A 57671-nucleotide genomic window follows, 5' to 3' on the forward strand; every position below is an offset into this window, starting at 1 on the left:
AATGAGTGAAAATGAGTGGTTTGAAATGTTCGGGGATAATGCTAAAACTGACGGAAAATGCTCATATATAGGTGCTTTAGTTATGCAAATGGCATATATCAGCGAAGGAAAAATCAAAAATCATACTATAGAAGAAGCCTCAAATAATCTCGCAGGATTAAATGCTCATCTTTACAAGGAAGGACTTCGTCATCCGTCTAATGATAACAGCTTGTTATTTGAATACTATTATGTAAAAAATTGTCGTAAACTTACCGGTAAAGATTTTGATTTGATAGGTTCACCAAGTTTCAAATCGGTATTTAATGAAATTTATAATATATACAAATAAAAAAGGGAAATATTCCCTTTTTTATTTTGTTTTTTAATCTCCGAACATTCGCATTATTCTAATAAAAAATATAGAAATAAACGTTTGAAAATTAACAGCCTAAATGAAATTAATTTATGGTTTTTAGAAATAGAATATTTTTGAAAATGAAATAATTTTAGTTGATAAATTTTTTGGTATAACTTTTTCATAAAATAAATTGTAAAAAGTTTGTTTAGTTTTTTCCCAAAATATAAAAAATTATTTTAAAAACTTATTTCTCCAGAGACTGAAAATAAATATTATACAAATGACAACCGTAATCAATATAACATATATCCATCCATTTTCAGCATTTTGAAAAGGAATGGAAGTGTTTATTCCGAAAAATCCGAAAATCATACTTGGAATTGCCAGTAATACTGTAAAAATTGTCAAAAATTTCATAGTCGTATTCAAATTATTATCAATAATTGCAGAATAAGCGAGCTTTTCTTTTTCAACAATGGTAATAAGTATTTCTGTCATTTCAGCAGCCTGATCCGCTTCGATTAAAACATCTTCCAGTTTTTCTTCTTCAATTTCGGACAACTTTCCATTTTTATGCTTCCATCGCCTTTTTAAAGTATTTAAAGCAAGTCTGTTAGCTTTTAATGAAGTCGACAAGTAAGTCAGACCCTGTTCAATATTCAGTAATTTGTAAATATCCGAATTTTTCATGGCTTTTTTAAATGATCTTTTTATATCTCCTCTTTCTTTATTCATCTTTGTCAGCTTATCATGATAAATCAGACAAAATTTGTATAACACCGAAAATAAAAGATGATATAAACTCTCATATTCTTTTTCTGTTACTGTTTTTCCGAGTAATTTATTTAAATACACATAATCTTCATTCTGTTCAATAAATGTATAAAGTATATTTTCCCTAATAATAAATACTAAAGGAGCAGTTGCGGGGCTGTCCATAAAGCTGTCATAATAAGGAACATCAAAACAAAGAAGCTTTATTTCATTTATTTCATCATATTCTGATCGCGGACTTTCATCGGCATCTGTAGCATATTCCAAAAATTCCGTTGAAAGTTTATCTTTCTCGTTCAGTATTCTCCTGTCTTCATCAGATATATCCACTGTATTTACCCATTTCATATTTCCTATCTTTAAATGGATAATTTTTCTTTCAATCATATTTTACCTTTCTTCTTATAAAAACCGGATTTTTCAGTTTCTACTTCATATGTTCTCTTATTTTTCAGGTATCATAGTAACCTGCATATTTATATCTATAGGTCTAAATTTTCTGTCTATACATTCTTTCCAATATTCGAGATGTTTTTTATCAATAAGGCTTTCCGATTCACAGACATCTATCCCGCCTTCTCTCTGAACAGAATACCAGTAAAGATATTCTTCATTATCAATAACTTCTCTGAATATAGTTTCTATATACATTTTTTCACCATCAAGAGTTAAAAGTACATCTTTCATATTGTCATTTAAAAATTTCATTCATTCATCGACTTTTTTACTTTTTCCTTCTGATACTTTAAATTTTGTCAACTCTATATTTAATTTACCCATAATTTTTAATCTCTCTGTTTTATTATCATTAAGTTTTAAATTTATATTATTATTTTATTAAATAATAATATGATTTTTTTAAATCCTGAATAATTTCCACTTACCATATCTAAAAATTTTTTTAAAAGAATATAATTTGAAATCTCTCAAAAACTTTCTTTCAATTTTTATAAAATAAATTATAGATTCCTATTTTTTTATTTAATTTAGATATTTTTTATAAAATTTATCATTTTTCTATATTTTATAAGTTCTTCTATTCAAACATCATGTATATTCTTTTCGATATAAACTGCTATTTAAGGACTCTGCTAATTACCCCTCCACCTAAACATTTCTCATCTTTATAAGCAACAACTATCTGACCGAGAGTAACCGCTTTTTGAGGCTTGTCAAATATTACTTCATATTCATTTTCATTCAACTTTGTAATAATTGCTTCGGTATCATTCTGTCTGTATCTAAATTTTACAGTACATTTCAAAGGAAAAGAAATTTCATCAGGATTTATAAAATTGAAATCGGTAGCTGTCAATCCTTTAGAATACAATACCGAATTATCTCCCTGAGTGACAACAAGCTCATTCGTTTCCAGATTTTTATCCACTACAAACCATGGCTCTCCTGTCCCTTCTTTTGTATTTCCTATGCCTATTCCTTTTCTTTGACCGATTGTATAATACATAAGTCCGTTATGTCGTCCTAATACCGTTCCCTCAATATTTACAATATTTCCTTTTTCAGCAGGAAGATATTTACTTAAAAACTCGTTAAAATTCCTTTCTCCAATAAAACATATACCTGTACTGTCCTTTTTCTTCGCTGTTTTCAAACTATATTTTTCAGCAATTTCCCTTATTTGAGGCTTTGTATATTCACCTATGGGAAATAACACTTTTTCGAGCTGTTTCTGACTTAACTGACACAAAAAATAAGTCTGATCCTTATTGTCATCTATCCCTCTCAACATTGTAGATTTTATTTTTCCATCTTTCTCTTCATGAGTTATCCTTGCATAATGTCCTGTCGCTACATAGTCTGCACCTATTTTCAAAGCATAATCAAGAAATGCCTTGAACTTGATTTCCTTATTACACATTACATCAGGATTAGGCGTTCTTCCTTTTTTATATTCATCTAAAAAGTATGTAAATACTTTATCCCAGTATTCTTTTACAAAATTTACAGAATAATACGGAATTCCCAGTTGTTCGGCTACAGCTATTACATCTTTATAATCTTCTTCCGCCATACAGATGCCGTTTTCATCTTTTTCTTCCCAATTTTTCATGAATACACCTATTACATCATATCCCTGTTCTTTAAGTAAAACTGCTGCAACTGAAGAATCTACACCTCCGGACATTCCCAATACCACTTTCTTATTTTTCATTTTTTCTCCTTTTCAATACACAAACAATTATCAATATATAACATTAATTTTTTTATAAAAAGATTGACAAATATATAAATTAAATTATAAAATTAACTGAAATATAAATTTTAAGAGGTCAACAATGAACAGAATAATTACTAAAAAAAACAATGTCATAAAAAAAAGTGCAAAACTTTTTTATTACAGAGGATATAAAAATACGGGGCTGTCGGATATTTTAACAGAATGTGGAATACCTAAAGGTTCTTTCTATTATTATTTTAAAAATAAAGAAGACCTTCTTATTCATGTTATCCGTTATCACACCGATAATCTCATAAAGTTTTTTACTTTTACCGTTGACGATCTTTCGATTTTTAAATTAAAAACTTTTTTCTATCAATATTTTACCAATATAGAACATAATAAATTTCATGGAGGAAGCCCTCTCGGAAACCTTGCTGTTGAACTTGGGGACATAAACGAATCTGTGAGAAGCGAGCTTTCAAAATCTTACAACAAAATAGAAATCCGTTTTTCTTACTTTCTTTCTTCTTTGAAAATCGCCTATCCTGATAAATACTCAAATATAGAGCCTGAAATATATGCAAGATCCTTAATCTGCCTCTTGGAAGGAACCATGTTAAAAATAAAAATTGAAAAAAATAATAACTCTATTAATGATTTTCTTTCTTTTTTTGATAAAATTTTCAAATAATTATAACATAGAAAAAGGAGCTATTCTGAACAAAGGTCAGCACTACCTTTATTTAATCTGAAATATCTCCTTTTTTAGTAACTTCCTTTTTCTACTGAAATTATTTTTCCGTCTTCACTTACAAAAACGAGATAAAAATCACTTTTACCGTATAAAATTACTTTCCAGTCCCTGTAACCTTTTTTATATATCCCGACACTTTCAGAATAAACAGTTTCTCCGTATTTTTTTTCTACTCCTTGAATTCCTATCTGGATAACTTCATCTTTTCCTAAAACTTCTGATTCTTTTATTTTTCTTACTCCTGTTGACGAACAACTTACTACACAGATTAAAATAGATAAAAATATAATTTTCTTTAATTTGGTCATTTTATTTTGGATGTACATCAATTATTTTTAACCTCAATATCTATATCAAAATGTATCTGTGCCTTTTCATCATCCAAATATGATATTTTTATCTCTTTTAAAACGGCTCTCGGATTTTCAATAAGTAATCTGTTTATATTTTCATTCATTTCGTCAATCTTCTCAAAGTGTCTTACTAAATCTGAAGTTTTAAATCCCTTTAACTGTAGATAATTAAACATATTAAACATTCTTTCTCCTTCAGAATTTTTTTATAATTTTTTTAGTTATTGAGCTTTCATTTACATTATACCATTTTTAAAACTGAAAACAAACTGTCTTTAAATAAAAATTATTTATTTTTATATTCTTTTATCTTTTCATAAATTTTTTCAAGAACTTCGGAAAATGAAAGCTCCGTTTTAAAACCAGCAGCTTTTATATGTCCTCCTCCATTAAATATTCCTGCAATTTGATTTACATTATATTTATCATTACATCTCAAGCTTCCTTTCAATATCCCGTCATCTTCCTCCCTTACAAATAGGGAAAGTTCCGTTTTTTCTATTTTCAGTAAAAGTTCAGCTATCCCGTCAGCATCATCTTTTTCTATTTCAAATTCTCTGATTTTTTCTGCTGATAAATAATAATAAATGAATCCATATTCTTTGTCCATTACATTATTTCTATATACATCTCCGAATAACTTCACTTTTTTTATATTCATTCCAAAAATAATATTAGCAATTTTATGATTATCGGCTCCTGCTTTTATTAATTCTGAACAAATTCTGAATGTTTCGGAAGTAACATTGTCATGTCTGAAATTTCCCGTATCGTTTATTATTCCCAAATATAAAAAATTCGCAATCTTTTTAGTCATTTCAATATTGAACAGATTTAAAAACTGATAAAGTAATTCTCCTGTGGAAGAAACATCTTCAACATAATTCATCTCGGCATGTTCAGTATTGCTAATATGATGATCTATATTTATCGATTTTTTACATTTTTCTTTAATTTCCACCACTCTTCCATATCTTTCAACATTTGCACAGTCAAGACTTATAAATAAATCAGCTTCTTTGTCCATTGAAAAATCATCATACTTTTCTATGAGAAAACTTTCTTCAAATTTGTTCATATATTTCGGTAATTTATCGTCTATAACTATTCTCACTTTTTTTAAATCTGTACTGTTTTTTAGAAATTTTTTATTATATTCTTCTATCATCATTAAAAAAGCCAGAACGGATCCCAGAGCATCACCGTCAGGATTAATATGAGCAGTCAAAATTATGTTCTTCGCTTTTAATATTTCAGTTTTTATTTCTTCAGGTGTCGAGTTTCCTTTATACTTTTTTTTCATTTTTTCTGACATATTACTGTTTTCCCACCGTTCTTACTATATATTTATATGAACTCCCCAGTTTGTTTCTCACTTGTGCTTCCATAGCACTTAAAGTCTGAGGATTATCCGTACTTACAGAAATAACCCTGTACATTGTTCTCCCTGATGTACCTTTCACCGCCTGTACGGTAAAATTCCCTCCGAGCTGTGCTGTTACTTTTTTTGCCGCTGCTTCTGTCTGCAAAGTGGCAACTTGAAGATACTTTCTACCTGCTGTTCTTTTCACGACATTTTCTTTTTCTTTTTTATCAGCTTTTTCTTTTTGTACAGCTTCTATCTCTTTTTTCTTCTGTGCCAATAGGTCATTTTGAATTTTCTGAGCTTCCTGCTCTTTTTTCTGCTCTTCGGCTTTTTTTATCTCTTCCGCTTCTGTCAAAGATTGATTTTCCGATTTTTTCTTATCCGCCTCTTCACTTCCGGTATTTAAAACTTGAGATTGTCCTTTTTGGTCTTGAAGTTCATTTTCTTTTTTTTCATTTTTCCGAATATTATTTTTATTTTCATCGTTATTTTCTTTATTTTTATTTTCAGAATTATGAAAATCATTTCTTCTTATTTCAAATTTTTCTGTCACTTCATTAGTTTTTTTATTTTTTTCTTTCATAAACTGCTTTCCTAATACAAAAGCATATACTACAAAAGCTATTATTACTATAAGTCTTAATATTTTAAATGGATTCAAACGAAAACGCATATTTTATTTATAGTATTTTCAAATACTATGTCCTCCTCCTATTTTTATTTCAATATTTCTTTCAATATTTCCTTTGAATTATTTGCTGCAAGTTTTACAAATTCATAATATTCCATTGCCGATTTATCATTTAGAGAATCGGAAATTGATCTTATAACTAAAAATTTTACATTCATTCTATAACATACTTGTGCAACGGCAGCACCTTCCATATCCGTACATAACGCTTCAAATTCTTTTCCCAGCCGTTCTTTTCTATTACTCTCATCTATAAACTGATCTCCTGTAAGAATTCTACCAAAAATTAGCTTATATTTTCCATTTTCTATTTTTCGGATTTTTTCAATCAGTTCTCTGTCACTTTCAAAAGCCCATACATCCATCTGAGGAATTTGACCTAATTTATAACCGAATTTTCTTGTATCAAAATCATGATGCACAAGATCCGTCCCTATAACTATATCTCCAATGTTAACTCTTTCATCAAGGGAGCCTGCCACACCCGAAAAAATCACTTTATCCACATTGTATTTATAAATTAAAATTGTTGCAGTCATTGCAGCATTTACCTTTCCTATTCCCGACTGAACAAAAATAACATCTTTATTGCAAAATTTACCTTTAAAAAATGTTATTCCTTCTGATACTTCCTCTTGAATATCCGTCATTTCATTTTTTATAGCTTCAGCTTCTTCAATTACTGCACCAATAATCCCTATCATTCCACTCTCCTTTTTTTGTATACATTATTCTGCTAAAATATAAGCATCCTTTACTTTACATGCTTTTACATTTCCTGTTCTTAAAACAGCTCTGAACTCCCATTTTTTATTTTTATCAAGGGAAGTTGTACTGTCAATTGCATCTCCGACTTTATCCCCCTTTTTATCAAAACACGGTATCTGTATACTTACATTTTCTTTCCTACTTCCGTTATGGGACAGTACTCCTGTTACGATTGTAGTATTTCCGTCATTTTCAACTTTCGTTTTTGAAAACTTATACTTTGTCCCCTGTGCTTCTATCTCTCCATCATTTCCTCCGATAATTCCTGAAATGATATTTCCCGTAGTTTTAATTACAGCTCCCGTAACAGTACCTGCAGCTTTTATCGTTCCTCCCACTACACTTCCTGCAGCTCCCACAACTCCACATGATGACAAAATCAAAACTGCCATAGATATTAAAATTATTTTTTTCATATTTACCAATTCCTTTCACCTTTTAGAAAATTAAAAGTTTTTTGGTTTATTTTATCATAATTAATATATACTTTTTATTTTATAATACTTATTTTAACATTATAATAAAAAATTTACGCTAAGTAAATATATTTTTTCAATAACAAATAAGAAGCCCTAAAAATGGGCTTCTTTTTTTCATCACATAAATTATTTTTTAAATTTATCCGATACCTTATCAGCTAAATCTTTTGCTCCCTCAACCGTCTTGTTCAAAACATCTTCTGCTCCCTTTTTTATATTCTGGGCAACTTCACTGTCTGCAAGTTCTTTGGCTTTATCCACTGCTTTATCGGCTAAATCTTTCGCACCTTCTACTGTTTTATTTAAAACATCTTCCGCCCCTTTTTTTATGTTCTGTGCAATTTCACTGTCAGCTATTTTTTTTGCTTCATCTACAGCTTTATCAGCTAAGTCTTTTGTACCTTCTACTGTTTTCCCCAAAGCTTCTTCTGCTCCTTTTTTCAAATCATCAAAATTCATACTTAACACCTCCGATTGTTTTATCACTTTTATTATAACATTTTGTATGTAAAAATAAAAGTTTTTTATTCCACTGTAACAGATTTTGCCAAATTTCTCGGTTTATCTACATCATTTCCTTTTAATTTTGACAAATGATATGCCAGCAGCTGATGAATTATTATAGAAAGAAAACCTGTATAGTCATCTTCTACTGCAGGTATATAAAATACTTCATCCGCTACTTCTTCTACAAGAATATTTCCCTCTTTTGCAATGGCTATAACGTAAGCTCCCCTTGCCGCTACCTCTTTTATATTGGATACGGATTTATCGAATAAATCCGATTGTGTAATATTTATTACCACAGGTACGCCATCTTCAATTAGTGCTATTGTTCCATGTTTCAATTCTCCTGATGCAAAAGCCTCAGAGTGAATATATGAAATTTCTTTTGATTTCAATGCTCCTTCAACTGCAATTACATAATCAAGACCTCTTCCCAGATAAAACATACTTTTGCAATTTTTTATCTTATCTGCCACAGCTTCTATCCTATCTGAGTATTCAAGCATTTTTTCAATATCTTTTTTCAGTTTATAGAGTGATTTTATATCTTGTTCATACTCTTCCCTCGTAATTTTCCCAAACTTACTCGCCATATCCGTAGCCAATAAATAAAGGATTATCATCTGAGTAGTATATGCTTTTGTGGAAGCTACCGCTATTTCAGGACCTGCCCATGTATAAATCACATGGTCGGCTTCCCTTGCAATAGATGAGCCTACAACATTTGAAATTGCTATAACTCTCGCTCCGTTTCTCTTAGCTTCTTTTAATGCTTCAAGAGTATCGAGAGTTTCTCCCGATTGACTAAGTACAATTACCAATGTTTTTTCATTCATTACAGGATTTCTGTATCTAAATTCTGATGCAATATCCACGTCCACTTTTACTCTTGTTTTCTTTTCAATTATATATTTACCTACAAGTCCTGCATGATAAGCAGTTCCGCATGCTACTATATAGATGCTTTCGATTCCGTCAAGATATTCTTTTGTAAGCCCTGCATTGTCAAAGTTTATATTGTTATCTTCATCTACTCTGCTGTTCAATGTCTCTATGAATACTTCAGGCTGCTCAAATATTTCTTTTTCCATGAAAAATTCATATCCACCTTTTGACGCCGCTTCCAAATCCCACTCAATATGAGTAATATCCCTTGTCAATTCCTGCCCCTCAGAATTCATTATTTTAACTGAATTATTTTTTACTTCTACAATTTCATTGTTTTCAATTAAATATACATCTCTCGTATATTTCAATATTGCAGGTATGTCCGAAGCTATAAAATTTTCTTCTTTTCCTAAACCTATAATTAAAGGGCTTTCTTTTCTGACAGCTATTATTCTGTCAGGCTCTGAAACCGACATAATTCCCAGTGCGTAAGCTCCCTTAATAACTTTGATAAGTTTTTTTGTAGCTTCCAATAAATCTCCTTCATACAATTCATCCAGTAAATGAGTTATAACTTCAGTATCCGTTTCAGAATTAAATTTATATCCTTTTTCAATAAGTTCTTTTTTCAATTCCAGATAATTTTCAATAATTCCGTTATGAACTACAACAAGTGTCTCATCGTTATTAAAATGAGGATGTGAATTTTCATCAGACGGTTTTCCATGTGTCGCCCATCTCGTATGACCTATGGCTACTTTCCCCTTTAAAGGATTTTTCTCTAAAACATCTACAAGATTTTGGAGTCTTCCTACTTTTTTTATAATTGAAAATTTTTCTTCTCCTGTATTTACAGCAATCCCCGCTGAATCATAACCTCTGTATTCCAGTTTCTCTAATCCATCCAACACAAAATCCTGTGCATTCTGTGTTCCGATATACCCTACTATTCCGCACATAATTATTCTCCTTAAATATAAAATTATTTCGGTAGAATAATCACTACAGCAGTTTTGTTTTACAGTCACCTGTAATTTTTGTATGCTGTTAAGGTTGTGATAACCTAAAGAGTATCCGCCGATAATTTCGATAACCCTTTTTCCTCGTCACCTTTATTTTTCTTAAAATGAAGGTCTGGCGCTTTTTTTATTTTTTATTCTCCGATTGGGTAATTATATCAGAATTATGTTTTTTTTTCAATAAACAAAAATTTTTGAATTTTTTTACTAAAATTTCTTTTAAATTATACTTTTTCATATATTTTATGAAATTTTATTTTTTCTACTTTTCTTCTTAAATCAACTTTCAATTCATAATATTTTCACTTTCTTTTTTTATTGTAGTTTCCCCAAGGTTATGATATAATTTTCAAAAATACACTTTAAATAAATTATTAAGGAGGACAAAAAATATGAAAAAGTTCATATTAATTTTAGGACTTTCAATTTACGGACTGACATTTTCAGCTCAAGGATTAAATCTCCCTTTTACAACTGATGGAAATCTTAACTTTGATAAAATCGAAAATAAAAGTTGGAGCTTTCCTGACAGTCCCAACACATTCAAAATAGAAAAAGAAAATAATGATTACTACATTTTCCATTATGGATATGATGATGAACAGGAAAAGGAAACATTTGAAAAACATAAGCTGACTGTTTATAAAAATGTATACTTTAAGGATAACTCTTATGCCTATGCCTATGATATAAAATTTAAAACTGTTGTAATTCTTGATTCTAAAGATTTAAGAATTATATTTCCGGCAGATCCTGTAGATTAATAAAAGATGTTTCAGATGAGATATCAACATTTTCTCATAAGAAACATCTTGCTTATCATTTCAAAAACATCATTAAAACAGATATTACCGGTGCAAACAGAATTGTGCTTGTAGTTACCACATTTGTAGCATATTTTATATCTCCTTCGGCTTCATTAGCCAATATAGGTAATACTGCAAATACAGGTGCAGCCGACTGTACTATATATGTTTTTATATCCAGAGCGGTCAGACTTCCTGAAAATTTCATACCTAACATAAGTATAATCACCATTATTAGTGGCGAAATCAAAAATCTGCCTGTTAAAGCAAGTATTGTATCTCTGTCAAAATGTATATTTCTAAGTCTTGCATCAGAAAGTACGATTCCTATATACATAAGAGACAGAGGAGTAACTATACTTCCTACATATCTCATCGTAGAATTAATCATTTTAGGCAGTTCTATATTGAGAAACAGCAATAATAAAGCAACTATAAATCCTATAAGAGGAGGAGAAAATATTTTTTTCCATTTTATCCCTCCTTTTTTATTTTCACTGTCCTTACTGTCCGAAGATACAAAAAACGAACCGAAAGTCCATATGGAAACAGTATTTGCTATATAGTACATCAGATAATAAGGTAAACTTTCTTCTCCAAACAGTTCTATGTTTAAAGGTAAGCCTATAAATATAGTATTGGCATTTACAAAGGCATTTATGAAAATCCCTCTTCTTCCCTGTTTTATTTTGAATATTTTAACAATAATAACAGCTGAAATATATCCGACAATAAACGAACCGAAAGTGTAAATCAGTCTATCTGACATTAAAATAAGCATTTCTACTGTTAAATTAGTTGAAACTGCAATATAAATTGATGCAGGTAAAGCAATATTCGTTATTACTTTCGATACATTTTCACTAAAACTGTCATGAAACCAGTCTTTTTTTCTTAAAACATATCCTATTCCTATCATAAAAATAATCGGGAAAATACTTTCCAGCGATTTTATAAAAATCATTTTTCTTTTTTCTCCTTTTCATTTGTTACGTTTCATTATACTAAAAAAATCCGAAGAAAGTCCAGCTGTATTTTTCCTATAAAAGCTTATTATCCTCCTCACACTGTTGATACCATCCCGATTTTTGCCCTCGAAATTTTATCCCTTCTTTCACACTTATCCTATTTTTCTTAATTTAAGCATATGAACTATATTTACAATAATCCAAACTTTTCGTAAAAAAAGTTGGGCTTATTTTAAGTTTTTTACCCAACTCTTTTTAGAAAAAATTTGAAATTTAATATAAAGTATGGCTTTTATCCTGAATAAATGTAAGAACATCACCCGCAGCATTTTTTAAAATGAGCTTATTTCCTTTAACTTCTATTATTTCAACACTTTGAAGAATATCCAAATAATCCGCTTCCAGTTCCATTAATTCTTTTGAACCCGCTTTTGAAGTCACTCCTAACTTAGATATTGAAATTTTATTTTTGATTATTCTATAATCTCCAAAATAATTATTTACTCCTGATTTACCACTCACTTCATTTTTACCAAAATCAAGTGTAATACCTTTTCCACTTACATCTTCTCCTGAAATATCTTTCAATTTCCAATATGTATTCATTACTCTTTGTCTTACACTTTCAACTTTTCTTGTTTTTCTTGCTCCTTTGGAAACAGCTGAAAATCCTATATTAAAGACTAACAATACTGAAATCAATACTAAAATTATTTTTGTTTTCATTTTTCCTCCTAATTGTTTTTTATTTTCAGTACTAAAATTAACATAGTAAAATTTGAAAAATCTTTTAATATTTTAATAATATGGTTATAAAAATTTCTATTTTTTCTATTTTTTAATAAAAAATTATTATTGTGTAAAAAATTTAAAATATTTTTTTCAATTATTATCATACTTTAAAAGCAAAATTTAAAAACAAATATTATTTTATTTTTTAATATTTACTAATTAATTTATAGTAAATATTTCTAATATAATTAAATTAATATAAATATTTAATCTGTATTAGTGAAATTATATTATAATTCTTATTAAATTACTTGTTTTATTTCTTTATCCAAGGCATTAATTCCCTTAATTCTTTCCCAACTTTTTCCAACTCATGGTCAGCAGCTTCTTCTCTTTTCCTTTTAAGGAAAGTTTGACCCGCTTTTGAATCTGCCAAGAAATTATCCGCAAATTTTCCTGACTGTATATCCGATAAAATTCCTTCCATTGCTTTTTTTGTTTCAGAAGTAATTATTTTCGGTCCTGTCACAAAATCTCCAAATTCAGCGGTATTTGAAATAGAATGACGCATTTTTGCCAATCCTCCTTCATAAATGAGATCAACAATAAGCTTCATTTCATGAAGACATTCAAAATAAGCATTTACAGGATCATAGCCTGCTTCTCTCAGAACTTCAAATCCTGTTTTAATCAGTTCCGTTATTCCTCCGCATAAAACTGCCTGTTCACCAAATAAATCCGTTTCAGTTTCCTGCTTAAATGTAGTTTCGAGAATTCCGGATCTTCCTCCTCCTACACCCGATGCCCATGCCAATGCTACCTCTTTAGTATCACCTGCTGAATCCTGAGCTACCGCTATCAGACACGGAACTCCGCTTCCCTCTTGGAATGTTCTTCTTACAAGATGTCCCGGTCCTTTAGGAGCCACCATAAATACATTTACATCTTTCGTAGGTTTGATTTTTCGGAAATGTATATTAAACCCGTGCCCAAATCCCAGATAGACACCTTTTTTCAAATTAGGTGCAATGTCCTTTTTAAAAATATCTCCCTGTAATTCATCCGGTATTAAAATCATTACTATATCGGCATTTTTTACAGATTCCGATGTTTCTTTAACTGTAAACCCTGCTTCTTCAGCTACTTCCCATGATTTTGATCCTTTTCTCAATCCTATCGTTACATCCATACCGCTTTCTTTTAAATTTAGTGAATGAGCATGTCCCTGAGATCCATATCCCAAAACTGTTATTTTTTTTCCTGTAAGTTTATCCAGATTACAATCCGAATCATAATAAACCGTTGTTCCTAAAATATTTCCCGCCATTATTGTAGCCTCCTATTTTATTATTAATTTTATTAACATTTTTATTATCATATGGTAATACATTTCATTCATTTTTTCAAATATTTACTTTTATATCCAAATATTCTCTTTATTTATTTTACAACAAGCCACGGTCTTTCATTTTCCCATTCGATTCTCACTGAAATTTCAAAAAACTCTGTCAACAATTCATCTGTCAATATATCTTTTTTTAATCCTTGAGTCGTTATTTCTCCGTCTTTCAGTAGAGCTACGTGAGTTACTGATGATATTATTTCTTCTATCCTATGTGTCACATATATAAACGGAATACTGTTCTCACCATTTGCCTTATCTTCCAGTACAGACAAAAAATGTTCTCTTGATACAATATCCAACCCTGAGCACGGTTCATCCAAAATAAGAAGTTCAGACTCATTCATAAATGCCCTTGCAAGGAGTGCTCTACGTTGCTCTCCTTGAGATAAAGCGGAAAAATATTTTTCCTTTACGTAACCTATTTTAAAATCTTCTATTATTTTTTCAGCTTTTTCTTTGTCCTTTTCACTTATATTCTGATAAATTCCAATAGAACTGAATTTTCCTGAAATCACTATATCCTTCAGCTTTTCTTTATTCAATGTCAATAAAAAGCTGTTTAACGAAGAACTTACGAATCCTATTCTGTCTTTTATATTTTTCCAGGCATAATTTCCAAATTTATGTCCGAAAACTCTAACTTCTCCTTTTGTAGGAAAGGTATACGCAGGTATCATCCCGAGAATTGTAGATTTCCCCGAACCGTTCAACCCTAACAAAGCCCAGTTTTCATTACTTTCCACATGCCAGTTTATATTTTTTAAAATAACTCTTTTCTCTCTTATAAAAGACACATTTTCATAATGTAAAATTTCTTTTTTCTCCTGTTTCATCAAGTTCCCTTTCTCTTTACTTAATCTATCGGATATTTTAAGTTTTCTTTACTATTTCAAAAAATTCACATAGTAAAATCAATTTTTCAGATTTATCTAATATCATATTAAACTGTTATATTTTAATTTCAGAGTTTTATATATCAGTAGATGTTGAAGAACTAACACATAATCCCATTGATTTTTATATATTAACAGTAATTACCAAATTATATTTATATTGTATATACAATTTTCGTCTCCATTTCTTATGTTCTCGCTTTTTGAGTCCCTTTAATATAAATATCTTCTGTTCTAAAGCCTTTATCTGAAACATTTTCTACTGCTTTCTCCATAGCATCGACTTCTTTTTCCAACTAAAAAGAATATCTCAGCATTACTACTATTGTCAGCTTGTTATTTTCCAAATCCTGTTTTTTTCAATACATTCAACTGTGCCTTGAATGATATTCCGTCCAGTATATTCATTTTTTCGGCAATTGTCATAAAAGCATTATGATCAATCAGGTCTTCTCACTTTACATCCTGCCATTCTCAATCCTGAAAATGCTTGTAACGAAGTAACTTCATAAATTAAATTTAAATCAATATAAAGAAGCTGTACTTCTCCCTGTTTTCCTGTAATTACATGTTTTTTTCACACTTTATCGAATAAAGTTTTAGATTTCCTGATATTATCAGCAATTTTTCCCTTCATTTTCTTCTTTCGTGCTTTAAAATTTTCCTTTTCCAATATTCTTATTTTAATTAGACTTTTTTTAATTCAAATATAACTATTTCAGGTTGAGCGAAAAACCTGATGAACATTTCCAGAAAACTTCCACCTATGCCTGATGTAATATATATTTTATGTCCCCCGTATTCTTTCATCCCATATCCATATTTTTCTTTATGCCTTATAGGTGCAAAAAACACTTTCCCGAAAAAAGTTACCTGTCCTCCATGAGTATGTGCCGCTAAAGTTATATCCGATCGTTCTTTCTGACTTTCAGTCATTTCTTCAAAATAATCAGGATTATGAGTCATAAATATAGCAAAATCTTCTTTTTCTATACCTTCCAGAGCTTTTTTGGCATCAGAGATTCCATGCCATAAATCTTCCACTCCTGCAATATATATGTTTTGGGAATTTATAGTTACTTTCTTACTTGAATTTGCAAGAATGTTATATTTAATTTTTTTTAGATATTCTGTACTTTCTTCAATATTGGGATATTCATGATTTCCATATATTGCATATATTCCATATTCAGGAATTTTAAGATTTTCCGCTTCTTTATAAAAAGCAGCTCTATATTTTTCCCATGTAGAATAATCCCCTCCAAGAAGTATTATATCCTTTTTCTGCTCATTTATAAGATTAATTGCTTTTTTCAGTTGCTTTTTATTAAATCTTCCTATTGTATCATACTGAAAATCTGCAACATAAAGTATTTTCCTTCCATTAAATTCTTCAGGAATATCCTTTGATTTTATTTCTATTGTTCTTATTTTGATGTTTTTATATTCATAATGGGAATATATTAAAAATGTCAAAATTAATAATAAAAAATATAAAGTAATTTTAAGGACTACATTTTTCATATTTTTTTTCTTTGCTTGCATTTCTTCTCCTTGATTCAAAATTAATAATAAATAAATATAAAATATTTTTTCCTTTTTCTTTTTTTATCTGAATTTTAGTTTAAAAAACATACTTTGATTATTTTATCAGTTAACATTTTTATCAAGTTCCATTACTTTTTTTAGTTTTTCCATATTTTTTTTATAAAGTTTCTCACTTTTCGGTTTAATAATCTTTTCATTATATATTTCAAACGGAATTCCTACACTATACAATAAACGGTTATAATTTATTTTTTTCATGTCCCGATAATATTTCTCAAGATGTTCCACTGCCATATCATATTCACCTAAAAAAAGATAAGCCATTATAATAGATCTTTCAGAACTGAACACATATCCGTCTCTTTCTTCAGTGGAAATATAACGGGAATATTTTTTATAATTAAGATTTTTAGATTTTTCCAATGCCTGTTTAAAATATTTTATACTTTCTTTATATTTTTCTTTATCTTCATCATCTATACCTTTTTCAATATATTCTAAGCCTTTTCGAAAATCAAGTCCAGGAAAATCAGGAAATATCAAATTTATTTGTTTTTCTATTTGTTCCTGCTCTATTTTCTTTCCCATATTTTTATAAAGAGCTCTTAAAACAAAATATACAGTAGGATCTTTCGGAGTATTTTTAAGATTTTTTTTATGTTTTTCTATTTCTTTATAATAATTTAGATAAGTATCTGCATAATAATTATTTTTATCAAGCTTTAATGCTTTCAAAAGAAATTCTTCCGCTTTTTTATCATCACTCTGAATATATAGAATAGCATTTAAAAATGCTTCTTTAGATTCTTTTTTTATATTCGTGTCTACTAATTTCTTTTTCAGTTCATCATGAACTTCATTTTTTTTACTTTGTACAGAAAACAGGTTTATGTTCATTAACATAATCATGACAAGAAAAAATGTTTTTTTTACCACTTTTAAATTCTTTACCGTTAATTCATGCTTATTCACTTTTAATCATCCTCCATTTATTCAGAAGTCTGTTCAGGTCCTTAATATAAGCGTTTATACTTGCTTTAACTTGTAGGTATTTTGTCTTCTTCCTACATTTCTTTTACTATCTTTTTCTATAATTACTACAACATGAACTTGCACATCAGTATCTCTCATTATTAACTCAAGTTTATACTCTTCAAGTATAAAAGTATCATCAAGTATATTATTTACTACATTACAAGCTGCATTTACAGAACCGTCGCCATATTATGCTTCAGCAAATTTTTTTCACCTTCTGAAAAATGGATATCTCAGCTTTAAGCTTTTTATCCTTCTTTATAATTTTGAAATAATCAAGTGAAATTTTACCCTGAATTTTTGTGGCATCTCTCGTTACAAGAGAAACTACACCCTCATCAGGAACATATTTTCTCTTATCTGTAAGGACTTAAACTCACTGAACAGTTCTTCATTCTTTTTATCATTAATATCATAAAAACCAAATTATTTCAACTTTTCGACAAAAGTATGTTTTCCTAAAAGTTTCCCCAGTATGAAACTATCGGTATTTCTTACCACGATTTCAGATTTTATGATTTGATAAGTTTCAGGATTGGCAAGGGAGCCGTACTGATGTATCATGAGTAAAGACATTTATTCCCACTATAGCTTTATCAGGCTGTAATGAAATTCCCGTCGAAAGGCTTATAAATCTGATTGCAGGATATATTTACCCGATATCAATATTCATAGTATACTTTCCAAATAAGTCTTTCCGTGTCTTTAATATCATTAGTACTTTTTCAAGAAATGTATTCCCTGCTCTTTCTCCTATACCGTTCAATGTATATTCTATCTATGTTGCTTCCACCTTTATTACAGCTATGAATGGGTTTGTTATCGACAATCCCAAATCATCATGATAATATACTGAAATATCGACATTTTGAATTTTTTCCCATTTCCCTTTACATATCTGATAGTTTCATATATTTCATCAGGAATTACATCCACACAATTACCGCTTCATATATTTACATAAGATATTCCTTTTCAGTACTTAAAGTGCCTTCCGCTGAAAATTTTATATCATCAAAAAATGATTTCGCATAAGTAACCATTTCTCTTACTCTTTTTATAATCTGCTCTTTGGACATTTTCAGCTTAAATCCCCTATGAACAGGAAAAATAGCTATAAATGCACGGATTCTTGATTTTCGAACATTTTTCAGAACTTCTTCCGTAACTTCTATATATTTTTTACAGCTCTTACTAAATCTGTAACAACTAAATTTTCTATATTGTCTGTAATAGGTTTTACTGCTTCAAAATCTCCGGGTGAAACTACAGCAAATTCCGCTTCAATTATATCTGTTCCCAGTGATTTAAGCTGCCTTGCTATCCTCAGTTTGCTTCAACATTAAGATTTACTCTCGAAATCTGCTCTCCATTCCTTAACATCATATTGAATATTTTTATATGTTTCATAATTCCTATTTTTATAATTTTTCTTCATTTTGACATTTTGAAACCTCAATTTAAATAATTTGCCAAAAGATTCTCATTTGCATTTTTCTATTTTTTAAATTATATCTATTGTTTCTTTTATTATTTTTTCTGAGGATCGGGATAAATATTCTTATGAAACAAAACTGCAAATATATAAAACTACTCCATTATTTCTCATTTTTTATAATTATTTTCTTTAAGTCCTTATTTTATTTCAAAAATTTCTACATTTTTTCTCCTCTACTCATAGCAGTAACTCCTGTTTTCGCCATTTCCAAAATTCCGTAATTTTTCATTATTTCCACAAATCCCCTTAGTTTCTGGACATCTCCTGTAAGTTCTATTATAAGGGAAGTAGGTGACACATCAAGTACTTTTCCTCTATATATATCCGCAATTTGAACAATCTGGGATCTTGTTTCAGTATCGGACTTGACTTTTATAAGCATAAGTTCTCTTCGGATAACTCCCTGATCTGGAAAAACTTTCACTTTAACTACATCTACTATTTTATATACCTGTTTCTGTATTTGATCAAGAGATTTATGATCCCCGTCTACAGTAAGTGTAAGACGAGCATATCCGGGTTTATTCGTTACCCCTGCCGTCATTTTATTTACAAAATATCCCCGTCTGTTAAAAAGAGACATTATCCTCGCTACTATTCCGTTTGTATTTTTTGTAATTATTAAAATTTCATGTTCCCTATTCATCTTCAAGCACTCCCCTCTTGCCCATCATCTGACTTACACTTGTTCCTGCCGGTATCATAGGATATACATTTTCTTCTTTTTCCACAATGCAATCTATTACAACCCCTTCATCAGACATTATAAGATCTTTCAACTTCGTTTTTAAATCTTTTTTTGTTTTGAGCCTTGCAGATTTTATTCCATAAGCTTCAGCTATCTTTATAAAATCCGGATTATGCGTCAAATCAACAAATGAATATCTTCTATCGTTGAATATTTCCTGCCATTGCCTTACCATTCCGAGAAATGAATTATTTACAATAAGAACCTTTACAGGAAGGTTGTACTGTTTTATAAGCATAAGTTCCTGAAAAGTCATTTGAAATCCTCCATCTCCCACTATAAGTACAACTTTTTTATCAGGTGCTGCAACTTGTGCGCCTATTGCTGCAGGAAGACCGAATCCCATTGTTCCCGCTCCTCCCGATGTTACAATAGAATCAGGATTTTTATATGTAATAAACTGAGCTGTCCACATTTGATGCTGTCCTACATCAGTTACAATTATAGCATCTCCTTTTAAAATATCATTTAATTCTTCAAGAACTTCCTGAGGTATCAGTTTATCTTCTCCTATCTGTCTGTAAACAAGGGGATACTCTTTTTTCCAGTTTTTCACTTTTTCTACCCAATCACTATGGTTTAAATTTTCCAGTTCTCCATTTAATTGTATAAGTACATTTTTCAAATCACCGACAATGGGAATATCTACTTTTTTATTTTTATCAATTTCCGCAGGATCAATATCAATATGAATTATTTTTGCTTTTTTACAGAATTTGTCAGGATTTCCTGTAATTCTGTCATCAAATCTTATTCCTGCAGCTATTATAAGATCCGCTTCGTCAGTCGCATAATTTGCATAAACTGTTCCATGCATTCCAAGCATTCCCAATGAAAGCTCGTGATTTCCGGGAAAAGTTCCAAGACCTAAAAGTGTCATTGTTACAGGTATATGAGTTTTTTCTGCAAATTTTTTCAACTCTTCAGATGCACCTGATCTTAAAATTCCCGCTCCTGATATAATTAAAGGCTTTTTTGCCTCTTTTATAAATCTGACAGCCTTTTTTATCTGTCCCTGATGACCTTTATATGTAGGCTCATACCCTTCAAGATAAAAATTCTTTTCATATAATTTGTTAAATTCCTCATAGGAAATCTCCTGTGTCTGTATATCTTTAGGAATATCTATAAGTACAGGCCCGGGTCTCCCTGTAGTGGCTATATAGTAAGCCTCCTTAATAATTCTGGGGAGCTCTTTTATGTTTTGTATAAGATAATTCATTTTAGTTATAGGCACTGTTATTCCTACGATATCGCTTTCCTGAAAGGCATCTTTTCCCAGAAGCGAACTTCCCACCTGCCCTGTAATGGCAAGCATAGGAATGGAATCCATATGAGCCGTCATTATTCCCGTTACAAGATTTGTAGCCCCCGGCCCTGATGTTGCAAGACACACACCTATTTTACCTGAAACTCTTGCATAACCGTCGGCTTCATGGGCAGCCCCTTGCTCATGTCTTGCAAAATAATGGTTTATTTTACTTCCGAATTTATAAATCTCATCATAAATAGGTATTACTGCACCACCGGGATATCCGAATATATCAGTTATTCCCAGACATTTTAAACATTCCAGTACTATTTTGGCTCCATTTATCATTTCACCGCTCATTTTTTCAACCGCCTTTTTTCAAAATTTATTTCTATCATTTTCATAATATCCATAAGCAAAGTTCTCTTCACTTTATTATTCTCCTGTTATTTCCTGTGAATTGAGCCTTTTAATTACATATCCTTCTTTTTTAAATTCTTCAATTATTTTTCTTATATGTTCTTCCCCGTTTGTTTCCGCCGTCACTTGAAGCTCAACTTCATGAAATCTGTCAAGATTTTTAAACTGGTTATGTTCAAGTCTGACTACATTGGCGTTCTGATTTGAAAGTATTTGGGATACCGCCACCAACTGACCGGGTTTATCAGGTAAGTCTACCGAAAACTTAAATATTCTTCCTCTTACTACAAGACCCTTGTTTATCATTGAAGAAATTGTAAGTACATCTATATTCCCTCCACTTAATATGGATATTATCTTCTTATTTTTTACATTCAGTTTTTTCAATCCTGCTACAGATAAAATACCTGCATTTTCAGCTACGATTTTATGTTTTTCGACTAACAGTAAAAAGGCCTCCATTAACTCATAATCTGAAACGGTTATAATTTCGTCCACATATTTTTTTATATAGTCGAAATCTATGTTTCCTATTTTTTTAACAGCAGCACCGTCAGCTATTGTGCTTGCCTCCTTTAGTTCAGTAATTTCTCCTTTTTTAAGAGAAGCTATAGCACTCGCTGCTCCTTCAGGTTCTACTCCTATAATTTTTATCTGTGGGTTTTTAAGTTTTGCCGCTGCTGCAATTCCTGAAACAAGTCCTCCTCCACCTAAAGGAACTACTATAATGTCTGCATCCGGAAGCTCTTCAAGGACTTCAAGTGCTATGGTTCCTTGTCCTTCTATTACATCCTTATCATCAAAAGGATGAATAAATACATACCCTTCTTTTTCCTGTAATTCTTTTGCTTTCTTAAATGCCTCATCATAAACATCTCCATAAAGAATGACCTCAGCTCCATACTGTTTTGTTGCTTCGACTTTAATGAGAGGAGTATGCTTAGGCATTACTATTACAGCTTTAATTCCTAACTTTTGGGCTGCAAGGGCTACACCTTGAGCATGATTTCCTGCTGATGAGGCGATAACTCCTTTCTCTTTTTCAATATCAGTAAGTTTTGATATTTTATTATATGCTCCTCTAATTTTAAATGACCCTGTTCTCTGTAAATTTTCAGGCTTTATATAAACTTCATTTCCCGTTTCCTTTGAAAACACACTGCTATGAATCAGTTTCGTTTTTACTATTACTGTTCCCAATCTTTCCCTTGCTTCCATAAAATCATATAGTTTGTGCAATTTTTCGACCATCCTTTCTTTTAATCTTGAAATATTTCCACAGCGCCTTCAGCTGCCGATGACACATGTAACGCATATTTTCTTAAATATCCCTTAACTTCTATTTTATAAGGTTCTTTTTCCGATTTTCTCCTTTGTATTTCATCATCGGATAATTTTACATTCAGTTTTCTCCCCGGTATGTCTATTTCTATTATATCTCCATCTCTTATTATTCCTATTGTTCCTCCCGAAGCAGCTTCAGGAGATACATGTCCTATTGATGCCCCCCTTGTTGCTCCTGAAAATCTTCCGTCAGTTATAAGTGCAACATCTTTATCAAGTCCCATTCCTGCAATCATAGCTGTAGGAGAAAGCATTTCTCTCATTCCAGGTCCTCCTTTAGGTCCCTCATATCTTATAACTACAACATCTCCCGGAATTATTTTTCCACCTACTATTGCTTTTACCGCATTTTCTTCGTTGTCAAAAACTTTTGCAGGCCCTGAATGTATGAGCATTGATTTATCCACAGCTCCTTCTTTTACGACTGAACCGTCTTCAGCCAGATTTCCTTTCAGTACCGCAATTCCTCCTGTTTCATAAGCAGGATTCTCCCAAGACCGTATTACATCATCATCATTTATGTACGCATCTTTAACCAGTTCGGCTTGTGTCATTAAAGTTACGGTTTTTCCACCTCCATGAAGCCTCCCATTTTCATACATTCTTTTCATAACTCCGGTAACCCCTCCTGCTCTGTAAAGGTCTTCTATGAAATATTCTCCTGAAGGGGAAAGTTTACATAACTGAGGTGTTTTTTTTGCTATATCGTTGAAATCATCCAACGTCAGTTTTATTCCTGCTTCATGGGCTATTGCAGGTAAATGTAACGCCGTATTTGAAGAACCTCCCAGAGCCATATCCACTGCTACTGCATTTTCAAATGCTTCTTTAGTCATTATGTCTTTCGGTCTAAGATCAGCTTTCAGAACTTCAATTATCTGCATTCCCGCTTTTTTTGCAAGTCTAAGTCTTTCAGAAAATACCGCAGGTACTGTTCCGTTTCCCGGCAATCCCATTCCAAGAGCTTCCGTAAGACAATTCATCGTATTTGCGGTATACATTCCCGAACATGATCCGCATGTAGGGCATGCCATATCCTCCACATGATTTAGTTCTTTTTTAGTTATCATTCCGGCTTCATACTGTCCGACTGCTTCAAAAACATTACTTAATCCGACCTTTTTCCCTTTGTATACCCCTGCCAACATTGCTCCTCCGCTTATAAATATGGAAGGTATATTCAACCTTGCAGCTGCTATGAGCATTCCCGGTACTACTTTATCACAGTTCGGAATAAAGACTATTGCATCAAAAGGCGTTGCCATTGCCGTTGCTTCTATAGAATCAGCTATTATATTTCTCGTCACAAGAGAATATTTCATGCCTATATGATTCATTGCAAGACCGTCACATATACCTATAGTATTAAATTCCATAGGTACTCCCCCTGCATTTCTTATACCGTCTTTTACAGCCTGAACTAAAGTTTTCAGATGAACATGTCCCGGAATTATTTCATTAAATGAATTTGCAATTCCTATTATCGGTTTATTCATTTCTTCATTTACGAAACCCAATCCTTTCAACAGTGACCTATGTGGAGCCCTTGCAGCTCCCTTTGTTAAATTATTACTCCTTGACATTGATTTCACTCTCCTCATTTTTTACAACTAATTTTTTTAATCTAATTTCATTGAAAAAGGCGACTCATTTGAATCGCCTTAAAAGTCCATATTAGAATTTTAAATTTATTAAGATAGCTGACAAATTTTATTTTAAGTCTTTACAGCTTATGATTTTTTATTCTTTCAGTAATTATTAACATCTACTAATAACAGTCATTTTTATTTTTTACTGATTGCATTTCAAAATCATTCTTAGAAACTTTTAAGGCTGAAAATTGTAAGTTTTTCATGATTATAAGTCCCAGAATTTGTATAATAATCAGTAATAATATGACTAAAGTTGATGTTAAAAGCATTACTTCCTCCTAAAAATTTTAATTTCTTAATTTCTTATGAAATAATTTTATCAAAAATAAATATTAATGTAAAATATAGCTTTTTAATTTTTATTATATATATTATATATTTTACTACATTTTTTAACCTATATTTGTTACCCGTTATTACCAATTATTTTCCCTTTATTTTTTACTCCCGAACAAAGTCATAAATAATAAATTTATTAAGATTTCTTGTATTAAATTCTCTATATTTTGAATAATAAATATTGATTTTGAAATTAAATTTAAACTTACTGCTGTTTTTGAAAAATATTTTATTCTTATAATTTATGAACATATCAGAGTTTAAAATTGGACTAAAGTCATTGGCATACAAAAAATCAAATAAATAAGAAAGTATCTATCAAATATTACATAAATATAATCAATATCTAAACTTCTGTTCTAAACACATTAATTACAGGTATTTCATATGGATGTATATCTTTTATCAGATAATATGCCAATTCTTCAAATTCTCTTTTTACTCTGAATCTCATTATTTTTTCACATACAGTACTTTCTTGTCCAACTTTTCCGTCAAAAGGATTCCCGCCTTGAAGTGTTTTCCAATGACCTACCGTTTCAATTGTAGAATAAACATCTGCATAAAAACCTTCTGTCAGAAGAGAATATCTCTGCAAATTTTCCACAATTTTTTCCACATAATTTTCCGGTACAAATACTTCAAAACAGCTGTAATTAATTTTAAACTCCAACTTTGAACTAATTAAATCATTGTTTTCATAATTTAAAATTAAGTAGAAAAACGGAGAATTTTTAAACAATAACTCCAAAAATATTTTATCCCCTTCCCATAATTCAAGATTAAAAATTTCCTCTTTTCTAATCCATCTTAACTCTCCTTCATTACATTTTTTCTCTATTCCATAAAAATCCGAACTTGTATAAAGGTAAATAAATAAAGGCTCATCATCATTATAATTAAAAATCACAAGTCCTCTATATTTATAACTCTTTAGTTTATATCCCGTTTCTTCCTTAACTTCTCTTTTCAGGCACTGTTCAGGCATTTCTCCTTTTTCCAGCTTTCCGCCTACACCGAGCCATTTCCCTTTATTTATATCAACTTTCTTTTTATTTCTGTATAACATCAGATATTTGTCATCTTTTTCAAGATAGCATAATGTTGTAATCATTTTTTCTCCCGAATTTTATTTTTTTACAATTATATCATACTTTTATATAAAAAATGATTTTTATATTTATAATATATTTGTAAATAAAATTTAGAGAATAAAAAAGTTCATTTTTTTAGAATTAAATAGATTTTTATTTTATATTTTTATTTATTCAAATTTTTCATTTTTCAAACTGATATATAACCCTTTTATCTCATTAATTAATTTATTCATTGGACTTGTCCCACCTTTTATATATTCTTCCAGATTAATATGAAGAATAGGTACTTCATATCCCTTAAATGATGTCTTTTTTCTGTTTTATAAATAATGAAAATTTATCTTTCTTTTTTCAACAGTATCATATTTTTTATATACTAAAATATATTTTTACTCACTTATTTTTTGTTATTTCCTTTACTTTTATATTTAAATCTAAAATCTTCTATTCAATAATTTTTGGAAAACTTTATTTTTAAAATAATTTTATTATAATTTTTTTATCCTTTATTAAATAATCAAATTATTTCATCTGATTGCGATTCAGTTTATTTTTTGATATAATGAAAATACTATAGGATGCATGTTGCTCTTAATAAATATATAAAGGAGAAGTATTAAACAGTTCCGTTTCAAATAAAATAACATAAATATTATCTTAAAATATCTTTTTCTTCTAAGATATATGTAACAAGGTACTTTTTAAGAATGTTCTGTTTAATATATAAAAAATAATGCCTAAAAATTTTGTAAAAGAACTTTTTATCATACTTAATCTGATGACTTTCATATTATTTATAATTGATAAATATAAAGCAAAGCATCACCAATGGAGAATTTCGGAATTTATGTTATTGGAATGTTCAGTACTTGGCGGAGCGTTAGGCGGTATCGCAGGAATGATATTGTGCCGTCATAAAATCAAAAAATCTTATTTCCGCATTGGATTACCGGTCATTTTATTTATACATATTTTTTTATATTTTTATTGGATTGATTTTTAAATATATTGGTATTTATCAACTTCTATAAATTCAAGTTATATCTCTTAATTTTTCAGCTAAAAAACTATAATTAATCTATTTTACTTAAATAAAATAAACAGTAAAATTAAAAAGTATGTAAATCTAACATTAGTTTTTTTAGCAAATATAAATTTTATAAATAATAAAATGAAAAAATATAAAACACCTAACAAAGTTCCTTTCGATTACTTGTATTAGGTGTTATCTTTAGTTTAATAATTTTCTTATTATTTAATTCTATAAAATCAAATCAATTCATATTATTATTTTGCAACTATTTTAATTTCCACTCTTCTATTCTGAGCTCTCCCACTTGCTGTGGAATTACTCGCCACAGGCTGTTTACTTCCATATCCTACTGAAGTTACTCTTGAACCTGAAACTCCTGCTCCTACAAGATAAGATTTAACTGAAGCCGCTCTGTTTACTGATAAAGGATTATTTATAGAATCATTTCCTGTACTATCCGTATGTCCTGAAACTATTATATTTGAATCAGGATATTTTTTTAATATTTCAGCTACTGAATCAAGAGAACTTGTAAATCTTGGCTTAATCACACTACTGTTTGTATCAAATGTAATATTTTCAGGTGCTGTAATTTTAATTTCCCCTTCTCCTGTTCTTTCTACTTTTGCTCCTGATCCGTCCAGTCTATTTTTCAGTTCTTTTTCCTGTCTGTCAAAAATATTTCCGATGACAGCTCCTACTGTTGCTCCTCCTGCCGTTCCAATCAGTGTACCTTTTGTGTCTTTTCCTATTACTTGTCCTAATACCGCTCCTGCTGCTGCTCCTATTCCTGCCCCTGCCGCCGTTTTATTCACCTTTTTTGTACCGTCCGGTGTAGTTGTACATGAAACTGCAACTAATACAGTCATCATCAATAATGCTATTATCTTTTTCATTCTTGCCCTCCTGAATTATTTCTATTTTGATTTTTAACAGTATAATAAGTATATAAGATTAATGGGATTTTCCTATTTGAATTGACTTTGAAAATAATTTGTGATATAAAAATTATACAAATTTAAAAATATTCAGGAGATGAAAAAATGAAAATATACATTTCCCCCATGGCCGGATACACGGATTATTCCTACAGAAAAATATTAAAAAAATTTAATCCCGATTTGTTATTTACAGAAATGATAAATGCACACCTGTTAAATAAAAATGATAAAATTACTGAAAATGAGCTTTTGAAATGTGATGATAAAATAAATGAAGGAGTTCAAATATTTGGACATGATAAAGAAAATATTGTCAATGCTTTCCTAAAAGCTGAAAAAATAGGATTTAAAAATCTAAATCTGAATATGGGTTGTCCTCAACCTAAAATTATAAAAAAAGGGGCAGGTTCGGCATTGCTTCCTAAAATCGAACTTATTGACAATCTGTTATATGAACTGAAAGAAAAGTTAGACAGTAAGACTAAACTATCTCTCAAAATTCGTATAGGATATCGCTCTTTTTCTTCTCCTGAATTATATATAAAAATAGCTGATAAATACGGTCTTGATTTTATCTGTGTTCATGGAAGGACAGGAGAGCAGTTCTATAAAGGAAACTCCGACTGGAATATCGTTTCAAGATTAAGTTATTTGCCGAGAAGTGAAACTCTTGACTTCATAGGGAACGGTGATTTATTTGAAGCTGAACAAATTGTAAATACAATTACATCTTCTAATCTTAACGGAGTAATGCTTTCACGTGGAATCATTGGAAATCCATGGCTTGTTACTCAATTAAAAGAACTTCTGGAAACAGGTAAAATTTCTTCATTCCCCGATTTGAATACTATAAAAAATACCGTTTTAAAACATATAGAATACTTAATTGAAAATAAAGGTAAAATTATCGCTTCTCTTGAAATAAATAAATTTCTGAAACCTTACTTCAAAAATTTTTTATCTGAAGATACAAATCAAAAATTAAAAGAAATTATTACTAAAAAAGATATAAATAAAAAAATTCAAAGTATAATAAATATTTAATGAAATGAAATAAAATAAGAGTTATTTAAAAAATAAATTCTTTTATTATTTAAAATAACTCTTTTATTATTCTAACTTTTTTTATTTAGATGATACTAAAATTTGACTTGACTTTTTTCTTTTACAACACTTCTTTCCACTTATCATCAAGTTTAATACATTTCATTACAGTAAATATTTAGAAAAATCTTCTCATTCCGTCAAATTTAAGATATTTGAGAAAATATATTACAATACGCAATTATTCTTAGCAGTTTTTTCTTTAATAAACGATACTGCATAAATTTCAATCACTTCCGAAACTCTTAAAGAATCTATAAATAATAATCCTACAGGCTCACAACCAAATACGACTGGAGAATTTACTTTGACACACTTACTTAAAATTATATTATATTTTTTAAATTTTAACATTCAAATTATTCAATGAAAATCGATTTAATCAGTTATATTAAATCAATAGTGTTTTCGTTTATGTTTAATATTTTTAATGCTGATTTTTCAGCTCCAAGTTCCTTTTCAGCATAATAAGCTATCATTTCCAAAGCTTTTTCAATATCCTTATTTTTTTCAGCATTCACATATTCTATAACAACATAAGCTTTTTTCGTATTTTCAGTAATCATCGTTCTTTGTCCATCCCTCCAGTTAAAACAACGACATACAGCTCCTTTATCATCTCTATAGCATATTTCACCTTCAAGTGTAGGAGAATTTGCTTCATCTCCGAGAGCGTAAAATTCATCATTTCCTTCGGTTACTCCAAGTATGAGATCCCCTTCAAAAGTTTCTATATCTTCAGCACCACATGGAACACCGTATTTTAAAGATGCGGAATTATAAATATCAACCAGAGGATTTATAGATGATATTCCTGATCCCTTTTCCACTCTTTTTAAAAGAGCTTCTATGCTTGACCTTACACCTTTTTTCGTTTTAAATTTTTGATATGCTTCTCTCCACACTGCGATTACCGGATTATGACTGAACTGTTCCTCTGTTAAATGCTTTTTCGCTTCTTTATTGGACTCTTCCAAGAGCTTTTTTATATTATTGGAAGTTTCCCTCATATTATTTACATTTTTTAATATAAGAACTCCGACATTAGCTTCAGGAAAAATATCCCAAAAAGATTTTTCTATTATAAATTTATTCATAACTATCAATTCAGGAAAATATTATTTTAAATATCTCCCTATCTCCTTTCTTGAAACTGACCGACATTATAAGTATATTTTCAAAAATTTTCCACTGTTTTCAATTGTTCTGGATTTAATATTTTTCTTATTTTTTCATTTCTCACTTTTTTTAAATTATCATATTCCATTATGAAATCCTTTTCAGATAAACGTTCATATTTCAATTTATTAATTTCTCTTTTAAAATCTCTTTCCAGTTTTAATATTTCAGCTTTTTGTTCATTTTCTAAGTTCAAGTTATCCATCAAACTTCTGATTTTATCATTTTTTTCTTCAAATTCAAGTTTTTTCTCATTAATATATCTGTTAAAATTTGTAAGTTGCTCATAAGATAAAATTTCTGCTATTTTCAAATATCTTTCTTTTTCAATTTTATCAATTTTCTCTTTTTTCCCTTCAAACTGTTTTAATTCTTTTTCTACTTTTTCGGCTTTTTTTTGAAAATTATCAAAAATACGTGACAATTTTTTCTGCTGTTTTTGAGTAGCATTTACAGCTTGAAATATTTCTTTTTTAGAAATTTTTACAATATATACTTTTTTGTAATAATCCTCATAAGCATTTGAAATACAGCTTATACTTAAAATCATCATAAATAAAAACAATATTTTCTTTGTATTTTTCATTCTCAAATCCTCTTTCAATGTATTTTTAAATTAATTTGAAGCATTGTAATTAGGTGCTTCTTTTGTAATTATAACATCATGAGGATGACTTTCCTTTAATCCTGCATTAGTTATTTTTACAAATTTTCCGTCAGTTTTCAATTTTTCAATTGTAGGTGTTCCACAATATCCCATTCCTGACCGTAGCCCTCCACACAACTGGTAAATAGTATCTTTTAATGCTCCTTTAAACGGAACCATTGATTCTATTCCCTCAGGGACAAGTTTTTCTGTTGCCGCTTCAAGCTGAAAATACCTGTCACTACTTCCTCTTTTCATAGCTGCAAGCGAACCCATTCCCGCATATGTTTTGAATTTTCTTCCATTATATAAAATTTCTTCTCCCGGAGCTTCATTTGTCCCTGCAAGAAGTCCTCCCAGCATAACACAGTCTGCTCCTGCCGCTATAGCTTTCACTATGTCTCCTGATAACTTTATCCCTCCATCAGCTATAAGTCCTATAGATTTCTTCTGACATACTTCGGCTATTTCAAGTATAGCTGTTATTTGAGGAACTCCCACTCCTGAAATCACCCTTGTCGTACATATTGACCCCGGTCCTACTCCGACTTTTACTGCATCTACTCCCGCTTTTATAAGATCAAGTGCAGCTTCTTTCGTTACAATATTTCCTCCGATTAAATCTAAATCAGGAAATGCTTTTCTTATTTCCTTTATTTTTTTTACAACACCTTCAGAATGTCCATGAGCCGAATCTACCGTAATTATATCTACTCCCGCTTCAACAAGTGCTTCAATTCTTCTTATTGTATCATTACCTATTCCCACAGCCGCTCCTACCCTCAGTCTTCCTTGGGAATCTTTACAAGCATTGGGATAATTTATAATATTATCAATATCTTTTATTGTTATAAGACCTTTAAGTTTTTTATCCTGAACGATAGGCAGTTTTTCAATTCTATGCTCAAGAAGAATAGCTTTTGCTTGGTCTAACGTAGTACCTACAGGAGCGGTTATCAGATTTTCCTTTGTCATTATTTCTTCTACTTTCATTGAAAAATCTTCTCTATATTTCAAATCCCTATTAGTAATAATACCTTTCAAATTACCTTTTTTATCTACTATAGGTAATCCTGAAATTTTATAAGTTTTCATCAACTCATTTGCTTCCATCAATATAGCATTTTCCCCTAAAGTAATTGGATTTGTTATCATTCCACTTTCATACCTTTTTACCTTTTCAACTTCATCCGCCTGTCTTTCAATAGTCATATTTTTATGAATAAATCCTATTCCTCCCTCCCTTGCAATGGCAATAGCAAGCTGAGATTCGGTTACCGTATCCATTGCAGCACTAATAATAGGAATGTTTAATACCAGTTTTTCCGTAACTTTCGTTTTTAGAGAAACTTCATGAGGCAACACTTCTGAGGCTTGCGGAATAAGCAGAACATCATCGAAAGTCAGTCCTTCCATTAAAATCTTAGATTTTTGACTCATTTCTTTAATCCTCCCTGTCTGAAATTTATATATTGTGTTTTCTATTTTATTAGATATAACTTATAAATTATAATATTATAACATAAATAATAGATAAAATACAAAAATTTTATTCTTTTTACTGTAAACTTTTTCAATAAAATTATAAAAATACATACAACTATAAATTTAATATTTTTAAAATATTTGTTATTTATAAATTTATTTTTTCAGTTAATAAAACAACTTTTATTAGATTTAATCTACATATTCTTTTATTAAAAAAATTTACCTTGACATTGTATTTTTAAAACACTATAATACTTATCGTCACATTACAAATAAGCATAGGAGTTAACAAAAAATCATGAAAGAGAAATTTACTAAAACTTTGAAAGAACATCTGTTTATAGGGATCGGTGTTTTTGTACTTGCATTCGGTCTTCATTTTTTCCTATTTCCGAATAAAATAGCAAGTGGAGGAATTACAGGACTGGCTTTAGTTATAAACCATGCTTTTGGATTTCCCAACAGTATAGTTATAACTGTAGGAAATATAATATTATTTTCATTGGGATTTCTTGTAATCAGCGGACAGTTCGGTGTTAAAAGTGTATATGCTTCCATTCTTTTGTCGGTAGCACTTTCAATATTCGAAAGATTTTTTCCTCATTATTCATTTACTCAAAATCTTATTCTTGCTACAATATTCGGAAGCGTTTTTGTTGCAATGGGAGCAACCACAGTTTTTGCCTATGATGCTTCTACAGGCGGAACATCTATTATTGGTAAAATCATACATCAGTATTTTCATATTCGACTTGGAATGGCAAGTTTCATTGTCGATGCAGTCGTAACAGTTCTGGCTGTCTTCACATTCGGTGTAGAGCTTGCACTTTTTGGGCTTTTAAGTGTTTATATAACGGGATTTATGACAGACAAATTTATAGATGGATTTAATTCAAGAAAACAGATTTTTATAATAACACAGAACAAAGAAATTATTATAGAATATATTTTAAGAGATTTTGACAGAGGTTGTACTGTATTTAACGGAATCGGAGGTTATTCCGGAGTTCCGAGAGATGTTCTTCTTACAATTCTTGACAGAAGGCAATTTATTCATTTGAGAAAATTTTTAAAAGTTAATGATCCGACCGCTTTTATGACAGTAACTGAAACTACAAAAGTATTCGGTCTTGGTTTTGATCAATTTCATTAATAAAAGATATTAAAGAAATATTTATGTATAAATTTTAATAAAACAACTTTATATTACCTCATCTATTTTTATAACTTAGACTTTACGGTAATAAAAATGTAACGGTAAAAATATTCCGAAAATATTTTTTATATTGTTTCAGGTCATATAATATCTATGAGGATTTAAAAAACCGAACTTTAAAGTTCGGTTTTTTCATAATTTTTTTCTACATTTAATTTTATTATTTCTATAATTGTATCAGTAGCTTTTTCCATACTTTCCAAAGCTATAAATTCATATTTTCCATGAAAGTTTTCCCCCCCGGCAAATATATTCGGCGTAGGAAGCCCCATAAAAGATATTTTAGATCCGTCAGTTCCTCCACGTATAGGTTTTATAATAGGTTCAATATTTAAATTTTCCATTGCTTCCCTTGCAATATCTACGACATACATATGGTCTTTTATAATTTCTCCCATATTATAGTATTGATCTTTCAACACTACTTTAACTGTATCTTTTCCATATCTTTCATTTATTTTTTTTGCTACATCTTCTGCAAATTTCTTTTTTTCCAAAAATTTATTTTTATCATGATCTCTTAATATATACATAAGTTCTGCATCTTCACAATTGGAATTTATACCTTCAAGAAAGTAAAATCCTTCGTAACCTTCTGTTTTTTCAGGTACTTCGGCAGATGGAAACATGGATGCCAGTTCCACTGCAATTAAACTTGCATTTTTCATTTTATCTTTGGCGGTTCCGGGATGAACGCTTTTACCTTTTATCTTATAAACTGCCTGTGCCGCATTAAAGCTTTCATATTCCAACTCTCCTACCGGTCCTCCGTCCATTGTATAGGCAAAATCCGCTCCAAATTCTTCCACATTGAAATTATCAGCACCTCTTCCTATTTCCTCATCAGGTCCAAAAGCTACTTTCACTGTTCCATGTTTTATTTCAGGATGATTTATAAGATATTTCATTGCTTCCATTATTTCTACAATTCCCGCTTTATCATCAGCACCTAGTAATGTTGTTCCGTCTGTTGTGATAACGGTTTTTGAAACATAATTTTCTAAATTCGGAAATTCTTCGGTATACATAGTAATTCCTAAATCTTTATTCAAAATAATATCTTTTCCATCGTAATTTTCAATTATTTGAGGATTGACATCCACTGCATTGAAATCCGCCGTATCCATATGTGCTATAAAACCTATTACAGGAACTTTTTTGTCTATATTGGATGGCAATGTACCGTTTACGAAACATGCATCATTTACATATACATTTTCAAGACCTATTTCTTCCATTTCTTTTTTTAAAAGTTTTGCAAATTCAATCTGGGAAGGAGTAGATGGTATAGTTTCACTACTCTCGTCAGATCTTGTTTCAAATTTTACATATTTCAAAAATCTTTCTTTTAAAGTATCATACATAATCTTCACCTTCTCTTCCTCATATTCTTGAATTATAAATAACTCATAGGATTTACAATATTTACTCCTCTACGTGTTTCAAAGTATAAATTTGGCTGTTTTGTAATTTGATCTCTTCCTAAAGACCCTACCGTTTGTCCTTTATTTACCCTTGAACCTTTTGATACTGATACACCGGCAAGATTTCCGTAAACAGTTACAAGACCTCCATGATCTATTATAACAACTCCTCCAAGATTATTAAGAGAGCCTGCATATATTACCACTCCGCTATCCGCAGCTTTTACCGCCTGTCCTACCGAGCCTCGGATTTCGATTCCGTTACTTTTCAGTCCTGCCACTTTTTGTTGACCATATCCCACTACTATTGAACCGTTTATAGGCATTATAAGATTTCCTGTTCCTTTAGGGACATTTACTGCAGGTGTCTTTTTTGTTGAAGCGGTATTAGTATTTGAAGTATTTCTTGACGGTGTTGATTTCTGACCTGCCAGATCATTATTCTGTCTTTCTGTCCCCGCTTTTCTCTGAGCTTCAGCTTCTCTACGTATTCTTGCAGCTTCTTCCTGCTTTCTTTTTTCTTCAGCAGCTCTCTGCATTGCAAGTTCCCTTTCTCTAATAGCCCTCTGAATAATTGCCTGTATCTGTGCGTTCAGTCTCTTTTTCTCGGAAATAAGTTGATTATTATTTTTTTCAATTTTTTTATTTTCCGTATTAAGAACTTTCTGTTTTCCTCTAAGCTGGGCAATAAGAAGATTTTTTTCCTTTTTAGCTGCATTTAACTGTCTATTCTTACTTTCCAGTTCAGCTCTTGCAGCTCTCACTTTTGCGGCTTCAGCCTGATTTCTGGATTTTATACTTTCTTCCCTCTGCTTCCTAGTTTCTACTCCCTTTTTATCCTCTTCCACTTTTTGAATATAGTCCGTTTGCTTATTCAAAAGTATTTTCAAATCATGAGTCATTTTTACTTGGACAGCAGAATTGGAACTTCCTACTGAAGCTGACATTTCTCTGTTTCTTCTTATTTTATCCCACGTTTTTATTTTTTTATAAAGATCTTCTTTGTTTACATTGATTATTTCAGTATCTCTGTTTATCTCTGAAATATTTTTTCTTATGTTCTCGTTATTTACTCCTATTTGTCTTAATATTTCAGTATATCTCTTTTCAGCTTCGTTATACTCCGCCTGTAATTTTGCTATATTTTTATCAAGCTTCCTTACTTGATCCAAAGTCACATTTTCAGTACTTTTTGCTTTGGAAATTTCAGTTTTGTTTTTATTGATTTTCTGATTATTCTGATTAACTTGATTATCAATCTGTTGTATTCTTTTCTTATTATCTTCTATCTGATCTGAGAAAATCAAAAATATTGTACAAATAAATAATGAAAGTTTTAATATCGTCTTTTTCATTTTTACTCCTTATTTTCCTCATTTTGAGTATTACTGTCTAAAGCAGGTTTGATTTTAGCTTTCTTTTCCTTTTTCCCTGATACATAGTATCCATGCAATCCTATAAAATTAGAGAAAAATGTTATTACAAATCCTAAAAACAAAGAAATCAGATAAATTCCGAGCAATTCCCTGTTAGTCGAATTTCCTACTATACCCGAATGAAGTATGTTAATTCCTTCAACAATAAATTTCTGAAGTTTCCAAAACACTAAAAATCCTATGATGGAAGAAAGAGCAACTAAAATTTTACCTTCAAGGAAATATGTAAGTTTAATAAGAGTTCCTGACACTCCTGTTGCAATTAAATCTCTTATTTCCTTTCTTCTCAACCTTACTCCGAAACTTGTAATATTCATTATCAATATAGATGCAATAACTATAGATCCTATTCCTCCGAAAAGTACCAACTTATCAAGACTTTTACTGAATTTATTTGTTTTTTCAATCATTTGTGCTCTCATATCTAACTCTGTAACTTCAGAATTTTTAAGTAGCTCTTCTTTCAGAGAATTTACATTTGCATTTTTATCAACATATATATAAAAACTGTCCTGTAAAGGATTTTCCTCATCTGCCAAATCCACTTTCAATTCTTTTTCAAGTATTTGAAAAGCACTTTCTTTAGAAACATATTTTATTGTTTGAATACCGTTTATTTTCAGAAGCTTCCCTTGAAACTGGGAAATTTCATCTTCTGTCATTGTTTTCACATAAACAATCGCCTGATTGGAATTTTCCATTTTGGCTTTAAAATCATTCAAATTAAATACTCCGAAAATAAATATATCAAGTAATACAAATACAGTTATTAAAGAAATTAATGATGAAAAAAATAACCCTTTCTCTTTATTTATATTTCTAAAAGTTTCTTGAATAGGACTAAACATCTGTTACTACCTCCACTATTTATTTAATACTTTATTTTTTAATCTATTCTATTTATTTTTTAAAACTGTTTCAGCTATATCTTTTGCTCTTAAATTATATTTGTCAAGCATTGTATCTCCATCCGCACTTTGTCCGAATACGTCATATATTCCATGTTTTACTATTTTTACAGGATTTACTTCGGATAAATATTCTGAAACTGCACTTCCCAGTCCGCCAACTACAGAGTGCTCCTCACTTGTCACTATAAATTTACATTCTTTTGCCGCCTTTAAGACTGTTTCTTTATCGAGAGGCTTTATTGTCGACATATTTATTACTCTTGCATTTACTCCCTCTTTTTCAAGGAGTTTTGCTGCCTCAATCGCTTCATAAACCATTAATCCTGTAGCTATTATTGCTACATCATTACCTTCAGTCAATGTTACAGCCTTCCCTATTTCAAATTTATAACTGTCGTCAAATAATACGGGAATATTCAGTCTTCCCAGCCTTATATATACAGGTCCCTGATAATCCGCTGCAGCCATAACCATTTTTTCAGTTTCGACAGCATCTGCCGGAGAAAGTACAACCATTCCCGGCAGTGATCTCATAAGTGCCATATCTTCTACAGACTGATGTGAACCTCCGTCTTCTCCCAGAGAAATTCCTGCATGAGTAGGGCATATTTTAACATTCAGTTTTGGATATACTATGCTGTTTCTAATCTGATCAAATGCTCTTCCTGCAGCAAAATGTGCAAAAGTTGAAGCAAAAGGTATTTTTCCTGTTGTTGCTATTCCTGCTGCCGTTCCCATCATATCTGCTTCAGCTATTCCGACATTTATATGTCTTTCAGGAAACTCTTTCTGAAAAAATACTGTATATGTTGATTTAGACAAATCCGCTTCCAATACTACTACATCTTTATTTTCTTTACCTAATTTTACTAATGCCTCTCCATAGGCCTGTCTTGTTGATTTTTTAACCATTTCCATAACCTCCTATTGTAATTCTTCCATTGCTTTTTTATATTCATCATCATTAGGAGCAGCTCCATGAAATCCCGGATTATTCTCCATAAACGAAACACCTTTTCCTTTTACTGTTTTAGCCACTATAACTGTCGGCTTCCCTTTAACATTTCTTGCTTCTTCAAAAGCTTTTATTATTTCCTCATAGTTATGCCCGTCTATTTCTATTACATTCCAATTAAATGATTTAAATTTCTCTCCTACAGGATATACATCCATTACGTCAGATACTTTTCCATCTATCTGCAGATTATTATAATCAACTATCGCAACTAAATTGTCAAGCTTATAATGAGCGGAAGTCATGGCAGCTTCCCATATTTGTCCTTCCTGAAGTTCTCCATCACCTAATATCGTATAAACTCTGAAATCATTATTATATATTTTCGAACTAAGTGCCATTCCGTTTGCAACTGATAGACCCTGACCGAGTGAACCTGTAGACATTTCCACTCCCGGCAATTTTTTCATATCAGGATGCCCCTGAAGAGGTGATCCCCATTTTCTTAAAGTCGGTATCAACTCTTTATCTGCATATCCTTTTTCAATTAAAGTGGCATAAAGTGCAGGAGCAGCATGCCCTTTACTCAGTACAAATCTGTCTCTGTTTTCAGCCTTAGGATTCTGAGCATTCACATTCATTTCTTTCCAATACAATACAGCCATAATATCGGCAATTGAAAGAGAACCTCCCGGATGACCCGATTTTGCTCCGTATATCATTTCAATGATATTTTTTCTCAGGTCTTTTGCTTTTTCCTTCAATTCTTTAATTTCCATAAAAACCTCCATAAATTTTTAATCTTCTTTTTTTAATTTATAAAAAAACAATGATATTCCAAAAAATATTAATGCTGTTACCAGCGTAGTTTTTACTCCTAACCCCGTGGCAACTTTTAAACCGTTAATATTTTTAGCACTTCCTAATGTAATTACCAATGAAACTGTTATCTGCTGTGCAAGAAATGCCAATTTCAAAAACAAACCTTGTATTCCGAATAAAAATCCTTCAAGACTTACTTTTTCATTTTCTGATAGTTTAACCGATATTTCACTTAACATCGCTTGCGGAAATATAAAGGCTGACCCGCTTAACCCCGTTCCACATATAGCAAGCATGACATATGCTAAATGAATAAGTCCGTTATTTACAAAAAGCAGACCAAATGTTCCTACCATTAACAATACAATATCTAATATCAATATTTTTTTGTAACTATATTTTTTACCCCATTTATTTGTAATCGGGAAAAATATCCCGGCCACTCCGAATAATATTGCAGATATAATTGTCATCCAACTTATAGGTAAACCCATTATTATTGTCAAATAATAAGTCAGAATCCCTCTAAGTATGTTAAATCCACTGAAAAAAAAGAAAAATCCTGCAAAATATAAGATTATTTCCTTTCTCATAAGATATCTGAGAGATGATTTGAAACTTACAGTTTCATACACTTTATTATTTCCGGCAATTTCTTTTTCTTTCAGAAAAAATACACATATATATATCCCCGCTACTGCAAATACAGTCAATAAAATTACCGTTTTCCTTATCCCTACTTCAGTATTTCCTCTTCCAAGAATACTTATGAGGTATCCGGGAAAAATCAAAGCTATTCCTGTAAATACCAGTCTGAAAATGGACTGTATTGTTGAAAGATTCAATCTTTCTTCTTTAGTTTTTGCCAAATCGGGAATTAATGCGTTATATGGACCTCCTACCAATGTATAAGCTATAAAAAATAACCCCCCTACTACTGACAAATATGTTAATGTAAGCATTTGTGAATATTTCGGAGGAAAAAAATACATAATCATCAAAATTCCTAGAGGTAATCCTCCAAGCATCATAAAAAAAGATCTTTTCCCGAATTTTGACTTTGAATTATCCGACCAGTACCCTACAAGAGGATCGGAAATGGCATCTATAAGTCTTGCAGCTATATATGCCAGTACTAAATATGTCGGCTTAAGTAACGGAGTCAGATTTTTTTCAGTTTCCGGTGGAAGATAATAATAAGGGAGCCATTGATTATAGAGTTGATCCAGTATGAAATACGAAACTCCCGTTCCATATATTAAATACACTTTTTTTGTCAATCTTGACATATATTTTTCTTCACCATATCTTTCTTTCGGATTTTTCTAATTTTCTTCATCATAATCAAAATCGGAAAATTTTTCATAATAAACTGTTTCTTTTTCTTTATTTTTTTGAATTATTCCATTATTTTCAATTTCAAATAAATTTAACTGTATATTTTCATTTTCTTTATTATTTTCATTTTGAATACCTTTTAAAAAATTTCCTACTACTTCAGTATACCCTTCTTTATATTCAGGTTCTGCATATATTCTTGTATGAGAACCTTTTTCAAATACTTTTAAATACACATTTTTATACTGAGCAATATCATTGTACTCCTCCATAAGCATACCGTAAGTCGTCGCCTTATCACTTTTTGTTTGTATAATTAAAGTAGGTATTCTTCTAAGCAAATATGAAAATCTCAATTTATCAAGTTTATTCCCTACTCTTAAATTAAACACTCTTATTACTACACTGACTATAAATTTAGGTACTTTTCTTTTAGCTGCATCCTGTTTCACTCTTTTCCTTACATTTGAAATAGAACTGTCAAGTATGAGTTTATCTACTTTTATACCTTTTTTTCTAAGTTCATTACTGAATATTTTAGCGGCTATAGCAGATCCCATTCCTCCTTGAGAAAATCCATAAAGAACAAAATTATTTTTCCTAAATTTTTCATTCAGCATTTCCATCGTATGATAAATATCTTGTCCAAAACAGTACCCCATTCTAGTCTTAGCCTCATCAGATTTACCGGAATTTCTCAAATCAGGTATAAAAAAACTGTATTCGTCAGAAAGTTCCGTATCTTTGAATATTTGTAGATACTGTAAGGCAGCAAGTCTGTTTACACCTCTTCCATGGGAAATAATAACCGTTTTGTCAGCATCCTTGTTATCTATTAACCAACCATATAGTTGTATTTTTCCTGATTTATAAGCTATTTCCTTATAATTAAACCCATAGTCCATAGGATTTACTTTTTCTTCAATACTATATTTCTGTCTTAATTTTTTATTGTTATATACTTCATCCAATGTTATTCTCGGATATTTTTCTATCTGATTTAAAAAATACCTTATCGACATATAAGCTACAGCAAAGAAAAATATCATAAATAATATATTGATAGTTATTAATATTCCCACATTTCCTCCTTTTATTTTTCTTCCTGACCCGTTTTAACCAAAGGATTAAGTTTCTCTTTCTCCCCTGACAGCAATTCTTTTATTAAAAATCCGTTTTTTTCAATATTTATTTTTTCTCTATTTATATTATCATTTTTATCTATATCTTTCCAATTGACAAAGATTTTCTTTCCTAAATTTTTATTTATATTTTTCAGGTATTTACGCCCTTTATCATTAAAACCTAAAACTCTTACATAATCTATTTTGTAATTTATAGATTTTCTCCTTATATTTAAAAGAATATTCATCATTATTCTTTCAATTCTCTTTATTGAAAAATTTCTTGATTTTACATTTTTTACAAATTCTTCATAATTTAAAGATTTTTTCAAACCGTTATATATTCTAGCATAAATTTCCTCTGACGTATCATATATTTTTATTATTTCTTTCTTTGAATACGTTAAAAATTTATATTTTACTATTTTAAAAACTTCATCTTTTAAAATTTCTCTTTTTATTTTTTTCTTTTTAAGTGTTTTCTCCTTTAAAATTTTATATGTATTATTCGGAACAAACTTTTTTATTCTCTCTAAATCAACTCCGCTTTCATTATTTTCTATTTTATTTCTTATAAATGTGGCACTTGCTATACTTTTCCGTTCTTTTTCTATTTCCAGTTCATTATATTCTGAAATTTCCCTTTTTATAATGTACGGTTTTATTTTCAATTTATTTTTTTTCATTGTACGTATATATTCCAACCCTAATATATTATTAGGTTTAACTATATCATCATATCCTAATTCCTTTAAAAGAAGTTTCTGAGCTGCACTATAGCTGTTCCCTTTTTTCATATAATACATCAACTTTTTTTTATAATTCTCTTCAGACTGGATATCTACAATTTTCTCAAGTATTTCTATATTCTCTTCTTCAGCACCGAAAATTTGCATATCTACTTCCATATAATCAAGAATCTTTGTTGCCATTTTTGAAAAAATTTCCGCGTTTTGAATTGAATAATAAAGAGGAAGTTCAACCACAAGATCAATTCCGTTTTCGAGAGAAATTTCCGTTTTTTCCCACTTGTTTAAAAAAGATATCTCACCTCTCTGAACAAAATCTCCACTTATAACCGCAATCAAAAATATATCTTTCCCAAATTTTTCTTTTATTTTATTTATCTGGTATAAATGTCCGTTATGAAACGGATTATACTCAGCAACAATTCCCACTCTCATATTTTTCCTTTTCAAATACATTGATAATATGAATTTTCTTTTTTACTATTATTCTTCAAATTTCTTATAATTGTTTCATATTTTAATTTTATTTTGGCTAATAAGTTATATTTTTAATTTTAAAAGACCTCGCTGCAGCAAGGTTCTCTATTTCTTAATCATATTTTTCAGATTACCCTGTCACATACTTTACGGACAGAATCTTTTATTTTTTAGGTTATTTTACATTAAAAGTCTTAAAATGTCAACTTAAAGTGTTTCTTTAATGAGGATTTATTATCACTCTTTACTAAAACTTCTTTAGAAAAAAGTTTAACCGAAATATATTTTCCTATTCTCTTTGAAAAAAACGCCAACACAGGTTATTTTATCTTTTCTTCCCATGAAGGCTTATCACTAGCCTTATACTCGTTCTACTGACTAGAAATTTTTATTACTTACAAAATATTCATTATACTTAAAAAACAGTAATTCACTAATCGCTTCTTCATTGTAATTATAAAGAGAATGATAAAATCTAAAATAAAATAAATTATGATAAGACTTAGAAAATAAAAAGTTAAAAAAATATAAAAATAAATTGAGATAACTTTAATTATGTAAATATTTATATAAAAAAGTTGGTATTAGTTTTTCAAAAAATAAGAATTGTAATTCTAAAATATATCAAAAAACAAGAAAATCTTATAATTACTCAATTTTAAGTACAACTTATCTTTTCGTTCCAAAAAAATAAAAAATATAAAATTATTGAAATAAAAAAATAAGGGAAAATTTCCCTTATTTTTTTATAAGAGTGACATTTATTTCAGAATTTTCCAATGCACTTCCTTTTATAAAGTTTACACCGTCAAATCTTAATATATCTCCCGGTACAAGAATATGTTTTTCAGTATCATTTAAAAACATTTCCATTTTTCCTTTTAAAACTGAAAACACTATTTCTTCTTCTTCATGATTATGTGAAGGAATTATTTCCTCTTTTTTCAAAATTTTCTTGACCACTTTAAAATTATTCCCGCTAAATATTAAGCCTTGTTCACTTTTCACTGTTCCGAACATTTATATCACCTCTTTATCTTTTATTTTTAGAAAAATATTAATCTTCCATTTTTAAATTATACAACTCTACCAGTTTATTTGCAACTCCGTTTCTTGAATTACTTGAAACAATTTCAAGTTTAGGCAATGCAGCCTTTAATGTGTAATGAGCATTTTTCATAATATAACCTTTTTTAACTGATTTCAGCATTTCATAATCATTGAATCCGTCTCCAAACGCTACTATATCTTCAAATGAAAATCCTTCAATTTCTCCGAGTTTTTTTATGGCATTTGCTTTAGTTACCCCTATATCAAATATTTCAAGACATTCAGGATGTGTAAATGCTATATTTACTTCTCCATTAGTCTTATCAAGTATTATTTTTTCAAGTTTAAGTAAATCTTTATGAGGTCCTATATAAAATATTTTAGTTACATCCTTTTTTTTGGCTTCTTCCTGTGTAATCACTTCATACATATATTCGGGCTCTTCTTCAAAAGGATTTACTTTTCTTTCCTTATCTGTTAAAAACCATCTATTTTGACTATAAATATTTATATGTATCAAATCGGATACTGCCAAATAGTCTATATCCAGAATTATATTTCTATATTTCTCATCAAGATTATTTCTATACACTTCTTTTCCTTCAGCATTGTTTATAACTGCACCGTTTGCAGATATGAGAGGTATTTTTATTCCTATGGATTTCATTATATTTTTAGCATCAGGATACGCCCTTCCTGTAGCTATATAAAATTTTATCCCTTTTTCCATTAATTTTCTAATAACTTTTTTTGAGATTTCAGACACTTCCTGATCTGAATTTAACAATGTACCATCTAAGTCACTCACCACAACATTGTACATAAATCTATATTTCCTCCTCTTAAATTATTTAATATAAATTTATTATATCATAATATTTCATATTTTTTTATACTGAAATGAAAAGATTATATATATTTTATTCTAACTGTCATATAAGTCTTTGAGTGTAAACTTCTTCTAAAGATAAAACAGAAACGCTCTGTTTTATCTCAATATTAGACAAAAATTCACAATATTTTGTTATTAAACAACAAAGAAAGGCGGAAAAATGAAAAAAGCATTAGTTGGACTGTTCTTAGTTTTAGGAGTTGCTTCTTTTGCAAATAGTAAAATTGAACTTAAAGGAGCTTGGGACTTTGGAGGAAAATATCATTTTGAAAATTCTTCAATAAAAGCAAAGGGAAATGTCGGTGAAGTAGGAGCCGAATACAGATATGAAGTTATTCCGGGACTTGAAATAGGAGGAGGTTCAGCGTTCCAATTCCACAAAAAATTAAAACATAACAAAGGTTCTTTATATAATTCAGTACCTGTATACGCTACTGCAAAATACAATTTTGACACTGATTCAAGTATAAAACCTTATGTAAAAGGAGATTTAGGATACTCTATAAATACCGACAAAGCCAAAGATGGACTATACTACGGTGTAGGAGGAGGAGTTAAATTCAATAATTTTAACGTTGATGTTATGTTCAAAGAAAACAAAGGAAAATACAGTATAGGAAAAACTGACTACAAAGCTGATTATAGAAGAGTTTCTCTTGGCTTAGGTTATGATTTTAATTTAGGTTACTAAAATTATTAATAAATTAAGAATAGTCTCCATTAAACTAATTAAAAAATACAATTGAATAATTTAATTAACTCCGGAGAACTATCTCCGGTTTTTTAATATTTCCTATACAATCTACACCCCGATATGTTATAATAATTTACATAAAATTTAATAATAATATAGTAAAACGAACTTAAAATAAAATACTAAATAAACTAATCCCCGTCTTATATATACGGTTAAATTAACAAACATAATTTTAAACTGTTTTTACTATACGGAAAGGTTGATTAAAATGTCCAAAAGATTACTCAGCTGCTTTGCAAGCGATTTTGAAAAAATGACTAAAGATGAGCTTAAACTGGCAATAAAAGCAAGCGAGGGAAGAACTGTCCTCTCTGAAAATATTGTTACTCAAGAACCATTTGCACACGGTATTACAAATAGTGAGGTAGCAAGAGCTTTCGGGGCAGACCTCATCTTGCTGAATACTTTTAATGTAAACAAACCTTTTATATGGAATCTTCCGGAAACCGACGAACCTATCAAACTTCTTAAAAAGCTCATAGGAAGACCTGTAGGGGTAAACCTTGAACCTGTAGATACTGAAGCTGAAATGCTTGAAACTTTAGAACTTATTGATGAAGGACGTATCGCCTGTGAAAACTCTCTTAAAAATGCCGATAATTTAGGTTTTGATTTCATATGTTTGACAGGAAATCCCGCTACAGGAGTTACAAATAAAAAAATTGCCAATGCAATAAAACTTGCAAAAAAACATTTCGGAGGACTCATAATAGCCGGAAAAATGCACGGTTCAGGAGTTGACGAATCAATTGTCGATCTAAAGGCGATTAATGAATTTATAAGTAATGGTGCTGATATTATAATGGTTCCTGCCGTAGGTACCGTTCCCGGATTTACACAAAACGAATTAATTGAAACAGTAAAATATATTAAAAAAAGAAATTGCCTTGTTATGTCGGCAATAGGTACAAGTCAAGAAAGCGGGAGAAAAGAACTTATAAGAGAAATCGCTCTTATGAATAAAATCGCAGGGGTTGATATCCAACATACAGGAGACGGAAGCCATTCGGGAATTTCCCCTTATGAAAATATTTTTGAGCTTTCCCTTGCATTACGAGGTTCAAGACATACCGTTCGTATGATTGCCGGATCTAATAACAGATAATTTTTCGTAAAAATGAAAGTAATTTTATAAATTAAAAAATAATTCTCAAACTGTAAATATATTTTTCAGAACTATAAACTGATATTTATTAATAATATTCGTAAAATAATAAAATATATAGCCTTGTTATATTTTCCGAATTATAAATATTACATAATTTATTTTAAAAAAGATAAAAATATTTTGAAAAATTATAAAAATTTATTTTCCCCTTCAAACTTTAACTCGAAATTTGCATAATACGTATGATCACAATAATAAAAAACATTTTTCAAAATTAAAAATTTTAAAAGAGAGATAAAACTGTTATTATCTCTCTTTAACTTATAATTACATAATTTATAAAATTAAATTTTTTGAAAAATTCAAATATTTCAATTCATTCAAAAAAGATTTACCAACTTCCGCCACCGCCACCGCCGGAACCGCCACCTGAGAACCCTCCTCCTCCTGAAAATCCGCCGCCGCCAAAATTTCCTCCGCTTGAGCTTCTTGAAGAACTGAACTTCTCTTGAAATATTTTTTCCTGTACCTTATTATATTCCCTCGATAACGACCTCGTCAACTCGTAATTATAATATGAAGGAGCATACACTCTATGATTTATATACTGTTCCGCTTCTTCAAAATTGTACAATTTTATAGATCTTTTCATAAGATTCACAGCTTCATTTTTTACTCCCAATGCTATTGCAAAAGGAAGAATGTCTCTAAAATAATTCACTAATTCATCTATATCATTAAACTTCTTAATCTGATTTTCTTCTGCAGTTTTTATGTACATTTTCATTCCGTTCAGATATTCTTTTTTTCTTAAGCCCTCATTTGTATATTTCCCTATAAGTTTCATGTAACTTAATAACAGTGATACATAATATACTGAAAATATTAGAAACTCTACACCCATACTTAAAGATACTATAAATATTACTATGCATACTCCTATTATTAACGGGATTTTCCCTATTGTTTTTAATATAGAACCTAATATGGAAATAAATACACCCCCTATATAAAACACTACTATGAATGAAAAAATATTAGACTGGTTTATCCTCGTTCCCTTAAACATTAAAATAAAAAATACGGGTATTACAAGAAAAAACGGTATTAAAAATCCATAATTATGTTTATAAACCATATTATTGTATTTATCACTTAAATCTTTTAAAATTGTATTTCCTGCTTTGTAAAGTGCTTCTCCATCACTGAAAATGTCATTTTCATTTGAAGACAGTGCATTTAAAAGTCTCGTTTCCTCTTTATACAGTTTTCTGCTATCTTCTATAACTTTATTATATTTGACATTTTGTACGTTACCTTCCGTATCTTCTGCAATTATAAATCCTTTTGACAGAAGTGAAAATATCCCTATACTCAATATCTCTTTAGGGTCTCTTACCCCGTTTATATATGCTGTAAACATGGCCGACATATCTTTAGGTGTATTAAACTCCGGAATTATCGCTTTTCGGGCAGGATCCCTTCCAAAAAACATCCATGTTACAAAAGCATATACAGTAAGTAAAAAAAGTAAAATAGGTCCTATAATAAGTATAGGATTTGTATAATATATAAGTTTCAGTTTATCTAAAAGTGTCGGGCTTATTTTATCCGTTTTCAAATTTAGTAAAAATGTAAGTCCGCTGTCAGGAGAGAGTTTTTCTTTTGTGGTAATATTGATTTCTCCATTATTTTCCAGTACATTATAATTTTGAAGTTTTTCACCGTAACTTCCTGTATTAATCTCCAGTTTTGAAATTTCATTCTTTTCTATTTTCAAATTATCAGCAAATTTTACAGTTATATTTGCTTTTTCAATAGGTACTCTCCAAAACTGCCCTATAGCATTATAATATACTTGATATATTCCGTCTTTTTCAAATACTGCATTATAAATAACATAGTTAAATTCATATCTGTTAATACCTACATCTACATATCTGTCTGCTGAGCCTACTTTGTATCTTATCCCGTCAACAAAATTTTCAACAGAGTATTCTTCCGGATTACCATTTCTAAAAATGGAATTCATTTTAACAAAAGATTTATTAATGTCCAAACCGTTTTTTTTACTTTTCAAAGGAATATCCCTATAAATTCCATGTTTCCATTCTTCAAGCTCATAATCTATTATTTCATTTACAGATAATGTTGAATCTTTATTTATCAGAATTATAACATTATAATTTTTTATAACTTCAGCTTTTAAAATCTCTCCTTTAAATACAAAAAACACTATAGATATAAATATTACCGTAAAAATATTTTTTAATCTTTTCTCTTTTAAATTCCACATACCCCTTTCCTTTCTATTTATTTTATATTCTTTTCTATTTCTCTCACACTCAAAACTTTTTCCAAAAAATATGAATTATTTGACTCAAAAAAATAATTACCTGAATATTGGAAATTTTGAGTTTTCAAGAATAACAAGTATTTTTGAGGACTAAAAATTTTTGCAGTCAATAGCAGATATATAAAACCGATGATGAATCCTCATTCAAAATAAAATAAATTACTACCGCCTTCAGTTTTCATTAAAAGCAGTAGTATTTTCCGGCATTATAATTTTTTTCTGTTAATATATATAAACTATGTAGCGACATTAAAACTTAACTTCGGGTACTCTTTCAGCACCTTCAGCTGCATTAAAAAATTCAGCTTTCTTAAATCCCAAAAATCCCCCGATAATATTATTAGGAAAAGTTTCAACAAACGTATTTCTATCTCTTGCAGTTCCATTGTAATATTTTCTTGAACTTTGTATTTCAGTTTCTATCTGTGATAACTGAGACTGTAAACTTAAAAAATTTTCATTAGCTTTCAAATCAGGATAGTTTTCCTGTAACATCATAATTGACCTCAATGTTTTTGTGAGTTCATTTTCAATTTTCTGAATTTTTTCGATATTATCAATATCCTTTGTATCTATGGACATCATTTGACTTCTAAGCTTCACTACATTCTCCAGAGTTTCTTTTTCATGTACCGCATAACCTTTCACAGTATTTACAAGATTAGGTATCAAATCCAGCCTTTTCTGAAGATAAATCTCTATACCGCTCCAACCTTCTTCATTAAGATTCTTCAATTTGATATATTTATTATATGCTCCTATTCCTATTAAAATTGAAAGTCCAATTATCCCTAAAATTACTATAAACATTTCTCTTTCACTCCTTTTTTCCTTTATTTTTATTATATTTCATTACTTTTTCATATATAAATTCAGTTAGCTCTTCTTTTCCCGTATTTTTAAGTGCCGAATAGAAAAAGACATCTTCACTGCTAAATTCCAATTTCTTTTTTATTTCTTTCATCTGTCGAAATTTTTCATTATTGGATAGTTTATCAGTTTTGGTAAAAATAATGTAATATTCTATATCGTAATATTCCAACCATCTTAACATTTCCATATCTTCATTTGACGGAACTCTTCTTAAATCAAAAAGTAAAAATACAACTTTATCTCTTTCAGACTTTAAATAAGTTTCTATAGTATTTCCCCAATTTTTCTTAACAGTTTCAGGAACTTTTGCAAAACCGTAGCCGGGTAAATCTACAAAATAAATATTATCATCTATTAAAAAATAATTTATAAGCTGAGTTCTTCCCGGTGTTTTACTTGTTCTCGCTAAATTCCTTCTGTTTGTCAAAGAATTTATAAGAGAGGATTTCCCTACATTGGATCTCCCGATAAAAGAAAATTCGATTCCTTTTTTTTCAGGATAATCTCTTTCATAAACTGCCGATTTTACAAATTCGGATTTTTTTATTTCCAAACTAATCTCCTTTAATTAAATATAAATTTTAAAATTTTTTTTCGCTTCATTTAAAGATTTCTGCTCAGGCATAAAATACCATACTCCATTTATCATTTTTCCGTCACCTTTTATTTCCTGTTGATTGAAATTCGATTTATTTATTAATATGGCAGGAAGAATTGATACAGCTTTTAAAGGATTAAAAAATATTTCCATTTTTTCCTCCATATACGAATACACTCCAGGAATATAATGCCATCCTGACGGTGAAACAAGTTTTTTTGCAATACTTTGTATAACTTGTCTTTGTCTTTCATCTCTTTTAAAAGCACTGTCAGTTTTTCTATGACGTGTGTATGCTAACGCTCTTTCTCCTTTAATATTGTATGTATGTCCTTCGACAAACTTCTGACTGTCCTGTGTAAAAGAGTGATTTGCTACTATATTCACTCCCCCGATTATATCAGTTAAAGTTATAACATCATCAAATCTGAACAGCACACTGTAATTTATTTTTGTGTCAAGCAACTTTTCAACTGCTTTTACTGTACATTCTTTTCCTCCATAAGCAAAAGAATGATTGATTTTATCAGATCTTCCACCTTTTTCACATGGAATTTCCGTATATGTATCTCTCGGAATTGATACCATCTGAATTTTTGCCATAAGAGGAGTCACTTTAAGAAGTATTATCCCGTCACTTCTCGAACCTTTCAAAGGCTCATAAGGTCGTGCATCACTTCCTAAAATTAATACATTAAAAGGAATGCTCAACCAACCTAAACATGCCAAAACTACTATTAATAATATTTTTTTCATTATTCCACCTCTTTTAACTTCTTTGCATTTTTCATCCCAAATTTTCCAGAAACTTTTCCACTTCACTGTTCAGTTCTTCTAAATTACCGCTGTTCTTTATTATATAATCACTTTTTTTCTTTTTTTCATCTATATCCATCTGTGAATTTATAATGTTCAAAGCTTCTTTTTTAGTTCTTTTATCTCTTTGCATAATCCTTGAAACCTGTGTATTTTTATCAGAATATATGAGTAAAATAATGTCAAACTCTTTTTCAAGATTAATTTCAAATAGTAAGGGTACATCTACAACTATTATTTTATATGTTTTTTTTAAACTTTCCATTCTTTCTTTCATTATTTTTATAATCAAGGGATGCATTATAGAGTTTAATATACTCACCTTTTTTTCATCTTTGAATACTATTTGTCCTAATTTATTTCTTGATATTTTCTTTTTCCCAAAGTTTCCAGATTCGTTTGCTGATGTATTCTCCAACACTTCATTTCCAAAATTCTCAACTACTTTTTCAATAACTTCAGGATATAAGATAACTTCCCTTGAAATAATATCAGTATCTACAACGGGAATTCCTTTTTTCCTTAATATTTCCGCCACAGTACTTTTCCCTGTACCTATCCCCCCTGTTAATCCTATTATCATAACTCCGGCCTCTATTTATTTTTTATATTCATTCTAAATACCTATTTTATATTTCACTGTAATACTCGGGTTATTCCATTCCGTCAAGCATTAAACGAGCATCCTTATCACCATTATCTGACGCTTGTTTTAAATATTTTTTTGCAGTTTTCTTATCTCCAAGATCATAATAAGAAACTCCTAAATTATAAAGAGCTTTTTTATTTCCTACTTTATTTAATGCTATCTCAAAATATTTTATAGCTTCTTTAGGCTGTTTTAATTGAGAATATATCAATCCCGTATTATAAGCATTTTCATTCATTCCGTAATCATCTACAAGAGACTTGTAATATTTCACCGATTCTTGTAATTTTTTCTGTTCATAGTAAAGTACTGCAAGATTATTTACTCCTTTAGCAAGTTTTCCTTTTTCTATTGATTTCAAATAGTACTTTTCAGCCTCTACCTTATTCCCTGACATATCATAAGAAAGAGCTATATTATAAAGCAATTCAGGATCTTCATTTACTCCATCCATTGTTTTTAATATATTTGCCGCTTTTTCTCCCTGATTTTGTTCCTGATAAAGATAAATCAAATTATATGAGGCTTTCCGCTTTTCTCCCATATTTATAGCTTCTTTATAATATTTTTCAGCCAAATCATATTTTTTCTGTTTTTCATAAACTGTTCCCAAATTAAGAGCTGCTTTTCCCGTTTTATTTTTATTGTAAGCACTCAAAAAATATTTTTCAGCTTCCTGTAATTTTCCTGATTTTTCATAAAGTACAGCAAGATTATAAGCGGCCGTATCATCTTTTTCCTTATCCACTGCAAGTTTATAATAATTTTCCGCTTTTTTAACATCTTTTGCTTCATCATATAAAAGTCCCAGTCTATAATATATTCCATTTATACCTTTTGATAATGCCTTTTCAAAATACCTTACTGCATTTTTATTATCATTTGCCTTTTCATATAATACTCCGAGATTATAAGCGGCTTCAGCACTGCCAAACTTATCAGCTGCAATTTTATAATTTTTTTCAGCAAAAACCCTATTTCCCATTTCTTCATATAAATTTCCTAAATTGTAATAAGCATCTCTATCTCCATTATCAGCAGCCATCTGAAAATATTTTATTGCTTCATTTTTCTGACTTAACTCCCCATATATCAAACCTAAATTATACATCGCATCTACATTTTTAGTTTTTTCTACCGATTTTTTATAATTTTCAATTGCAAGATTTTTATTTTTACGGCTTGAATACATATATCCCAATTTATAATATGCCTTATTTTGACCCAATTTTACTGCTTCTTTATAATATTTTTCAGCTTGTTTCATATCTTTCAAAGTATCATACAAAACTCCGAGATTATATGCTGTATCCCCATCTTCTTTTTTTAAAAATGATTGCTTATAAAAATTTTCAGCTTCTTTATAATTTTTTTCAGTGTGATATTTCAATCCTTTATTAAATAATTCCTCAGAAGATACTTCCTCGGAAAATATATTAAATGATATGAGTAATGCTATTATTCCTAAAATAAATAATTTTTTCATAAAAACCTCCAAAATTTTATTTTCCTTACTTTTTTAAGTGGACAAAAAATATCTTTAACTAATTTTTTATATCTTTTAAAATCATTAATTTTTTTAAACTGCAAACTTAAATTATTTCATGCCTTTTCTAATTTTCTCTGATATTAAAAATTTTTCCAAAAAATATAAAATTGTACTAAATTAAAAACAGTTGTCTGAGCAAATCAAGTTTCCTATTTTTACAGTACAATGAATATATTTTACAATTAAAAAATTTTTCAGTTAATAGATGAAAGTATGAGTGTGGCAATGAGCCCCCATAAAAAATTCTTTTTATTATTTTTCTATATTCAAATTTTCTAATATAAAAAATTCTCCATTAAATGATAGCATTTTTCTTTTTAAATTTCCATAAAAAAATTTCCAAAAACTTATGCATATTTTTCGGAAATTTTTAAACCTTTATTGATAAATATTAAATCTCTCTCATTTCTAAAGTTCTCAACAGCTTTTTATTATCAAACGCCAATCCTCCACCTACAACTACCGATTCTAATGAATTTGTAGCTCTATTTATAGTTATCTGTACTCTTTCTTCTATCAATTTATCAAAATTTCTTAAAAGAGAACCTCCTCCTGTTAAGACTATCCCATTATTAAGTATGTCCGCCGACAGTTCAGGAGGACACTTTTCAAGAACTTCTTTTAATGCAATTATTATTTCATTTATCGAATCTTCAATTGCTTCTCTCACTTGATTTGAATTTATTTCAACTGTTTTGGGTATTCCGGTAGACAAATCCCTTCCTTTTATAGCAACTGTCAGATTTTCCTCTCCTGATACCGGCATAGCTGTTCCTATTTCTTTTTTCAAATTTTCTGCTGTTTTATCTCCTATAAGAAGATTAAACTTTTTCTTTACGTATTTTACTATATCATCATCAAAATTATTACTTGCAATTCTCACTGATTTACTTGCAATAATTTCATCAAGGGATAAAATCGCTATATCAGTGGAACCACCACCGATATCTATGACTGTATTCCCTTCAGGCAGTGAAATGTTTATTCCTGAACCTAAAACTGCAGCTCTTCCCTCTTCAATCAGATATATTTTTTTTGCACCGATTGCAGCATCAAAAATTGCTCTTCTTTCGATACTTGTAACCTCAGCCGGAACACATATCATAATTTCCGGTCTGAAAGGAGAACCACCGTATATCTGTTTCACAAAAATATTAAGCATTTCCCTTGTTGCATCTATATCAGAAATAACTCCCTCACTTAAAGGTCTTATTACAGCTAAATTATCTGATGTTTTCCCAAGCATTTCTTTAGCTTTATGACCTATTGCTACTATTTCTCCGGTTTTTTTATCCTTCACTAATACAGAAGGTTCGTTAAGTACTATTTTCTTTTTCTGTTTATCATAAATTAGTATATTTGATGTTCCCAAATCAATCGCAATATTTTTCTTTGTTCTGAAAAAATTAATAAATCTTGTAAATTTAGACATTACTTACTCCTTTTATTTTTTATTACTTTTTAATCTTAAATTTTTAATAATTCTTTTTCCTTTTTAGATAGTACTTCATCAATCGCAACAGTAAATTTATCAGTCATTTTTTGAACTTTATCTTCTCCTGACTTTAATTCATCTTCTGTAATTTCACCATCTTTTTCCAATTTTCTTATTTTATTATTCGCATCCTTTCTAACATTTCTTACAGCCACTTTACCTTCTTCGGCTTCTTTCTTTACAAGTTTTACATATTCTTTCCTACGATCTTCAGTTAATTCAGGAACTACGAGTCTTATAATTTTCCCGTCATTTGAAGGATTAAATCCTAAGTTTGCCTGTAAAATAACTTTTTCTATTGCAGGAATTATCGATTTATCCCAAGGATCTATTGTAAGCAATCTGGCTTCAGGAGCTGAAATCGTTCCTACCTGATTTAACGGTGTCATTACTCCGTATGCTTCCACACTTACTCCATCAAGCATTGAAACACTTGCTCTTCCTGCTCTCACATGTGAAAACTTTTCTTTTGTATTTTCTAAAGCTTTTTGCATTTTATCTTCTGTTTCTAATAAAATCTCCTCTAACATTTTACACCACCTTTAAATTATTTGTTTTATCTTATTATATACTTTATTTACAACAGTTACAACTAAAATTTACAAAATTATTAAATTTTTTGAATTTTTATTTTACATTCTAATTATATTTCTTAACTTTTACTCGTTCACAACTAAAGTTCCTATATCTCCACCTTCAACCATTTTCAGAATATTCCCTTCCTCAAGGGCATTGAAAACGATTATAGGCATTTTGTTTTCTTTACACAAAGAAAGTGCTGCCGTATCCATTACACCTAAATTCTGAGAAATCGCTTCATCAAATGTTACTGTATCATATTTTACTGCATCACTGTATTTCATAGGATCCTTATTATAAATCCCTTCAACTTTAGTCCCTTTTGCAAGTATGTCGGCATTTATTTCCAATGCTCTTAATGCACCGCTTGAATCTGTAGTAAAATATGGATTTCCAGTCCCACCTGCGAATATTACAACTCTACCTTTCTCCAAATGTCTTATTGCCCTTCTTCTTATAAAAGGTTCTGCTACCTGAGGCATCTGAATTGCTGTCAGAACTCTTGTAGGTATTCCGAAATGCTCTATTGCATTCTGGAGAGCAAGTCCATTCATAATAGTTGCAAGCATTCCCATAGTATCTCCCGTTACTCTGTCTACTCCCTTGGAAGTTCCCGTAGCTCCTCTAAATATATTTCCTCCTCCAATGACAATAGCTATTTCTGCTTTTTTATCATGAACTTCCTTTATCTGTCTCGCAAAACTTTCAAGAACTTCATCTGAAAAACCGAATTCTTTATTTCCTGCAAGAGCTTCACCACTTAATTTTAATAATATTCTTTTATATTTAAGCATTTTACAACCTCCTGAATTTCAAAAAAATAGAGGGATAAAATCCCCCTTTTTTTAATTTCCGGCTATTTGTGCAGCAACTTCTGCAGCAAAATCTACTTCGCTTTTTTCTATTCCTTCTCCAACTTTAAATCTGTCGAAAGACACTATTGAAAGAGGGGCAACAAATTTTTCAATAGTTAAACTGTCATCTCTTACATATTTTTGGTTTACAAGACAATTTTCTTCATAGAATTTTCTCATTTTTCCTTCTAATATTTTTTCTACAATATTAGCAGGCTTTCCTTCCTGTTCAAGCTGATGTCTTGCTATTTCCTTTTCTCTTTCCAGATCTTCGGCTGTTACTTGATTTGAATCAAGATATTTCGGATCCATAGCTGCTATATGCATAGCCACACCTCTCGCTTTTTCTATATTTTCGGATGTAGCCTCACCTGTCATATTTACTAATACCCCTATTTTTCCACCTAAATGAATATAAGTTTCAACAAATCCGTCAGTTTTAACTAATTTTAATCTTCTTATATTCATATTTTCACCGATTTTAGCTATTAATTCAGTTAATACATCTTCTATTTTTTTACCTTCCAGTTCCAATGCCTTCAATTCATCTTCACTTGTTACGTCATGAGTTAAAGATAATTCAACCAGTTTTTCTCCAAATGATTTAAATTCGTCATTTTTTGCAACAAAATCAGTTTCAGAATTAAATTCAAGGATAGCTCCTTTTTTTCTGTCTGCTGAAACAGCTCCGAATACAAGTCCTTCAGCTGCAATTCTTCCTGATTTTTTAGCAGCTTTTGCTATTCCTTTTTCTCTTAACCAGTCGATTGCTTTTTCTATATCTCCATTGTTTTCTTCCAATGCTTTTTTACAGTCAAGCATTCCTGCCCCGGTTCTTTCTCTTAGTTCTTTAATTAATGCTGTTGTAACTGCCATGTTACTTTCCTCCTAATTTTATTTATTTTACTTTTTTAATTCCAAATTTTCTATTTTTTTGAATAAATTTTTTACAAACTTAATATCATCAGAAAACTTTTCTTTTTCAGATGTTCCCATTAATTTTTTTGCCCATTTCTCTGCCTCTTCATAATTTTTAAGACCTTCATGGTACATTTCCGTCAGCATATACTGTCCATTCATATCTCCTTTTCGGGCAAGAGGTATAAGTAATTTTTCCAATTTTTTATAATCTTTTTGATTTGTATATATATTATCCAGTACATATACAATTTCTGTCATAGTTTCTATATTTTCTTCATCAAATTTCAACACTTCCAAGGTATATCTTTCTGCCATTTTATAATTTTTATCACCATGATAAAGAAGTATTAGTCTTAACGTTGAATATTCATTTCCCATGATTGAAAATATCTTATGATCTCTAATCTGTCTAAGTCCTTCATGAAAACCGGATTTCAATCTTTCTATATATTTTTTATATTTTTCCGGCATTT

Annotated in this window: 58 protein-coding genes and 1 pseudogene (2 of these 59 cut by a window edge); 8 read left to right on the forward strand and 51 right to left on the reverse strand. The window is 29.8% G+C overall.

What is annotated here, in order from left to right; translation table 11 throughout:
* A protein-coding gene (locus EII29_RS05655) for a hypothetical protein (protein WP_125236567.1) crosses the window boundary here: on the forward strand, positions 1-331 show its 3' portion. 86 nt of this gene lie to the left of the window's left edge; the window shows 331 of its 417 coding nt (coding positions 87-417); the start codon falls outside the window, past its left edge; it ends in the stop codon at positions 329-331.
* 240 nt (positions 332-571) lie between these two features.
* Here the strand turns inward: EII29_RS05655 and EII29_RS05660 are convergent, their stop codons facing one another.
* The 3 genes from EII29_RS05660 to mnmA all read right to left on the reverse strand — a co-directional run bounded on the left by EII29_RS05660 (position 572) and on the right by mnmA (position 3287).
* Entirely contained in the window at positions 572-1501 is a 930-nt protein-coding gene (locus EII29_RS05660) for a magnesium transporter CorA family protein (RefSeq protein WP_125236568.1), read from the reverse strand.
* A 57-nt stretch (positions 1502-1558) separates the two neighbouring features.
* Positions 1559-1822 carry a DUF6176 family protein gene (locus EII29_RS05665; RefSeq protein WP_199726031.1) on the reverse strand — a complete coding sequence of 88 codons (264 nt, stop codon included), beginning with the start codon at positions 1820-1822 and terminating at the stop codon, positions 1559-1561.
* Between the two features lie 367 nt (positions 1823-2189).
* Positions 2190-3287, reverse strand: coding sequence for a tRNA 2-thiouridine(34) synthase MnmA (gene mnmA, locus EII29_RS05670; RefSeq protein ID WP_125236569.1), 1098 nt, complete (start codon positions 3285-3287; stop codon positions 2190-2192).
* Between the two features lie 124 nt (positions 3288-3411).
* Here mnmA and EII29_RS05675 point away from each other — a divergent pair, with 124 nt between their 5' ends.
* Entirely contained in the window at positions 3412-3987 is a 576-nt protein-coding gene (locus EII29_RS05675; RefSeq protein ID WP_125236570.1) for a TetR/AcrR family transcriptional regulator, read from the forward strand.
* A 74-nt stretch (positions 3988-4061) separates the two neighbouring features.
* Here EII29_RS05675 and EII29_RS05680 read toward each other — a convergent pair whose 3' ends face one another.
* The 8 genes from EII29_RS05680 to glmS all read right to left on the reverse strand — a co-directional run bounded on the left by EII29_RS05680 (position 4062) and on the right by glmS (position 10061).
* Complete coding sequence (locus EII29_RS05680) at positions 4062-4358, reverse strand: hypothetical protein (RefSeq protein WP_233573264.1); 297 nt, start codon at positions 4356-4358, stop codon at positions 4062-4064.
* Positions 4359-4375: 17 nt separating this feature from the next.
* Positions 4376-4588, reverse strand: coding sequence for a hypothetical protein (locus tag EII29_RS05685; protein ID WP_125236571.1), 213 nt, complete (start codon positions 4586-4588; stop codon positions 4376-4378).
* Positions 4589-4689: 101 nt separating this feature from the next.
* Positions 4690-5706, reverse strand: coding sequence for a bifunctional oligoribonuclease/PAP phosphatase NrnA (locus tag EII29_RS05690; protein WP_125236627.1), 1017 nt, complete (start codon positions 5704-5706; stop codon positions 4690-4692).
* Between the two features lie 13 nt (positions 5707-5719).
* Positions 5720-6442, reverse strand: a complete 723-nt coding sequence (locus EII29_RS05695; protein WP_148096407.1) for a hypothetical protein — start codon at positions 6440-6442, stop codon at positions 5720-5722.
* A 44-nt stretch (positions 6443-6486) separates the two neighbouring features.
* Entirely contained in the window at positions 6487-7164 is a 678-nt protein-coding gene (locus EII29_RS05700) for a 5'-methylthioadenosine/adenosylhomocysteine nucleosidase (protein WP_125236573.1), read from the reverse strand.
* 24 nt (positions 7165-7188) lie between these two features.
* Positions 7189-7644, reverse strand: coding sequence for an FxLYD domain-containing protein (locus tag EII29_RS05705; protein ID WP_125236574.1), 456 nt, complete (start codon positions 7642-7644; stop codon positions 7189-7191).
* Between the two features lie 189 nt (positions 7645-7833).
* Positions 7834-8166: a hypothetical protein gene (locus EII29_RS05710; protein WP_125236575.1), complete on the reverse strand. Its 333-nt coding sequence runs from the start codon at positions 8164-8166 to the stop codon at positions 7834-7836.
* A gap of 65 nt (positions 8167-8231) precedes the next feature.
* Complete coding sequence (gene glmS / locus EII29_RS05715) at positions 8232-10061, reverse strand: glutamine--fructose-6-phosphate transaminase (isomerizing) (RefSeq protein WP_125236576.1); 1830 nt, start codon at positions 10059-10061, stop codon at positions 8232-8234.
* Between the two features lie 452 nt (positions 10062-10513).
* Between glmS and EII29_RS05720 the strand changes: the two genes are divergently transcribed.
* Positions 10514-10885, forward strand: a complete 372-nt coding sequence (locus EII29_RS05720) for a hypothetical protein (RefSeq protein WP_125236577.1) — start codon at positions 10514-10516, stop codon at positions 10883-10885.
* A gap of 55 nt (positions 10886-10940) precedes the next feature.
* Here the strand turns inward: EII29_RS05720 and EII29_RS05725 are convergent, their stop codons facing one another.
* The 15 genes and pseudogenes from EII29_RS05725 to EII29_RS05785 form a co-directional block, all read right to left on the reverse strand.
* Positions 10941-11891 carry an AEC family transporter gene (locus EII29_RS05725; protein WP_125236578.1) on the reverse strand — a complete coding sequence of 317 codons (951 nt, stop codon included), beginning with the start codon at positions 11889-11891 and terminating at the stop codon, positions 10941-10943.
* Between the two features lie 277 nt (positions 11892-12168).
* Complete coding sequence (locus tag EII29_RS05730) at positions 12169-12621, reverse strand: META domain-containing protein (protein ID WP_125236579.1); 453 nt, start codon at positions 12619-12621, stop codon at positions 12169-12171.
* Positions 12622-12943: 322 nt separating this feature from the next.
* Positions 12944-13954, reverse strand: a complete 1011-nt coding sequence (gene ilvC, locus EII29_RS05735) for a ketol-acid reductoisomerase (protein WP_125236580.1) — start codon at positions 13952-13954, stop codon at positions 12944-12946.
* A 113-nt stretch (positions 13955-14067) separates the two neighbouring features.
* Positions 14068-14865 carry an ABC transporter ATP-binding protein gene (locus tag EII29_RS05740; RefSeq protein ID WP_125236581.1) on the reverse strand — a complete coding sequence of 266 codons (798 nt, stop codon included), beginning with the start codon at positions 14863-14865 and terminating at the stop codon, positions 14068-14070.
* Positions 14866-15612: 747 nt separating this feature from the next.
* Positions 15613-16470 (reverse strand): metallophosphoesterase, encoded by an 858-nt coding sequence (locus EII29_RS05750; RefSeq protein ID WP_125236582.1) that lies wholly within the window; start codon positions 16468-16470, stop codon positions 15613-15615.
* Between the two features lie 105 nt (positions 16471-16575).
* Positions 16576-17445 carry a hypothetical protein gene (locus tag EII29_RS05755; RefSeq protein ID WP_125236583.1) on the reverse strand — a complete coding sequence of 290 codons (870 nt, stop codon included), beginning with the start codon at positions 17443-17445 and terminating at the stop codon, positions 16576-16578.
* Between the two features lie 54 nt (positions 17446-17499).
* A complete protein-coding gene (locus tag EII29_RS13165) occupies positions 17500-17652 on the reverse strand; it encodes a hypothetical protein (RefSeq protein WP_368665478.1) in 153 nt (50 codons plus the stop codon).
* A gap of 282 nt (positions 17653-17934) precedes the next feature.
* Entirely contained in the window at positions 17935-18084 is a 150-nt protein-coding gene (locus EII29_RS12815; RefSeq protein WP_233573265.1) for a hypothetical protein, read from the reverse strand.
* A 380-nt stretch (positions 18085-18464) separates the two neighbouring features.
* A pseudogene (locus EII29_RS13170) lies at positions 18465-18838 on the reverse strand (hypothetical protein).
* Between the two features lie 325 nt (positions 18839-19163).
* Positions 19164-19652 (reverse strand): acetolactate synthase small subunit, encoded by a 489-nt coding sequence (ilvN, locus tag EII29_RS05765; protein WP_125236584.1) that lies wholly within the window; start codon positions 19650-19652, stop codon positions 19164-19166.
* Positions 19645-21366, reverse strand: coding sequence for a biosynthetic-type acetolactate synthase large subunit (gene ilvB / locus EII29_RS05770; protein WP_125236585.1), 1722 nt, complete (start codon positions 21364-21366; stop codon positions 19645-19647). Before ilvB ends, ilvN begins: the two co-directional genes overlap by 8 nt.
* Before the next feature lie 75 nt (positions 21367-21441).
* Positions 21442-22665: a threonine ammonia-lyase gene (ilvA, locus tag EII29_RS05775; protein ID WP_125236586.1), complete on the reverse strand. Its 1224-nt coding sequence runs from the start codon at positions 22663-22665 to the stop codon at positions 21442-21444.
* A 20-nt stretch (positions 22666-22685) separates the two neighbouring features.
* The gene (gene ilvD / locus EII29_RS05780) at positions 22686-24353 is read right to left on the reverse strand and encodes a dihydroxy-acid dehydratase (protein WP_125236587.1); all 1668 of its coding nucleotides are present in this window, start codon (positions 24351-24353) and stop codon (positions 22686-22688) included.
* A gap of 185 nt (positions 24354-24538) precedes the next feature.
* A complete protein-coding gene (locus tag EII29_RS12045; protein ID WP_158612476.1) occupies positions 24539-24691 on the reverse strand; it encodes a hypothetical protein in 153 nt (50 codons plus the stop codon).
* 416 nt (positions 24692-25107) lie between these two features.
* Positions 25108-25875 carry an NUDIX domain-containing protein gene (locus tag EII29_RS05785; protein WP_125236588.1) on the reverse strand — a complete coding sequence of 256 codons (768 nt, stop codon included), beginning with the start codon at positions 25873-25875 and terminating at the stop codon, positions 25108-25110.
* Positions 25876-26591: 716 nt separating this feature from the next.
* Between EII29_RS05785 and EII29_RS05790 the strand changes: the two genes are divergently transcribed.
* Positions 26592-26861 (forward strand): DUF1294 domain-containing protein, encoded by a 270-nt coding sequence (locus tag EII29_RS05790; RefSeq protein ID WP_125236589.1) that lies wholly within the window; start codon positions 26592-26594, stop codon positions 26859-26861.
* A gap of 284 nt (positions 26862-27145) precedes the next feature.
* On the opposite strand, the gene EII29_RS05795 is transcribed toward EII29_RS05790, so the two are convergent.
* Complete coding sequence (locus EII29_RS05795) at positions 27146-27787, reverse strand: OmpA family protein (protein WP_125236590.1); 642 nt, start codon at positions 27785-27787, stop codon at positions 27146-27148.
* A 147-nt stretch (positions 27788-27934) separates the two neighbouring features.
* Here EII29_RS05795 and EII29_RS05800 point away from each other — a divergent pair, with 147 nt between their 5' ends.
* Positions 27935-28876, forward strand: coding sequence for a tRNA-dihydrouridine synthase (locus tag EII29_RS05800; protein ID WP_125236591.1), 942 nt, complete (start codon positions 27935-27937; stop codon positions 28874-28876).
* Positions 28877-29322: 446 nt separating this feature from the next.
* Here EII29_RS05800 and EII29_RS05805 read toward each other — a convergent pair whose 3' ends face one another.
* The 3 genes from EII29_RS05805 to guaB form a co-directional block, all read right to left on the reverse strand.
* On the reverse strand, positions 29323-30033 hold the full coding sequence (locus tag EII29_RS05805; RefSeq protein ID WP_125236592.1) for a B3/4 domain-containing protein: 711 nt from the start codon (positions 30031-30033) through the stop codon (positions 29323-29325).
* An 80-nt stretch (positions 30034-30113) separates the two neighbouring features.
* Entirely contained in the window at positions 30114-30701 is a 588-nt protein-coding gene (locus EII29_RS05810) for a viral A-type inclusion protein (RefSeq protein ID WP_125236593.1), read from the reverse strand.
* 30 nt (positions 30702-30731) lie between these two features.
* The gene (gene guaB, locus EII29_RS05815; RefSeq protein WP_125236594.1) at positions 30732-32201 is read right to left on the reverse strand and encodes an IMP dehydrogenase; all 1470 of its coding nucleotides are present in this window, start codon (positions 32199-32201) and stop codon (positions 30732-30734) included.
* Positions 32202-32547: 346 nt separating this feature from the next.
* Here guaB and EII29_RS05820 point away from each other — a divergent pair, with 346 nt between their 5' ends.
* The gene (locus EII29_RS05820; RefSeq protein WP_125236595.1) at positions 32548-33402 is read left to right on the forward strand and encodes a YitT family protein; all 855 of its coding nucleotides are present in this window, start codon (positions 32548-32550) and stop codon (positions 33400-33402) included.
* 179 nt (positions 33403-33581) lie between these two features.
* On the opposite strand, the gene pepT is transcribed toward EII29_RS05820, so the two are convergent.
* The 10 genes from pepT to EII29_RS05870 all read right to left on the reverse strand — a co-directional run bounded on the left by pepT (position 33582) and on the right by EII29_RS05870 (position 44574).
* Positions 33582-34829 (reverse strand): peptidase T, encoded by a 1248-nt coding sequence (gene pepT, locus EII29_RS05825; RefSeq protein WP_125236596.1) that lies wholly within the window; start codon positions 34827-34829, stop codon positions 33582-33584.
* A 32-nt stretch (positions 34830-34861) separates the two neighbouring features.
* Positions 34862-36244 (reverse strand): murein hydrolase activator EnvC, encoded by a 1383-nt coding sequence (locus EII29_RS05830; protein ID WP_125236597.1) that lies wholly within the window; start codon positions 36242-36244, stop codon positions 34862-34864.
* A gap of 2 nt (positions 36245-36246) precedes the next feature.
* Positions 36247-37173: an ABC transporter permease gene (locus tag EII29_RS05835; RefSeq protein ID WP_125236598.1), complete on the reverse strand. Its 927-nt coding sequence runs from the start codon at positions 37171-37173 to the stop codon at positions 36247-36249.
* Between the two features lie 48 nt (positions 37174-37221).
* Positions 37222-38148, reverse strand: a complete 927-nt coding sequence (locus tag EII29_RS05840) for a transketolase family protein (protein WP_125236599.1) — start codon at positions 38146-38148, stop codon at positions 37222-37224.
* Between the two features lie 12 nt (positions 38149-38160).
* Entirely contained in the window at positions 38161-38970 is an 810-nt protein-coding gene (locus EII29_RS05845) for a transketolase (RefSeq protein WP_125236600.1), read from the reverse strand.
* Positions 38971-38988: 18 nt separating this feature from the next.
* Positions 38989-40302 (reverse strand): MFS transporter, encoded by a 1314-nt coding sequence (locus tag EII29_RS05850; RefSeq protein WP_125236601.1) that lies wholly within the window; start codon positions 40300-40302, stop codon positions 38989-38991.
* A gap of 36 nt (positions 40303-40338) precedes the next feature.
* Positions 40339-41433, reverse strand: a complete 1095-nt coding sequence (locus EII29_RS05855; protein WP_125236602.1) for an alpha/beta fold hydrolase — start codon at positions 41431-41433, stop codon at positions 40339-40341.
* Between the two features lie 11 nt (positions 41434-41444).
* Positions 41445-42659 carry a nucleotidyltransferase family protein gene (locus EII29_RS05860; protein ID WP_125236603.1) on the reverse strand — a complete coding sequence of 405 codons (1215 nt, stop codon included), beginning with the start codon at positions 42657-42659 and terminating at the stop codon, positions 41445-41447.
* A gap of 780 nt (positions 42660-43439) precedes the next feature.
* Positions 43440-43721: a cupin domain-containing protein gene (locus EII29_RS05865; RefSeq protein WP_125236604.1), complete on the reverse strand. Its 282-nt coding sequence runs from the start codon at positions 43719-43721 to the stop codon at positions 43440-43442.
* A gap of 37 nt (positions 43722-43758) precedes the next feature.
* Positions 43759-44574 (reverse strand): Cof-type HAD-IIB family hydrolase, encoded by an 816-nt coding sequence (locus EII29_RS05870; RefSeq protein ID WP_125236605.1) that lies wholly within the window; start codon positions 44572-44574, stop codon positions 43759-43761.
* Between the two features lie 229 nt (positions 44575-44803).
* Between EII29_RS05870 and EII29_RS05875 the strand changes: the two genes are divergently transcribed.
* Entirely contained in the window at positions 44804-45334 is a 531-nt protein-coding gene (locus tag EII29_RS05875) for an outer membrane beta-barrel protein (RefSeq protein ID WP_125236606.1), read from the forward strand.
* Positions 45335-45608: 274 nt separating this feature from the next.
* Entirely contained in the window at positions 45609-46505 is an 897-nt protein-coding gene (locus EII29_RS05880) for a haloacid dehalogenase-like hydrolase (RefSeq protein WP_125236607.1), read from the forward strand.
* A gap of 394 nt (positions 46506-46899) precedes the next feature.
* On the opposite strand, the gene EII29_RS05885 is transcribed toward EII29_RS05880, so the two are convergent.
* The 11 genes from EII29_RS05885 to EII29_RS05935 form a co-directional block, all read right to left on the reverse strand.
* Complete coding sequence (locus EII29_RS05885) at positions 46900-48804, reverse strand: DUF2207 domain-containing protein (protein WP_125236608.1); 1905 nt, start codon at positions 48802-48804, stop codon at positions 46900-46902.
* A 309-nt stretch (positions 48805-49113) separates the two neighbouring features.
* Positions 49114-49674, reverse strand: coding sequence for a LemA family protein (locus EII29_RS05890; protein WP_125236609.1), 561 nt, complete (start codon positions 49672-49674; stop codon positions 49114-49116).
* Positions 49675-49681: 7 nt separating this feature from the next.
* A complete protein-coding gene (gene yihA / locus EII29_RS05895) occupies positions 49682-50290 on the reverse strand; it encodes a ribosome biogenesis GTP-binding protein YihA/YsxC (RefSeq protein WP_125236610.1) in 609 nt (202 codons plus the stop codon).
* 15 nt (positions 50291-50305) lie between these two features.
* The gene (locus tag EII29_RS05900) at positions 50306-51091 is read right to left on the reverse strand and encodes an LCP family protein (RefSeq protein WP_125236611.1); all 786 of its coding nucleotides are present in this window, start codon (positions 51089-51091) and stop codon (positions 50306-50308) included.
* A 31-nt stretch (positions 51092-51122) separates the two neighbouring features.
* On the reverse strand, positions 51123-51734 hold the full coding sequence (gene coaE, locus EII29_RS05905; protein ID WP_125236612.1) for a dephospho-CoA kinase: 612 nt from the start codon (positions 51732-51734) through the stop codon (positions 51123-51125).
* 70 nt (positions 51735-51804) lie between these two features.
* Complete coding sequence (locus tag EII29_RS05910; protein ID WP_125236613.1) at positions 51805-53286, reverse strand: lipopolysaccharide assembly protein LapB; 1482 nt, start codon at positions 53284-53286, stop codon at positions 51805-51807.
* Between the two features lie 454 nt (positions 53287-53740).
* Positions 53741-54781: a rod shape-determining protein gene (locus EII29_RS05915; RefSeq protein WP_125236614.1), complete on the reverse strand. Its 1041-nt coding sequence runs from the start codon at positions 54779-54781 to the stop codon at positions 53741-53743.
* Positions 54782-54816: 35 nt separating this feature from the next.
* On the reverse strand, positions 54817-55374 hold the full coding sequence (gene frr / locus EII29_RS05920) for a ribosome recycling factor (RefSeq protein ID WP_125236615.1): 558 nt from the start codon (positions 55372-55374) through the stop codon (positions 54817-54819).
* A gap of 129 nt (positions 55375-55503) precedes the next feature.
* Positions 55504-56217 carry a UMP kinase gene (gene pyrH / locus EII29_RS05925; protein ID WP_125236616.1) on the reverse strand — a complete coding sequence of 238 codons (714 nt, stop codon included), beginning with the start codon at positions 56215-56217 and terminating at the stop codon, positions 55504-55506.
* Positions 56218-56268: 51 nt separating this feature from the next.
* Positions 56269-57153, reverse strand: a complete 885-nt coding sequence (tsf, locus tag EII29_RS05930; RefSeq protein ID WP_125236617.1) for a translation elongation factor Ts — start codon at positions 57151-57153, stop codon at positions 56269-56271.
* A gap of 27 nt (positions 57154-57180) precedes the next feature.
* Positions 57181-57671, reverse strand: partial view of a tol-pal system YbgF family protein gene (locus tag EII29_RS05935; protein ID WP_125236618.1) — the 3' portion only. It continues 271 nt past the right edge of the window; the window shows 491 of its 762 coding nt (coding positions 272-762); its start codon lies beyond the right edge, outside the window; the stop codon is at positions 57181-57183.

The sequence above is a fragment of the Leptotrichia sp. OH3620_COT-345 genome (assembly GCF_003932895.1).
Lineage (GTDB): Bacteria > Fusobacteriota > Fusobacteriia > Fusobacteriales > Leptotrichiaceae > Pseudoleptotrichia.

Bases quoted from the DNA above. Each gene is read 5' to 3' on its own strand.
- EII29_RS05915 (WP_125236614.1), bottom strand. From the start codon at position 54,781: ATGTCTAAATTTACAAGATTTATTAATTTTTTCAGAACAAAGAAAAAT.
- ilvB (WP_125236585.1), bottom strand. From the start codon at position 21,366: ATGAGCGGTGAAATGATAAATGGAGCCAAAATAGTACTGGAATGTTTA.
- pyrH (WP_125236616.1), bottom strand. From the start codon at position 56,217: ATGCTTAAATATAAAAGAATATTATTAAAATTAAGTGGTGAAGCTCTT.
- ilvN (WP_125236584.1), bottom strand. From the start codon at position 19,652: ATGAATAGGGAACATGAAATTTTAATAATTACAAAAAATACAAACGGA.
- EII29_RS05880 (WP_125236607.1), top strand. From the start codon at position 45,609: ATGTCCAAAAGATTACTCAGCTGCTTTGCAAGCGATTTTGAAAAAATG.
- frr (WP_125236615.1), bottom strand. From the start codon at position 55,374: ATGTTAGAGGAGATTTTATTAGAAACAGAAGATAAAATGCAAAAAGCT.
- EII29_RS05665 (WP_199726031.1), bottom strand. From the start codon at position 1,822: ATGAAATTTTTAAATGACAATATGAAAGATGTACTTTTAACTCTTGAT.
- guaB (WP_125236594.1), bottom strand. From the start codon at position 32,201: ATGAGTCAAAAATCTAAGATTTTAATGGAAGGACTGACTTTCGATGAT.
- EII29_RS05730 (WP_125236579.1), bottom strand. From the start codon at position 12,621: ATGAAAACAAAAATAATTTTAGTATTGATTTCAGTATTGTTAGTCTTT.
- EII29_RS05750 (WP_125236582.1), bottom strand. From the start codon at position 16,470: ATGCAAGCAAAGAAAAAAAATATGAAAAATGTAGTCCTTAAAATTACT.
- EII29_RS05660 (WP_125236568.1), bottom strand. From the start codon at position 1,501: ATGATTGAAAGAAAAATTATCCATTTAAAGATAGGAAATATGAAATGG.
- ilvC (WP_125236580.1), bottom strand. From the start codon at position 13,954: ATGGCGGGAAATATTTTAGGAACAACGGTTTATTATGATTCGGATTGT.
- EII29_RS05725 (WP_125236578.1), bottom strand. From the start codon at position 11,891: ATGATTTTTATAAAATCGCTGGAAAGTATTTTCCCGATTATTTTTATG.
- EII29_RS12815 (WP_233573265.1), bottom strand. From the start codon at position 18,084: ATGTCTTTACTCATGATACATCAGTACGGCTCCCTTGCCAATCCTGAA.
- EII29_RS05850 (WP_125236601.1), bottom strand. From the start codon at position 40,302: ATGTCAAGATTGACAAAAAAAGTGTATTTAATATATGGAACGGGAGTT.
- ilvD (WP_125236587.1), bottom strand. From the start codon at position 24,353: ATGTCAAGGAGTAATAATTTAACAAAGGGAGCTGCAAGGGCTCCACAT.
- EII29_RS05840 (WP_125236599.1), bottom strand. From the start codon at position 38,148: ATGGTTAAAAAATCAACAAGACAGGCCTATGGAGAGGCATTAGTAAAA.
- mnmA (WP_125236569.1), bottom strand. From the start codon at position 3,287: ATGAAAAATAAGAAAGTGGTATTGGGAATGTCCGGAGGTGTAGATTCT.
- EII29_RS05875 (WP_125236606.1), top strand. From the start codon at position 44,804: ATGAAAAAAGCATTAGTTGGACTGTTCTTAGTTTTAGGAGTTGCTTCT.
- EII29_RS05740 (WP_125236581.1), bottom strand. From the start codon at position 14,865: ATGAAACAGGAGAAAAAAGAAATTTTACATTATGAAAATGTGTCTTTT.
- EII29_RS05675 (WP_125236570.1), top strand. From the start codon at position 3,412: ATGAACAGAATAATTACTAAAAAAAACAATGTCATAAAAAAAAGTGCA.
- EII29_RS05690 (WP_125236627.1), bottom strand. From the start codon at position 5,706: ATGAAAAAAAAGTATAAAGGAAACTCGACACCTGAAGAAATAAAAACT.
- EII29_RS05705 (WP_125236574.1), bottom strand. From the start codon at position 7,644: ATGAAAAAAATAATTTTAATATCTATGGCAGTTTTGATTTTGTCATCA.
- EII29_RS05900 (WP_125236611.1), bottom strand. From the start codon at position 51,091: ATGAAAAAAATATTATTAATAGTAGTTTTGGCATGTTTAGGTTGGTTG.
- glmS (WP_125236576.1), bottom strand. From the start codon at position 10,061: ATGTGCGGAATAGTAGGGTATATCGGAACACAGAATGCACAGGATTTT.
- EII29_RS05720 (WP_125236577.1), top strand. From the start codon at position 10,514: ATGAAAAAGTTCATATTAATTTTAGGACTTTCAATTTACGGACTGACA.
- EII29_RS05870 (WP_125236605.1), bottom strand. From the start codon at position 44,574: ATGTACAATGTTGTGGTGAGTGACTTAGATGGTACATTGTTAAATTCA.
- EII29_RS05700 (WP_125236573.1), bottom strand. From the start codon at position 7,164: ATGATAGGGATTATTGGTGCAGTAATTGAAGAAGCTGAAGCTATAAAA.
- tsf (WP_125236617.1), bottom strand. From the start codon at position 57,153: ATGGCAGTTACAACAGCATTAATTAAAGAACTAAGAGAAAGAACCGGG.
- EII29_RS05695 (WP_148096407.1), bottom strand. From the start codon at position 6,442: ATGCGTTTTCGTTTGAATCCATTTAAAATATTAAGACTTATAGTAATA.
- EII29_RS05680 (WP_233573264.1), bottom strand. From the start codon at position 4,358: ATGACCAAATTAAAGAAAATTATATTTTTATCTATTTTAATCTGTGTA.
- EII29_RS05890 (WP_125236609.1), bottom strand. From the start codon at position 49,674: ATGTTTATAGTAATTTTAGGGATAATTGGACTTTCAATTTTAATAGGA.
- EII29_RS05795 (WP_125236590.1), bottom strand. From the start codon at position 27,787: ATGAAAAAGATAATAGCATTATTGATGATGACTGTATTAGTTGCAGTT.
- EII29_RS05785 (WP_125236588.1), bottom strand. From the start codon at position 25,875: ATGATTACAACATTATGCTATCTTGAAAAAGATGACAAATATCTGATG.
- EII29_RS05910 (WP_125236613.1), bottom strand. From the start codon at position 53,286: ATGAAAAAATTATTTATTTTAGGAATAATAGCATTACTCATATCATTT.
- EII29_RS05835 (WP_125236598.1), bottom strand. From the start codon at position 37,173: ATGTTTAGTCCTATTCAAGAAACTTTTAGAAATATAAATAAAGAGAAA.
- EII29_RS05860 (WP_125236603.1), bottom strand. From the start codon at position 42,659: ATGAGAGTGGGAATTGTTGCTGAGTATAATCCGTTTCATAACGGACAT.
- EII29_RS05865 (WP_125236604.1), bottom strand. From the start codon at position 43,721: ATGTTCGGAACAGTGAAAAGTGAACAAGGCTTAATATTTAGCGGGAAT.
- EII29_RS05810 (WP_125236593.1), bottom strand. From the start codon at position 30,701: ATGAAAAATACAAAGAAAATATTGTTTTTATTTATGATGATTTTAAGT.
- pepT (WP_125236596.1), bottom strand. From the start codon at position 34,829: ATGTATGATACTTTAAAAGAAAGATTTTTGAAATATGTAAAATTTGAA.
- EII29_RS05790 (WP_125236589.1), top strand. From the start codon at position 26,592: ATGCCTAAAAATTTTGTAAAAGAACTTTTTATCATACTTAATCTGATG.
- EII29_RS05685 (WP_125236571.1), bottom strand. From the start codon at position 4,588: ATGTTTAATATGTTTAATTATCTACAGTTAAAGGGATTTAAAACTTCA.
- EII29_RS05805 (WP_125236592.1), bottom strand. From the start codon at position 30,033: ATGAATAAATTTATAATAGAAAAATCTTTTTGGGATATTTTTCCTGAA.
- EII29_RS05820 (WP_125236595.1), top strand. From the start codon at position 32,548: ATGAAAGAGAAATTTACTAAAACTTTGAAAGAACATCTGTTTATAGGG.
- EII29_RS05710 (WP_125236575.1), bottom strand. From the start codon at position 8,166: ATGAATTTTGATGATTTGAAAAAAGGAGCAGAAGAAGCTTTGGGGAAA.
- EII29_RS05885 (WP_125236608.1), bottom strand. From the start codon at position 48,804: ATGTGGAATTTAAAAGAGAAAAGATTAAAAAATATTTTTACGGTAATA.
- EII29_RS05845 (WP_125236600.1), bottom strand. From the start codon at position 38,970: ATGGAAATTAAAGAATTGAAGGAAAAAGCAAAAGACCTGAGAAAAAAT.
- EII29_RS05830 (WP_125236597.1), bottom strand. From the start codon at position 36,244: ATGAAAAAGACGATATTAAAACTTTCATTATTTATTTGTACAATATTT.
- EII29_RS05800 (WP_125236591.1), top strand. From the start codon at position 27,935: ATGAAAATATACATTTCCCCCATGGCCGGATACACGGATTATTCCTAC.
- coaE (WP_125236612.1), bottom strand. From the start codon at position 51,734: ATGATAATAGGATTAACAGGGGGGATAGGTACAGGGAAAAGTACTGTG.
- EII29_RS12045 (WP_158612476.1), bottom strand. From the start codon at position 24,691: ATGCTTTTAACATCAACTTTAGTCATATTATTACTGATTATTATACAA.